43 protein-coding genes (1 of these 43 cut by a window edge) are annotated in these 57,671 nt (G+C 70.3%); 19 read left to right on the top strand and 24 right to left on the bottom strand.

The genetic code is table 11. From position 1 onward, the window contains the following. A protein-coding gene (locus FOF48_RS09940) for a class I SAM-dependent DNA methyltransferase (RefSeq protein ID WP_143900294.1) crosses the window boundary here: on the bottom strand, positions 1-226 show its 5' end (the start). 1,352 nt of this gene lie to the left of the window's left edge; only the first 226 of its 1,578 coding nucleotides appear in the window; its start codon is at positions 224-226; the stop codon falls past the left edge of the window. Between the two features lie 21 nt (positions 227-247). Continuing rightward, positions 248-1,102: an ion transporter gene (locus FOF48_RS09935; protein ID WP_143900292.1), complete on the bottom strand. Its 855-nt coding sequence runs from the start codon at positions 1,100-1,102 to the stop codon at positions 248-250. 189 nt (positions 1,103-1,291) lie between these two features. On the opposite strand from FOF48_RS09935, the gene FOF48_RS09930 reads away from it, so the two are divergent. After that, entirely contained in the window at positions 1,292-2,053 is a 762-nt protein-coding gene (locus FOF48_RS09930) for a hypothetical protein (protein WP_143900290.1), read from the top strand. Between the two features lie 136 nt (positions 2,054-2,189). Here FOF48_RS09930 and FOF48_RS09925 read toward each other — a convergent pair whose 3' ends face one another. The 9 genes from FOF48_RS09925 to FOF48_RS09885 all read right to left on the bottom strand — a co-directional run bounded on the left by FOF48_RS09925 (position 2,190) and on the right by FOF48_RS09885 (position 13,460). Then, positions 2,190-3,815, bottom strand: coding sequence for a sodium/solute symporter (locus FOF48_RS09925; RefSeq protein ID WP_255442027.1), 1,626 nt, complete (start codon positions 3,813-3,815; stop codon positions 2,190-2,192). 9 nt (positions 3,816-3,824) lie between these two features. Next, positions 3,825-4,103 carry a DUF485 domain-containing protein gene (locus FOF48_RS09920; RefSeq protein ID WP_143900288.1) on the bottom strand — a complete coding sequence of 93 codons (279 nt, stop codon included), beginning with the start codon at positions 4,101-4,103 and terminating at the stop codon, positions 3,825-3,827. 46 nt (positions 4,104-4,149) lie between these two features. Further along, on the bottom strand, positions 4,150-6,114 hold the full coding sequence (gene acs / locus FOF48_RS09915; protein WP_143900286.1) for an acetate--CoA ligase: 1,965 nt from the start codon (positions 6,112-6,114) through the stop codon (positions 4,150-4,152). A gap of 11 nt (positions 6,115-6,125) precedes the next feature. Continuing rightward, entirely contained in the window at positions 6,126-7,229 is a 1,104-nt protein-coding gene (locus FOF48_RS09910; protein WP_143900284.1) for a hypothetical protein, read from the bottom strand. A gap of 169 nt (positions 7,230-7,398) precedes the next feature. Next, the gene (locus tag FOF48_RS09905; RefSeq protein WP_201756261.1) at positions 7,399-8,184 is read right to left on the bottom strand and encodes a hypothetical protein; all 786 of its coding nucleotides are present in this window, start codon (positions 8,182-8,184) and stop codon (positions 7,399-7,401) included. Between the two features lie 112 nt (positions 8,185-8,296). Then, complete coding sequence (locus FOF48_RS09900; RefSeq protein ID WP_143900282.1) at positions 8,297-8,779, bottom strand: hypothetical protein; 483 nt, start codon at positions 8,777-8,779, stop codon at positions 8,297-8,299. Between the two features lie 183 nt (positions 8,780-8,962). Continuing rightward, complete coding sequence (locus tag FOF48_RS09895) at positions 8,963-10,348, bottom strand: sigma-54 dependent transcriptional regulator (RefSeq protein ID WP_143900280.1); 1,386 nt, start codon at positions 10,346-10,348, stop codon at positions 8,963-8,965. Further along, complete coding sequence (locus FOF48_RS09890) at positions 10,345-13,302, bottom strand: ATP-binding protein (protein ID WP_143900278.1); 2,958 nt, start codon at positions 13,300-13,302, stop codon at positions 10,345-10,347. Before FOF48_RS09890 ends, FOF48_RS09895 begins: the two co-directional genes overlap by 4 nt. After that, complete coding sequence (locus FOF48_RS09885) at positions 13,299-13,460, bottom strand: hypothetical protein (protein WP_171447193.1); 162 nt, start codon at positions 13,458-13,460, stop codon at positions 13,299-13,301. The genes FOF48_RS09890 and FOF48_RS09885 overlap by 4 nt, the downstream gene beginning before the upstream one ends. Positions 13,461-13,548: 88 nt before the next feature. Between FOF48_RS09885 and FOF48_RS09880 the strand changes: the two genes are divergently transcribed. Together FOF48_RS09880 and FOF48_RS09875 are read left to right on the top strand one after the other, a co-directional pair. Further along, positions 13,549-15,087, top strand: a complete 1,539-nt coding sequence (locus tag FOF48_RS09880; protein ID WP_255442026.1) for a GspE/PulE family protein — start codon at positions 13,549-13,551, stop codon at positions 15,085-15,087. Between the two features lie 111 nt (positions 15,088-15,198). Beyond that, complete coding sequence (locus FOF48_RS09875; protein ID WP_143900274.1) at positions 15,199-15,714, top strand: hypothetical protein; 516 nt, start codon at positions 15,199-15,201, stop codon at positions 15,712-15,714. On the opposite strand, the gene FOF48_RS09870 is transcribed toward FOF48_RS09875, so the two are convergent. Continuing rightward, on the bottom strand, positions 15,709-17,280 hold the full coding sequence (locus FOF48_RS09870; protein WP_143900271.1) for a PAS domain-containing sensor histidine kinase: 1,572 nt from the start codon (positions 17,278-17,280) through the stop codon (positions 15,709-15,711). The genes FOF48_RS09875 and FOF48_RS09870 overlap by 6 nt on opposite strands. A gap of 437 nt (positions 17,281-17,717) precedes the next feature. Here FOF48_RS09870 and FOF48_RS09865 point away from each other — a divergent pair, with 437 nt between their 5' ends. The 9 genes from FOF48_RS09865 to FOF48_RS09825 all read left to right on the top strand — a co-directional run bounded on the left by FOF48_RS09865 (position 17,718) and on the right by FOF48_RS09825 (position 27,860). Then, on the top strand, positions 17,718-18,200 hold the full coding sequence (locus FOF48_RS09865) for a hypothetical protein (protein ID WP_143900269.1): 483 nt from the start codon (positions 17,718-17,720) through the stop codon (positions 18,198-18,200). A 431-nt stretch (positions 18,201-18,631) separates the two neighbouring features. Next, the gene (locus FOF48_RS09860) at positions 18,632-19,528 is read left to right on the top strand and encodes a transcriptional regulator (RefSeq protein ID WP_143900266.1); all 897 of its coding nucleotides are present in this window, start codon (positions 18,632-18,634) and stop codon (positions 19,526-19,528) included. After that, positions 19,525-22,587, top strand: a complete 3,063-nt coding sequence (locus FOF48_RS09855; protein WP_143900264.1) for a serine/threonine-protein kinase — start codon at positions 19,525-19,527, stop codon at positions 22,585-22,587. Before FOF48_RS09860 ends, FOF48_RS09855 begins: the two co-directional genes overlap by 4 nt. Positions 22,588-22,673: 86 nt before the next feature. Next, complete coding sequence (locus FOF48_RS09850; protein ID WP_143900262.1) at positions 22,674-23,378, top strand: hypothetical protein; 705 nt, start codon at positions 22,674-22,676, stop codon at positions 23,376-23,378. A gap of 129 nt (positions 23,379-23,507) precedes the next feature. Next, positions 23,508-24,110, top strand: coding sequence for a hypothetical protein (locus tag FOF48_RS09845; RefSeq protein WP_143900260.1), 603 nt, complete (start codon positions 23,508-23,510; stop codon positions 24,108-24,110). Positions 24,111-24,231: 121 nt separating this feature from the next. Further along, positions 24,232-24,600, top strand: a complete 369-nt coding sequence (locus FOF48_RS09840) for a hypothetical protein (protein WP_143900258.1) — start codon at positions 24,232-24,234, stop codon at positions 24,598-24,600. Positions 24,601-24,726: 126 nt separating this feature from the next. After that, on the top strand, positions 24,727-25,914 hold the full coding sequence (gene eis, locus FOF48_RS09835) for an enhanced intracellular survival protein Eis (protein ID WP_143900256.1): 1,188 nt from the start codon (positions 24,727-24,729) through the stop codon (positions 25,912-25,914). Between the two features lie 72 nt (positions 25,915-25,986). After that, positions 25,987-26,991, top strand: a complete 1,005-nt coding sequence (locus FOF48_RS09830; protein ID WP_143900254.1) for an NAD(P)-dependent oxidoreductase — start codon at positions 25,987-25,989, stop codon at positions 26,989-26,991. An 11-nt stretch (positions 26,992-27,002) separates the two neighbouring features. Further along, a complete protein-coding gene (locus FOF48_RS09825; protein WP_143900253.1) occupies positions 27,003-27,860 on the top strand; it encodes a WGR domain-containing protein in 858 nt (285 codons plus the stop codon). Positions 27,861-27,882: 22 nt separating this feature from the next. On the opposite strand, the gene FOF48_RS09820 is transcribed toward FOF48_RS09825, so the two are convergent. Further along, positions 27,883-28,716 (bottom strand): hypothetical protein, encoded by an 834-nt coding sequence (locus FOF48_RS09820; RefSeq protein WP_255442025.1) that lies wholly within the window; start codon positions 28,714-28,716, stop codon positions 27,883-27,885. A gap of 152 nt (positions 28,717-28,868) precedes the next feature. Between FOF48_RS09820 and FOF48_RS09815 the strand changes: the two genes are divergently transcribed. Together FOF48_RS09815 and FOF48_RS09810 are read left to right on the top strand one after the other, a co-directional pair. Continuing rightward, positions 28,869-30,065 carry a substrate-binding domain-containing protein gene (locus tag FOF48_RS09815; protein ID WP_143900250.1) on the top strand — a complete coding sequence of 399 codons (1,197 nt, stop codon included), beginning with the start codon at positions 28,869-28,871 and terminating at the stop codon, positions 30,063-30,065. 193 nt (positions 30,066-30,258) lie between these two features. Continuing rightward, a complete protein-coding gene (locus tag FOF48_RS09810; RefSeq protein WP_143900248.1) occupies positions 30,259-31,710 on the top strand; it encodes a hypothetical protein in 1,452 nt (483 codons plus the stop codon). 195 nt (positions 31,711-31,905) lie between these two features. Here the strand turns inward: FOF48_RS09810 and FOF48_RS09805 are convergent, their stop codons facing one another. The 6 genes from FOF48_RS09805 to FOF48_RS09780 form a co-directional block, all read right to left on the bottom strand. Continuing rightward, complete coding sequence (locus FOF48_RS09805) at positions 31,906-32,910, bottom strand: NADP-dependent oxidoreductase (RefSeq protein ID WP_143900246.1); 1,005 nt, start codon at positions 32,908-32,910, stop codon at positions 31,906-31,908. 86 nt (positions 32,911-32,996) lie between these two features. After that, entirely contained in the window at positions 32,997-33,272 is a 276-nt protein-coding gene (locus tag FOF48_RS09800; protein ID WP_143900244.1) for a hypothetical protein, read from the bottom strand. A gap of 138 nt (positions 33,273-33,410) precedes the next feature. Then, positions 33,411-34,292, bottom strand: coding sequence for an aldo/keto reductase (locus tag FOF48_RS09795; RefSeq protein WP_143900242.1), 882 nt, complete (start codon positions 34,290-34,292; stop codon positions 33,411-33,413). Beyond that, positions 34,289-35,098, bottom strand: a complete 810-nt coding sequence (locus FOF48_RS09790) for a M14 family metallocarboxypeptidase (protein WP_143900241.1) — start codon at positions 35,096-35,098, stop codon at positions 34,289-34,291. The genes FOF48_RS09795 and FOF48_RS09790 overlap by 4 nt, the downstream gene beginning before the upstream one ends. Positions 35,099-35,221: 123 nt before the next feature. Further along, the gene (locus FOF48_RS09785; RefSeq protein WP_143900238.1) at positions 35,222-35,668 is read right to left on the bottom strand and encodes a Spy/CpxP family protein refolding chaperone; all 447 of its coding nucleotides are present in this window, start codon (positions 35,666-35,668) and stop codon (positions 35,222-35,224) included. Positions 35,669-35,778: 110 nt separating this feature from the next. Next, on the bottom strand, positions 35,779-36,180 hold the full coding sequence (locus tag FOF48_RS09780) for a hypothetical protein (RefSeq protein WP_143900236.1): 402 nt from the start codon (positions 36,178-36,180) through the stop codon (positions 35,779-35,781). A gap of 252 nt (positions 36,181-36,432) precedes the next feature. Between FOF48_RS09780 and dnaE the strand changes: the two genes are divergently transcribed. The 4 genes from dnaE to FOF48_RS09760 all read left to right on the top strand — a co-directional run bounded on the left by dnaE (position 36,433) and on the right by FOF48_RS09760 (position 48,053). Further along, positions 36,433-39,978 (top strand): DNA polymerase III subunit alpha, encoded by a 3,546-nt coding sequence (gene dnaE, locus FOF48_RS09775; RefSeq protein WP_143900234.1) that lies wholly within the window; start codon positions 36,433-36,435, stop codon positions 39,976-39,978. Positions 39,979-39,998: 20 nt separating this feature from the next. Then, a complete protein-coding gene (locus tag FOF48_RS09770) occupies positions 39,999-40,802 on the top strand; it encodes an SDR family oxidoreductase (protein WP_143900231.1) in 804 nt (267 codons plus the stop codon). A gap of 143 nt (positions 40,803-40,945) precedes the next feature. Continuing rightward, positions 40,946-45,865 (top strand): lamin tail domain-containing protein, encoded by a 4,920-nt coding sequence (locus FOF48_RS09765; protein ID WP_143900229.1) that lies wholly within the window; start codon positions 40,946-40,948, stop codon positions 45,863-45,865. 235 nt (positions 45,866-46,100) lie between these two features. Next, complete coding sequence (locus FOF48_RS09760; protein WP_143900227.1) at positions 46,101-48,053, top strand: M3 family metallopeptidase; 1,953 nt, start codon at positions 46,101-46,103, stop codon at positions 48,051-48,053. A gap of 57 nt (positions 48,054-48,110) precedes the next feature. Here FOF48_RS09760 and FOF48_RS09755 read toward each other — a convergent pair whose 3' ends face one another. Further along, a complete protein-coding gene (locus FOF48_RS09755; protein WP_143900225.1) occupies positions 48,111-50,618 on the bottom strand; it encodes a glycogen/starch/alpha-glucan phosphorylase in 2,508 nt (835 codons plus the stop codon). 269 nt (positions 50,619-50,887) lie between these two features. Between FOF48_RS09755 and FOF48_RS09750 the strand changes: the two genes are divergently transcribed. Then, positions 50,888-51,475 (top strand): DUF2378 family protein, encoded by a 588-nt coding sequence (locus tag FOF48_RS09750; protein ID WP_143900223.1) that lies wholly within the window; start codon positions 50,888-50,890, stop codon positions 51,473-51,475. A gap of 67 nt (positions 51,476-51,542) precedes the next feature. Here FOF48_RS09750 and FOF48_RS09745 read toward each other — a convergent pair whose 3' ends face one another. The 4 genes from FOF48_RS09745 to FOF48_RS09730 all read right to left on the bottom strand — a co-directional run bounded on the left by FOF48_RS09745 (position 51,543) and on the right by FOF48_RS09730 (position 57,576). Beyond that, positions 51,543-52,733 carry a peptidoglycan DD-metalloendopeptidase family protein gene (locus tag FOF48_RS09745; protein WP_143900221.1) on the bottom strand — a complete coding sequence of 397 codons (1,191 nt, stop codon included), beginning with the start codon at positions 52,731-52,733 and terminating at the stop codon, positions 51,543-51,545. Between the two features lie 107 nt (positions 52,734-52,840). Then, positions 52,841-54,334 (bottom strand): SpoVR family protein, encoded by a 1,494-nt coding sequence (locus FOF48_RS09740; RefSeq protein ID WP_143900219.1) that lies wholly within the window; start codon positions 54,332-54,334, stop codon positions 52,841-52,843. Positions 54,335-54,369: 35 nt separating this feature from the next. Beyond that, on the bottom strand, positions 54,370-55,479 hold the full coding sequence (locus FOF48_RS09735) for a DUF444 family protein (RefSeq protein WP_143900217.1): 1,110 nt from the start codon (positions 55,477-55,479) through the stop codon (positions 54,370-54,372). A gap of 33 nt (positions 55,480-55,512) precedes the next feature. Next, a complete protein-coding gene (locus FOF48_RS09730; RefSeq protein WP_143900215.1) occupies positions 55,513-57,576 on the bottom strand; it encodes a PrkA family serine protein kinase in 2,064 nt (687 codons plus the stop codon). Between the last annotated feature and the right edge of the window lie 95 nt (positions 57,577-57,671).

Raw genomic sequence — 57,671 nt, 5'->3', positions numbered from 1 at the left:
CGTCCGGCCGGAGCCTCGAGGCCGCCGCGAGGAAGGCCCCCGCGCCACAGGCGGGATCCACCACCGTGAGCGGCCCGTCCTCCAGGTGTGACAGCGCGAGCGCGAGCGTGCGCTCCACGAGGGGCGCGGGCGTGTAGAAGGCGCCCACCGCCTTGCGGTCGATGCCGGGGAACCGGTGGACCAGCAGCTCCTCGTCCAGCTCGGGCGTGTCGATGGCGCGGGCCATGCCCCGCCATCCTAGCCAGATTCAGCGGACGGGCTGCGAGGGGACCCAGTCCAGCGCCGTGCCGCACCGTTTGCAAAAGCGCGCATCCAGGTCATGACCCTGTGCGCCACACCCGGGGCACGCCTGGGTGTCCTGACGCTGACGCGTGGCGGCAGCGAGCTCCACCGACACGATGCCGGTGGGCACCGCGATGATGCCGTAGCCCATCACCATCAGGATGGACGCGATGAACTGCCCCAGCACCGTCTTGGGCGTGATGTCGCCGAAGCCCACCGTCGTCATCGTCACGATGGCCCAGTACATGGAGCGGGGGATGCTGTCGAAGCCGTGCGCCTCGCCCTCCACCATGTACATCAGCGCGCCCATGATGACGTCGATGCTCAGGACCGCGCCCAGGAAGACGACGATCTTCGCGCGGCTGGCGAGCAGCGCCTTGAGCAGCACCTCCGCCTGACCCAGCAGGTGCCCCAGCTTGAGGATGCGGAAGACGCGCAGGAGGCGCAGCACGCGCACCACCAGCAGCGTCTGCGCGCCGGGGAACAGCACGCTCAGGAACGACGGCAGCAGCGCCATCAGGTCCACGATGCCGAAGAAGCTGCGCGCGTAGTCCAGGGGCCGGCGCACCGCGATGAGCCGCAGCACGTACTCCAGCGCGAAGAGGACGGTGAAGACCCACTCCGCGACATGCAGCGCGTGGCCGTAGCCCGCCCGCACCTGCGCGACGCTCTCCAGCATCACCGCGCCCACGCTGAACACGATGGCCCACAGCAGGGCCACGTCGAACGCCTTCCCCGCCGGCGTGTCGGACTCGAAGATGACGGTGTGCAGGCGGGCGCGGAAGCCGCCCGCGGGGCTCTGTTCAGACGGCCGGTTCACGGCCGCGCAGCTTAGACGCAATCCCTCGCCCGTCGAGCCGCCCGGCCTCCACACGGGGGCGGCGGTTCCGCGTCCGGAACGTTCACGGCCATCCCTGGCCCTGGACCCGTGGGCGCGTTGCCTCCCGCGCCCCCAGGCTCCACCGTCCCTGGCTTCCCAGTTCGTGGGGCGGAGGCGTTGCGGCGCACGATGAAGATCGTCGAAATCATGCCGACGTGGATGCTCGCCACGGTGGTGTTGGTCCTGCTCTTCCTGAGCCTGGAGTTCGGCTTCCGGCTCAGCCACCGCAAGCAGGGGCTGGACGACGTGGCGGCGCTGCAGGCGTCGGTGCTCGGCCTGGTGGCGCTCCTGCTCGCCTTCTCCTTCTCCATGGCCTCGGACCGCTACACCCTGCGCCGCGACCTCGTCGTGAAGGAGGCGAACGCCATTGGCACGTTCTACCTGCGCACGGACTTCCTCCCCGAACCCACGCGCGGCGAGCTGAAGATCCGGCTGCGCCGCTATCTCGAGGTCCGGCTCGAAGGGTACCAGGACGCGGCGGACCCGGAGCTCTTCGCGCGGTGGCTCCAGGAATCCGATGCGCTCCAGGCTCAGTGCTGGTCGTTGCTCGCGGGCGTGGCGCCACAGCTCCAGACCGCGGTCCTGAACCTGACCACCCAGGCCCTCAACGACATGCTGGACGTCTCCGCCGAGCGTCTGGCGGCCTCCCGCAACATCATCCCGAACACCATCTTCGCCCTGCTGGTCGTCGGGATGATGGGCTCGGCGATGCTTCTGGGCTTCCGGCCGGAGACCCACGCGCGGGGCGGCCTCCCCTGGGTCATCTTCGTGGTCATCCTCACCGCCGTGATGTTCGCCCTCGTGGACCTGGACGTCCCCCAGCGCGGGCGCATCCGCGCGGATCAACAGCCGCTGCGCGAACTCCAGCAGCAGCTGCGCTCCCACCCCTGAGGCATCCCCCGGGCTGGCGCGCGCCGGACGGGCACGGCGCGGGAAAAAAGGCGGAACCCGAGCCCCTTTGGAAACTCCCGGGTTCCGCCCTGTCCTCCACGTCGAGGAAGATGCCGTGGAGGACGGCCGAGCAGCCTCAAATCTCCTGGGGGGCCTCCGGAATTCCCGGCGCCACCGGGCCCGCGACGTCCGGGGGCGCCGCCCCCTTCGGGGGGACCCCAGCGCCCACGTGCATGCGGTGCTCCACCTCCGCGAACCGCCGGGACGCCTCCGCCTCCGGCGCCAGCAGCGACACCACCCAGCCCACCAGGAACGACAGCGGGATGGTGACGAGCCCCGGGTTCTTCAGGGGGAAGGGCGCCGAGGCGTGCCCCAGCAACTCCACCTGCACCGTGGGCGACAGGAAGATGAGCAGCACCGCGCTGAGGGAGCCCGTCAGCATGCTGGCCACCGCGCCCCGGGTGGTGAAGCCCCTCCACAGCATGGACAGGAGCAGCGCGGGGAAGTTCGCGCTCGCCGCGATGGCGAACGCCAGCCCCACCATGAAGGCCACGTTCTGGTTCTTGAAGACGACGCCCAGGATGATGGCCAGGACGCCCAGGAGCAGGCTGGAGATGCGCGCCACCTTGAGCTGCTCCGCCTCCGGCGCGTGGCCCTTGCGCACCACGCTGGACCACAGGTCGTGCGACAGCGCCGCCGCGCCCGACAGCGTCAGCCCGGCCACCACCGCCAGGATGGTGGCGAAGGACACCGCGGAGATGAAGCCCAGGAAGCCCGTGCCGCCCACCACCTCGGCCAGCATGGGCGCGGCCATGTTGCCGCCCTTGTCCACGCCGATGATGGCCTGGCGGCCCACCAGCACGGACGCGCCGAAGCCCAGGATGAACGTCACCAGGTAGAAGAAGCCGATGAGGCCCGTGGCGTAGAAGACGCTGGTGCGCGCCGCCTTCGCGTCCGGCACCGTGTAGAAGCGCATCAGGATGTGCGGCAGCCCCGCCGTGCCGAACATCAGCGCCACGCCCAGGGAGACGGTCTCCAGCGGGTTGGACACCAGCTTGCCCGGCGCCAGCGCCTCCGGCCCGTAGCGGCTCACCGCCTCGCTGAAGAGCGCCGTGGGGCTGAAGCCGAACTGGTAGAGCACCGCGCCCGCCAGCGCCGTCGCGCCGCCCAGCAGCAGCACCGCCTTCACGATCTGCACCCACGTCGTGGCGATCATCCCGCCGAACAGCACGTAGAGGATCATCACCGCGCCCACGATGACCACGGCCGTCTCGTAGGAGAGGCCGAAGAGCAGGCGGATGAGGTTGCCCGCGCCCACCATCTGGGCAATCAGGTAGAAGACGACCACCGTGAGCGTGCCCACCGCGGCGGACAGGCGCACCGGGGTCTGCCTCAGCCGGTAGGCCACCACGTCCGCGAAGGTGTACTTGCCCAGGTTGCGCAGGGGCTCCGCGATGAGGAACGTCACCACCGGCCAGCCCACCAGCCAGCCCACGGAGTAGATGAGCCCGTCGAAGCCGGACGTGGCCACCAGCCCCGCGATGCCCAGGAAGCTGGCGGCGCTCATGAAGTCACCCGCCAGCGCGAAGCCGTTCTGCGCCGCGCTGATGCCGCCGCCCGCGGCGAAGAACTCAGACGTCGTCTTCGTCTTTCGCGCGGCCCAGTAGGTGATGGCCAGCGTGATGCTGACGAAGAGGAGGAAGAAGACGATGGCCGTGAGGTTGGGCTGGCCAATCCGCGTGCCCGCGTTCGTGGGATTCATGGGTGCCTTTCAGCGGCGCAGTTCGTCGAGCGCGGGGTCGTACTTGCGGTTGGCCCAGAGCATGTAGACGCCCGTCAGCACCCACGCGAGCAGGATGGTGAGGGCCCCCAGCACGATGCCGATGGACAGCCCGGGCACGAACTGGAGCCCCATCAGCGGCCGGTTGAAGGCCACGAGCAGGATGAAGCCCAGGTAGGCCACCAGCATCGCCACCGTCAGCGCCCCGGCCACCCGCCAGCGGCGCGCGGCGAGCGCCTTCAGCGCATCATCCTTTGAATTGCCATCCATCGGTGTGCCTCCTTGGAAAACGCAGGAACGGAATGCGAAGGGACGCTCAGCGGCGCGCGGCCGGAGGCAGGCCCTTGGTCAGCAGCTCATCCAGCACGGTGGGGTCGGCCAGGGTGCTGGCGTCACCCAGGTTCTCCGTCTCTCCGCCGGCGATCTTCCGGAGCATGCGGCGCAGGATCTTCCCCGAGCGCGTCTTGGGCAGGCCCGACACCAGCACCACCCGGTCCGGCGTGGCGATGGGGCCAATCACGTGCCGCACCTGTTCGCGCAGCGTGCCCACCATCTTCTCGTCCGGGGTGCGCAGGAAGTCCGGCTTCACCGTGACGAAGGCGCACACGCCGGTGCCCTTCAGGTCGTGCGGGTAGCCCACCACCGCGGCCTCCGCCACGGCCTCGTGCGCGACGAGCGCGCTCTCCACCTCCGCGGTGCCCAGGCGGTGGCCGGACACGTTGAGCACGTCGTCCACGCGGCCGGTGATCCAATAGTAGCCGTCCTCGTCGCGGCGGCAGCCGTCCCCGGTGAAGTACAGGGGCATGAAGCGCGCGTAGTACGTCTCCACGAAGCGCTCGTGGTGTCCGTACAGCGAGCGCGCCTGGCCCGGCCACGAGCGCGCCAGACACAGGTTGCCGCTGACGCCGTTGCCCTCCAGCCGCTTGCCCTCCTCATCCACCAGCACCGGCTCCACGCCGAAGAAGGGCAGGGTGGCGCTGCCGGGCTTGCACGGCGTCGCGCCCGGCAGCGGCGCGATGAGGATGCCGCCCGTCTCCGTCTGCCACCAGGTGTCCACCACGGGACAGCGGCCGTCGCCCACCACGTCGTGGAACCAGCGCCACACCTCCGGGTTGATGGGCTCGCCCACGCTGCCCAGCAGGCGCAGCGACCGGCGCGAGGACTTCGTGACGAACGCGTCGCCCTCCTTGATGAGCGAGCGCAGCGCGGTGGGCGCGGTGTAGAGCGTGGTGGCCTTCACGTCGTCCACCACCTGCCAGAGCCGGCCCGCGTCCGGCCACGTGGGCGTGGACTCGAAGAGGACCGTGGTGGTGCCGTTGCTCAGCGGGCCATACAGCAGATAGGAGTGGCCCGTCACCCAGCCCACGTCCGCGGTGCAGAAGTGCACGTCGTCCGGCTGCGTGTCGAAGACGTAGCGGAAGGTGGTGTTGGCGTAGACGAGGTAGCCGCCCGTCGTGTGCATCACGCCCTTGGGCTTCCCGGTGGAGCCGGACGTGTAGAGGATGAAGAGCGGATCCTCCGCGTCCATCCACTCCGCGGGACAGACGCCCCGGTGCTTCTTCACCTCCACGTCCAGCCAGTGGTCGCGGCCCTCGCGCATGGGCACGTCCCTGGGCGTGCGGCGCGCGACGAGCACGGACGTCACCTGGGCCAGGCCCTCCAGGGCGTCGTCGGTGATGGCCTTGGTGGCCACGCTCTTGGGGCCGCGCGGGCCCTCGTTGGCGGTGACGACGACCCTGGCGCCGCTGTCCAGCACGCGCTCGCGCAGCGAGTCCGCGGAGAACCCGGCGAACACCACGGAGTGCACCGCGCCGATGCGCGCGCACGCCAGCAGCGCGTACGCGAGCTCCGGAATCATGGGCAGGTAGAGGATGACGCGGTCGCCCTTCCGCACGCCGTGCGCCTTGAGCACGTTGGCCACGCGGCCCACGTGGTGGTGCAGGTCGCGGAAGGTGATGGTCTCGTATTCGCCGGGCGTGTTCTTCGCCCAGAGGATGGCGGCCTTGTCCGGGTGCGCCTTCGCGTGGCGGTCCACGCAGTTGAAGGTGGCGTTGAGCTTGCCACCCACGAACCAGGCGAAGTCCGCGGCCTGCTCGTTCACCTCGCGCACGGTGTCCGGCGGGTGGAACCAGGTGAGCCGCCGGGCCTGCTCGCCCCAGAAGGCGTCCGGGGCGTCCAGGCTCTGGCGGTAGAGGCGCTGGTACTCCTCCAGGCTCCGCACGTGCGCGGTGCGGCGGAAGGCGTCCTTGGGCGGGAAGAGCGAAGCCGGTTCGGTGGCCATGGCGGGGGTCCTCAGTAGAAGAGCTGGAGCTGCGCGGTGCCGGTGATGCCCGTGCGCGCGTGGGCGATCTCCCCCACGCGCGACACGGCCACCTCCGTCTTCAGGTTGAACGTGTGCTTCTGGAACCAGACGTTGAAACCCGGGCGCACGGTGAGCAGGTCCTGCGCGGCCACGCGTCCATGGAAGTACTCGCCGGAGAGAATCGGTTCGATGATGCCGATGCGGTAACCCAGCTCCACGAAGAAGCCCGTCCCGCTGCGCACGTTGTCGTGGCCCTGCTGCCAGGAATAGACGTTGCTCTGGAAGACGAACTCCTGGTCGGTGCCCACGGGCAGGTCCAGGAACACGTCCGCCGCCAGGGCCAGCGCGTCATGCACGCCGGACGCGGTGGCGATGGCGGAGAACTGGTAGTCCGCGCCCACGCCGAAGGACAGGAGCGGGTGGTCGGCGAAGTAGATGCCGCGCAGGAACAGGTCCTCCTCGCGGCCCAGGACGTTGTAGCGCGCGTGGCCCACGAAGCGCGGCAGGTCGTCCGGGTTGACCACCTGCCCGTTCTCCAGCTTCGCGCCCTCCACGCCGTTGAGGATGGCCGCGCGGTACATCAGCGGGCCCGCGAAGCCGCGCACCTGCACGCCCATGTCGCGCCACACCTTGCCCACCCCCACCGGGAAGCGGATGAGGTCGGAGTGGTAGTCCACCGTGTTGAGCGCGATGGCGCCCTGCAACGTCTGGTGCGACAGCGGCGCGAGGATGAAGCCCGCCTCCACCCACGTCTTGTTGGCGACCTCGTACGCGACCGTCGCGTCCTGGATGTAGAAGGCCGGGCTCCAGTCCCCGTTCTTGCCGAAGTTCGGCTGGTCCGTGTCGATGAAGAACGTCAGCCGCTTCGTGATGGAGCCGAAGATGAGCAGCCGCACGCGGCGCAGGAAGAAGTCCGTGCCCACGCCGCCCGTGGGCGCGCCGTCCTTGATGAGCTGCATCTGCGGCTGGAGCAGCACGTCGACGTTGAGGATCGCCTCCTCGCTCAGCTGGATCCTCCCCGCCGCCGCGGGCAGCGAGGCCATCAGGGTCGTGAGCAACATCCACCGCGACAGGGCACGAAGCTCGGGGCGCATAGGTCCCCGTCCTTGAGCAACGCCCGTTCCACCCGCGTCCTGTCCAGGTTTCAGGACCTTGGAGGTTGGCTCGCCGCGTCAGGGTGTGGCGGAAGGTGACAGGGCGTTACCCCCCGTAACGATTCGTGCACCGCGTCGTAACACCAGGGTGACGTGGCCACGCGGCGCGTCAGCGCCGGTCGAGCGGATGTTCGATGGCCGTGGGCCGGGGCGGGAGGGAGGCGGGGACGCTGACGGGGGCCTTGGGGCCCAGCCGCCAGGGCTTCTGCGCTTCGCCCTTGCGCTGCGCGCGCACGCAGCGCCACAGCTCGTTGGCGTACGGGACGGCGAGCGTGGCGACGATGGCGCCGAGGATGCCCTTCAGGTAGCCGCCCGGCAGCCGCTCCTTCTTGAGCCGCAGGCGCCACCTGCCCTTGCGCCCGCCCACGCCCCAGATGGCGAGGAACTGGTCCCAGTGCAGGCAGATGATGGAGGAGACGGCCATGAACGGGAGGACTTCCAGGAAGCTGTGCGTGTGCTGTTCGCGCGGGAGCACCTGGCGCTGGTGGTTCGTGGCGTAGCGCACGTCCCAGAACGCGGTGGCCTCGTGCACCAGCGTGTGGCCCAGCATGATGCTGAGGGTGAGGGGGTTGATCTCCATCACCAGCCCCATCACCACGGGCACGCCGACCTCGGACATCATCAGACAGTGGATGAGGGACTCGCCCGCGCCGCTGGTGTGCTCGATGTCCGTCTTCTTGTGCCACACCCAGTCCACCACGCCGGGGATGAGCCAGGCGGGGAGCATGAAGTAGAGCAGGAAGCGGCGGGTGGCCGTCTCCACGTCCGTGGCCTTCGGAGACAGGTCCATCCGGGGCCGGCGCAGGTAGCCGCGCGCCGCGCGCTCCATGCGCATGGCCCACGTGCGCTGGCCCCAGGGAGAGATGACTTCGCGGAACTGGGAGGTGCCGGCCATGCGCGCTCCTGTGTCGGGGCCCCGGGGGCGTGTCGTGGGGGAAGCTGTGCACGCACCCGGAGCGGGACAGGGAGGGGCGGGCCGCCAGCCAGGCACCGGCCCGGCCGTGGGCCTACGACTCGTAGAGGGAGACGTCGCAGCTGGTGCTGGTGGCCTGCACCCGCATCTCCTCGGAGGCGCCGTTGACGAAGAAGTAGACGGTGGTGTTCGCGTCGGCGGTGGACAGCGTGCAGTAGAAGTTCTGCTTGCACGTCCAGATCTTCCCCGCGTCGTCCTCGAACTGGATCCACCAGTAGTCGTGGCCGACGGCGCCGGTCCAGTAGATGACCTGGAGGGGCGGCGAGCTGGTCGCGTTCTGCGCGATGGAGCCCCAGGTGGTCTGCTGCTGGTAGTTGGGGTTGTTGCTGTAGCGGTGGCGCAGCGTCACGTTGGTGAGGGTCGCGCCCCACTGGTTGACGACCACGCAGCTGGCGGTCTGCTGCGTGGACAGGGGCCCGTCGACCTTCACCGTGGCGCGCGTCGTGTCCGGGTCGAGGCGGGTGTCGAAGCCAGACAGGGGCCGGCCGTCAGCGCCGAGTCGCGTGTGATTGCACATGAGATGTTCTCCTGGGCCACCGGGGTCGGGGGTCGGGTGCTTCAGCCGGTGGATGCCAGGACCCATGAGCAAGCGACGTGCCCAGGGGCCCCTGCCTCTGGAGCGCCATGCGGGACGGCGCGGGCGACCCGCTTCGACGCACTTCGACGCGTCGAAGCCGGGGGCTTTCGACGCGTCGGATGTTCAGGCGCGTGTTCGAGGGATGCCCAGCCGCTGGCGCTTCTCCCAGAGCGTCTTGCGGCTGATGCCCAGCCGGCGCGCCAGCTCCGTCTCGCCCATGCGGTCCTGGTGCTCCAGCACGAAGCGGCGGAAGTACTCCTCCATCGAGTCCGGCGAGCGCGGGTCCTCGCTGGCGGCGAGCGGCGGGAAGTCCAGCTCCTCCAGCGCGGCGGGAGTCCCGTCCGTCCCCGTCGCGGCCGGCGGCTCCAGCGCCAGCAGGTCGGAGGTGATGAGCGGCCCGTCCGCGAGGATGACCGCGCGCTCGATGGCGTTCTCCAGCTCACGCACGTTGCCCGGCCACGGGTGCTGCGCGATGGCCGCGAGCGCGTCCGGGGACAGCGACGCGGGCGCGCGGCCCATCCTCCGGCAGGCCTTCTCCAGCAGGTGTTTCGCCAGCGCGGGCACGTCCTCGCCGCGCTCGCGCAGGGGCGGCAGCCTGATTTCCACCACGCGCAGGCGGAAGTAGAGGTCCTGGCGGAACAGGCCCTCCTGCACGCGGCGGGGCAGGTCCCGGTGCGTGGCGGCGAGGATTCGCACGTCCACCTTGCGCGAGCGCGTGGCGCCCACGCGCCGCACCTCGCCGTCCTGGAGCATGCGCAAGAGGCGGGCCTGCGCGGGCGCGGGCAGCTCGCCAATCTCATCCAGGAAGAGCGTGCCGCCGTGCGCGGCCTCCACCAACCCCGCGTGCGCGGCCTGCGCGCCGGTGAAGGCGCCCTTCTCGTGGCCGAACAGCTCGCTCTCCAGCAGGCCCTCCGGGATGGCCGCGCAGTTGACCGCGATGAGCGGCCCCTCCGCGCGCGGGCTCTGCGCGTGGACGGCGCGGGCCACCAGCTCCTTGCCGGTCCCGGACTCGCCCAGCACCAGCACGGTGGCGGCGGACGGCGCCACCTTGCGCACGCGCTCGAACACGTCGCGCATCGCGGGGGCGCTGCCCACCATGCCACCCGGGGACCAGGTCTGCTCCACCTCGCGCTTGAGCGCGGCGTTCTGCCGGGTGAGCCGGCCTTCGCGCAGCACGCGCTCCACCTGGAGCAGCAGCTCGTCGTGGTCGAAGGGCTTGGCGATGTAGTCCACCGCGCCCAGCTTCATCGCGTCCACGGCGGACTTCACCGTGGCGAAGCTGGTCATGATGAGCACCGGCACGCCCGGACACAGGGCGATGATGTCCGTGCCCGGCGGGCCGGGCAGGCGCAGGTCGGAGAGGATCAGGTCGAAGGCGTCCAGCGAGTGTTCGGACGCGGCCTCCGGCACGGCGCTGGCCTCCGCCACGTCGTGGCCCGCGCGCGTGAGCAGCCGCCGCAGCTCCGTGCGGATGATGGGCTCGTCCTCGATGACCAGGATGCGGCTCACGCGGAGGCCTCCCGTTGGGGCACGCTGTCCGCGCGGGGCAGGCTCAGCGTCACGCGGGTGCCGCCGTCTGCGCGGGGCTCCAGGCGCAGCGTGCCGCCGTGCTCGCGCACGATGCCCTCCACCAGCGTGAGGCCCAGGCCGGTGCCTTCGCCGGGCTGCTTGGTGGTGAAGAAGGGTTCGAAGACGCGTTGAGTCAGCTCCGGGGCGATGCCATGGCCCCGGTCCTCCACCTGGATGCGCACCTGCTCTCCCCCGGCTTCCGCCCGCAGGTCCACGCGCGAGCCCGCGGGCGACGCGTCGATGGCGTTGGTCAAGAGGTTCACCAGCACCTGCTCCAGCCGCTGCGCGTCGCCCCGCACCTCCAGCCCCTCCGGGCTCTGGTGCGCGCACGCCACGTCGCGCGCCTTGCGCGACAGCCGGGCCAGCTGCGCGGCCTCCGCGAGCAGCGGCCCCACCGCCACGCGCGTGAAGGGCCGGGACTCGCCGCCCACCGTGCCCGCGTGGCCGAAGCCCACGAGCGCCCGGACGATGGCGTCGATGCGGCGGCACTGCTGGAGGATGAGCCCCACGCGCTCGCGCACGGCCTCCGGGTCCTCCAGCTCATACTTGAGGTTCTGCGTGAGGCTGGCGATGGCGGTGAGCGGGTTGCCAATCTCATGCGCCACGCCCGCGGCCACCCGGCCCAGCGACGCGAGCCGGTCCTGGTGCGCGAGCCGCGCGTCCACCGCCTTGCGCTCCGTCCAGTCCTCCACCAGGAAGGTGATGCCCGTCTCCCCGGCGCTGTCCCCCTCCGACGGCGCGAGCCGCGAGCGGTGCAGGCGCAGGGAGCGCGGCCGTCCTCCCACCGTGACGCGCGCCTCGTCGTCGCCGCAGGGTGCCTGGGCGAGCCCCGCGAACAGCGGGCCCCAGGGCTCCGGAAGGCGCGCGAGCGGCTGGCCGCGCGCGCTGTCCATGGGCACGCCCGACAGCGCCTCCAGCGCGGCGTTCCAGATGACGACCTCGCCGTCCGGGCCCATGGCGCAGACGCCCAGCGGCAGGTCCTCCAGGATGCGGTAGAGATAGCGGCGGACGACCTCCAGCTCGCGCAGGGGGCCGCGCATGTCGCGTGCGTCGCGCAGCCGCTCCTCCACGAAGCGCAGCTGATCCGCCAGCGCCGTGCGCGCGCCCGGGTCCAGCCGCAGCGCTTCGCCCACCGCGAGCCGGGCGAGCACCGGGCCGATGAGGCCGGAGAGGTTCCGCTCCACGCCGTCGCGCAGCCGGCGCAGCTCCAGGGGGCGGCGCTCGTCCGGGGCCAGGTCCAGCGCCGCGCGCGCCCGGTCCACCTCCGCCGCGGCCACCTGCGCGCCCAGCACCGGCTCCAGCTGCCTGCGGAACTCGTCCGGGGAGCTGGCCGCCACGCTGCCCTCCGCGAGCCCCGGCGCCTCGCGCGCGCACACCCGCGCGGCCTCCTGCTCCTCCGCGGACTGGCGCGTGACGAGCGACACCGCCAGGAAGCACAGCGCGTTGAGGCCCAGCGAGGTGAAGGTGGCGAAGCCCCACGGCTCGTCCGCGGAGAAGCCCAGCATCACGGAGGCCTGGTTGGTCCACGCCACCAGCGAGGGCGGCTCCCACAGCGGCGCCATCAGGGTGAAGGTCCACGCCGTGGCGCCCGCGGCCAGCCCCGCGAGCAGCCCCGCGCGCGTCGCCTTGGGCCAGAGCAGCAGGCCCAGCACGCCGGGCGCGAACTGCGCGGTGGCGACGAAGGACACGAGCCCCAGGTCCACCAGCCCCGTCGCCCGCGTGTCCAGCAGCCGGTAGAAGCCGTAGCCCGCGAGGATGATGGCGGCGATGAGCACGCGCCGGGCCCAGAGCAGCCAGCCGTAGAGGTCGTCCCGGCCGCGCGCGGTGCCCAGGGGCAGCACCAGGTGCGTCAGGCACATGGGCGCCAGCGCGAGCGTGGTGACGATGACCATCGCGCTCGCCGCGGACACGCCGCCCAGGAAGGCCAGCAGCGCCAGGGCCGGGGCGCCCTGGCGGATGGGCACGGACAGGACGTGGAAGTCCGCGGGCCAGGGCAGGCCCAGGGCCTCTCCGGACCACAGCAGCACCGGCACCGCCGCGTTGATGAGCAGCATCAACAGCGGGAAGGCCCACGCCACGGTGGCCAGCCCGTCGCGCTCGGGGGCCTCCGTGAAGGCCACGTGGTACTGCCGGGGCGTGAGGAAGGCGGCGACGACGGAGAGCACCAGGAGCGGCGCCCAGGACGCGTCGCGCGCGGGGCGCTGGAGGGCCTCCACGGCCTCGGGGTGCAGGGTGAGCCAGTCCCGCAGGCCGCCCACGCCGCCGAAGATGGACACCACGCACCAGCCCGCGACGGCGACGAGCGCCAGCAGCTTCACGCCGGACTCGAAGGCGATGGCCAGCATCAGCCCCTCGTGGCGCTCGCGCGGGGCGGGGTGCCGGGCGCCGAACAGCAGGGTGAAGACGATGAGCACGCCGCAGAAGCCCGGGCCCACCAGCGCGGGGGACGCGGCGGGGCTGAGCAGGCGGGCGGACTCCACGACGGCGCGGATCTGGAGCGCCAGGTAGGGCAGGCTCCCGGCCAGGACGAACAGCGTCACCGCGGTGCCCGTCACCTGCCCGGGGTAGCGGAACGCCAGCAGGTCCGCGAGCGAGGTGAGCTGCAGCTCGCGCGTCAGCCGCAGGAGCGGCCGCCACAGCACGGGGGCCAGCAGGCACGCGAGCGTCAGGCCCAGGTAGATGCCCAGGTAGCGGAAGCCGTGGCGGGCCGCGTAGCCCACGCTGCCGAAGTAGGACCAGGACGTGGCGTACACGCCCAGGGCCAGCGCGTACACCAGCGGGTGCTGGGTGATGCGCGCGGAGATGCGGCCCTTCTCCGCGGCGTACGCCACCAGGAACAGCACGCCCAGGTAGGCGACGGAGGCGACGACGAGCGGGCCCAGGCCCAACGTCATGGGCGCAGGCTCCGGTGCGCCACCCATCCGCCCAGGGCGATGACGCCCAGCCACACGAGGAAGGGCAGCGAAGCGGGAGCGCCCTCCGCCAGCCACAGCCTGCGCAGGGGCGAGCCGAACAACAGCACCGCCACGGCGAACACCAGCAGTGACGGCATGGCGGGAGGGTCCGCGGGGGGCCGCGACATGTCCGGGAGGATAGCAGTCCGGCCGGGAGCGAGGGGGAGCATGATAAGCCGCCAGCCCATGGCTCCCCCGGACGTCCCGCCCTTCTCCGAGCTGCCCCAGTTCACCCTCGACCGGGACTCGCTGCGGCTGCTCCCCGAGTCCTTCTGCCGCCGCCTGGGCGTCGCGGTGATGGGGAAGGTGGACCCGGAGAACGACACGGAGCCGGTGACGGTGGCGATGCTGGATCCGGAGGACCTGTCCGTGCGCTACCGCATCGCGGACTTCCTGCGCCGCCCCGTGCGGCCGGTGCGGCTCAACCGCTACGAAATCGACTCCGCGCTGGAGGTGGGCTTCGGCGCCGGGGAGCACGCCACGGTGGACGTGGTGCTGCGCGCGGGCGCGCCGCTGTCCGCGCGCCCCACGCCGGTGGAGCTGGTGAGCCACGTGCTCGCGGTGGCGGTGGAGCAGAACGCGTCCGACATCCACCTGGAGAGCTACACGGACGACGTGGACCTGCGCTACCGCGTCGACGGCATCCTCCACCAGACGTACACGGACATCTCCCCGGACTCGCTGCCGGAGGTGGTGAGCCGCATCAAGGTGATGGCGGGGTTGGACATCGCGGAGAAGCGGAGGCCCCAGGACGGCCGGCTGCGGGCGCTCTACACGTGGGACGCGGGGCGGAAGTTCGTGGACTTCCGCGTGAGCGTGGTGCCCTCCCCGGCGGGCGAGGACGTGGTCATCCGGCTGCTCGACGCCACGGTGGGGCTGGTGCCGGTGGAGAAGTTGGGGATGACTCCGGACCTGCAGGCCACGGTGCTGCGGCTGTTGGGCAACCCGGAGGGGCTGGTGCTGGTGACGGGCCCCACGGGGAGCGGGAAGACGACGACGCTGTACGCGGCGCTGGCCCGGCTCAACGACGGGCGCAAGAAGATCATCACCGCGGAGGACCCCATCGAGTACGTGGTGCCCAAGGTGAACCAGAAGCAGGTGTCGCCGCAGATGCCTCACCTGACGCTGCTGCGCGCGCTGCTCCGGCAGGACCCCAACGTGATGCTGGTGGGGGAGATCCGCGACCTGGAGACGGGGAGCACCGCGCTGATGGCGTCGTCCACGGGGCACGTGGTGCTGGGCACGCTGCACACGGCGGATGCGATTGGCGCGGTGAGCCGCCTGCGCGGGTTGAAGCTGGAGGATGGCGACATCGCGGAGGCGCTGCTCGCGGTGCTGGCGCAGCGGCTGGTGCGGCGCATCTGCCCGGAGTGTTCCGCGCCCACGGCGCCGACGGCGGACCAGGTGGCGCTGCTGGGGCCGCTGCTGGACGGAGTGCGGCCCCGGGCGGGGCAGGGCTGCGAGGCGTGCCGCCACACCGGCTTCAAGGGGCGGGTGGGGCTCTTTGAGTTGCTGGTGGTGGAGCCGGAGCTGCAACTGCTCATCGCCACCGGGGCCCCCGGCGTCCAGCTGCGAAGGCACGCCCGGGCCCGAGGCTTCCGCACCCTGGTGGAGGACGGGCTGGCGAAGGTGGCGGACGGCGTCACCACGCTGCACGAGCTGACGCGCGTGGTGCCGTACCGCTACCTCGTCACGGCCCGCGAGGAGCGCCGGACACCGGGCTGACGTGCGCGCCGGTGGGTCGGCCGCTGCACGGTGTGCAGGCCGCTGCACAGGGGCGCGGCGGTCCCCGCGAGGGAAGAGGCCCGGGCATGTTCGTTGCTGTCGTGGGACGGCATGCTCCCTCGCATCCTGTTGGTTCTGGGCGTGCTCACGGCTTCGGTGGCGCGGGCGGATCTCGACCTCCCCCACGACGAGAAGTGGCTGATGGTGGGGCCCCTGTTCACCTCATCGGTCCGCGAGGCGCGCGGAGAGGCGGGCGTCGGGTTGGAGGCGTCGCTCAACCTCCTGGACGGGTTCCAGTCCCTGGGCCTGTTGGGGCAGGTGGAGTGGATGGAGAGCCGGCATTCACGGGTGTGCGTGGGGGTCCAGGGCACCCTCCTGTTCCTGGGCCTCGAGCTGGGCGTGATGCATGAGACGGCGAACCGGCTCCATGTGGCCACGACGGGGCTGCACGTCGCGCCCTACCTCTCGTTCATCTACGGCTCGGTCGGCCTGCGGCTGGGCATCCCGCTCATCGGCGCGGAGGAGACGCGTCGTACCCGGCATGGTTTCGATGCGGCCTTCGTCCTGACCTTGAAGCTCCCCGTGAGCCTCGAGGGTGGGAAGGGCGGCGGCATCCCCCACCTATGAGGCTTCACCGGTTGGCAGCGTCACCGTGAACGTCGCGCCCTCGCCCGGGGTGCTGCGCACCTGGACGCTGCCGCCGTGGGCTTCGACGATCTGCTGGGTGATGAAGAGGCCCAGCCCCAGGCCGCCGTAGTTGCGCTCGGACACCGCGCGCACGAAGCGCTCGAAGAGGCGGGGTTGGGCATCCACCGGGATGCCGATGCCTTCGTCCCGCACGCACAGCACGGCCCGCCCCGCGTCCAGGCTCACGCTGACGTGGAGGGGCTTGCCGGCGCCGTACTTGAGCGCGTTGGAGAGCAGGTTGGTGACCACCTGGTCCAATCGCGCCCGGTCCCAGTTCCCCTCCAAGGGGGTGTGGGCGTCCAGCGTGACGCCGCACCCGACCTGCGCGGACTGGGGGGCATAGCGGGCCACCACCTCCCGCACGAGCGCGGAGAAGTCCATGGGGGCGCGCTCCAACCGCAGCTGACCCATGGTGATGCGCGAGACATCCAGCAGGTCCTCGATGAGGTCGGACAGCTTGCGGACCTGACGGCGAGCGACCTCCAGGTCGCGGGCCACGCGCTGCACGGGCAGCGTGGCGGCGGGGTGGTTCTCCACGACGCGCAGCAGGGCGGTCAGCTTGAGCTGGAGCGGGGTGAGGGGGGTCTTGAGTTCGTGGGAGGCGACGGACAGGAACTCATCCCGGGCGCGCACGGCGTCGCGCAGCAGCTCCAGCTCGCGCTGGTCCTGGGTCTGCTTGCGCTCGGTGAAGTCGCGCGTCACCTTGGCGAAGCCCATGAGGCGGTCCTGCGCGTCGCGCATCGCGGTGATGACGACGTTGGCCCAGAAGCGGGTGCCGTCCTTGCGGATCCGCCAGGCCTCTTCCTCGAAGTGGCCCTCGTTGGCCGCGATCTGGAGGGCCTTCCAGGGCTTGCCCCGGGCGACGTCCTCGGGAGGGAAGAAGCGGCTGAAGTGCTGGCCGAGGATCTCCTCGGCCCGGTACTGCTTGAAGCGCTCGGCGCCGGCGTTCCAGGTGGTGACCCGGCCCTCGGGGTCGAGCATGTAGATGGCGTAGTCCTGGATGTGCGAGACGAGGAGGCGGAAGCGCTCCTCGCTCTGCTGGAGCTGCTCCTGGGCGAGCTTGCGCTCGGTGAAGTCGCGCGTCACCTTGGCGAAGCCGACGAGCAGGCCCTGGGGGTCGCGCATCGGGGTGATGACGACGTTGGCCCAGAAGCGGTCGCCGTCCTTGCGCAGCCGCCAGCCCTCTTCCTCGAAGCGCCCCTCGCGGAGGACGGTCTCCAGCTCCTGCTGGGGCTTGCCCCGAGCCACGTCGTCCGGTGGGTGGAAGCAGCTGAAGTGCTGGCCCAGGATCTCCTCGGCCCGGTAGCCCTTGATGCGCTCGGCGCCCGTGTTCCAGGTCACGATGTAGCCGCCTGGATCCAACGTCAGGATGGCGTAGTCCTTGACGCTGTCGATGAACAGGCGCAGCTGCGCGCCCGTGTCGCGAGCGGAAGGGTCGCCCACGAAGGCCGTGCCGCCGTTGTTGGTGGCCAGGGGACGCGGGCTGTCGTCCAGGGGGCTTCGCATGCGCGAACAGTAATGCACCGTCGAGTGGGTCCCATCCAGGAACGCCGCGGTGCATCTATCCACCCGCCAACCCAGCTGGCGATCAGGCCTTCACTCCACAGGGGCTCCTGCACGCCCGGTGTGGGCGCCCGTTCCCCGGGTCCGGCTTTTCGTCCCCGAGGCGGGCCCGGCGGGACTTCGCGCACGCGAGCCAGGTCAGCTCGAGGTGGCGCGACTCGCGCGGTGTCCACCGTCGAGCGCGCCCGCGCGGCGCTCCGCTCCAGTGGGATGACTGTGATTGAGCGCCAGGGGCTCAGTCCCCCCTACAGCCATCACGTCGGTCAGGCTCTGGTCCTTCGAGTCGTCCCGCCCGGGGCAATCGGGTTCGCACGCCAGCGCATCGGGACAAGCTCTGGGAATCCAGCGTGGTCGCGCGGCGAGCGTCAAGGAGCATTCCAATGCGAAGCACGGTCATGAAGTGGTTTACGCGCGGCTGGTACGACGGGGACCTCTCTGAAGAGGAGGAGGAGGGGGTGAGGGCTGCGTACTCGCTTCATCTCGAGGAGCTCGCGCCTCGGCTGCGCGAGGGTGCCGAAGTGCTGGTGGCGTCAGTCAACCTGCATGACGGGCAGGTGCGGGATTGGACGGTACCGTCGGAGGGGGCCATCGAGCTCCGCGTGCTGATCGGCGACCGTCAGGTGGGCTATGAGTTCCTCACCTTGCGATACCTGGATGCCGAACTCATCCGTGCTCCGAAGAGTGACTTCTCCGTGCTTGAGCTCATGCGTCAGGGCGCCGAGTTGCTCTATGACGAGGTCGACATCGCGGATGACGGTCGATTCGAGCACCGGGTCCTCTGCTGGCCGGACGCCGAATTCGGAGTCCGCTTTCGTGCCGTGGACGTGAGCCGGCGGCCCGCCAGCCCCGCGGATCGGCGGTAGCTGCTCCTGGCTTCATCGTGGAGGGCTCCGTGGGGCTCGCGCCGCCTGCCCGCTCCATGCCGACCGTCCCGCGACACCGAGACAACCTCTGGCAGTTCGCTGACTGCCATTGAGCGCACCTCCCAGGTCTTCTCAAGACATCTTCCCTTGAGACATCCCGCTCCTCGCGGCGGAGTGGGCGGCTCGCCGCAGGCGGGGAGGCCCCGGGAGCGGATGCGGCTCCAACGACCTGGACGCGGCTGGAGGAAGTCGAGGAAAGCCTGTGCTGGCGGCCCCGGGGCTCACGGGCTCGCGCGCCTCGAATATTCTTCCGGCCTCCTGCGTCGACGCAGGTCTCGCCAGCGCGGCATCGGTCCGACAGCTCGCGGAGGCAACTGGCATGTTCGGCGCGTCTTGCCGATGCATGGACGTGAAGCAGGGGTTTCAGCGCGATGGGTCCGCACAGCATCGACATGTTCGACGAGGTCCTGGACTCCGCCGGTGCTCTCGCGGCCCAACGCCTGCGCGGCGCCCCAGGGGCCCGCGAAGCCGTGGCGCGTGCCCTCGAAGCGGCGGCGTCCCTCCCGGTCGCGGCGTTGGCGCCGCTCGCGTTCGCCCGGCACCTGGGCACCCAGCTCGCGCAGGCGGAGGCCCCGGAGCTCGCGCTGGAGCGCCTGCATGCCCGGGACCTGGCGCTCGCGTTCGCGTGCGCGCACGGGCGGGCTGGCGCGAGTGAGCTGCTCGAGGCCGAAGTGCTCCAGAAGCTGCGGGTCCCCCTCTCGCGGATCCACCCATCTCCAGACTTCGTCGACGAGGTGTTGCAGGTGCTGCGCGCAAAGCTCTTGCTGCCCCGCGCCGGCGCCGAGCCCCGGCTGCTCGGGTACGCGGGCACGGGATCGCTGCTGCACTGGGTGAACACCTCCGCGGTGCGGCTCGCGCTCCGGATGCGCAAGACCCACGGACAGGAAGCCCTCGTCGACGCGGAGGTGCTGGCGGCCCACCCCGGCCAGGGCGGGCTGGAGCTGGGGTTCGTCCGCGAGGAGGCCCGGGCCCATGTGCGGGCCGCCTTCGTGCAGGCCGTGGCCCAGCTGGACGACGACGACCGGGAGCTGCTTCGCCTCCACTTCGTCGAACGGCTCTCGCTGGAGCGGATGGGCTCGCTGTTCAGCCTGCACAAGTCCACCCTCTCCCGCCGCCTCTCCGGGGTGCAGGCCCTGCTGGAGAAGCGCACGCGGCGCCTGCTGTCGGAGCGGCTGGCCCTGCCCGCGCCGGAGCTGGAGAGCCTGATGCGCGCCGTCCACGGACGCCTCGACCTGAGCCTCACCGGCCTCCTGGAGCCGCGCGAATGACCTGCCCGGACGCGAACGCGCTCGCGCGCTATGTGGATGGACTCCTCCTGCCCGAAAGCGAGCAGCAGGTGCGTGACCACGTCGCCGGGTGCGCCGAGTGCCGGAGCGTGCTCGCCGCCATGAGCGCGCTCGATGCCCCGGCGCCCCAGGCGGGCGCGGGAGTCCTCGTCACCGGCGCGCAGGTGGGCCGCTACGTGGTGCTGGGGCTGCTCGGCGAGGGCGGCATGGGCCGCGTCCATGCCGCGTATGACCCCGAGCTGGATCGCAAGGTGGCCCTCAAGCTGCTCAACCTCCAGCGCCTCCGGGAGGACTCGCTCACGCAGGCGCGGCAGCGCTTGGAGCGCGAGGCGCGCACCATGGCGCGCCTGTCGCATCCCCACGTCGCGGGCCTCTACGACGTGGGCGAGTACCAGGGACAGCTCTACCTGGTGATGGAGTTCCTTGAAGGAGGGACGCTCCGGAGGTGGCTCGCGGAGAATCCCCGTTCGACCAAGGAGATCCTCGCGCTCTTCATCCAGGCGGCGGACGGCCTCGCGGCCACGCACGCCCTGGGCATCGTCCACCGGGACTTCAAGCCGGACAACGTCCTGCTGACCCGCGATGGCCAGGTGCGCATCACCGACTTCGGACTGGCCAATGCGACCTCGGCGTTGGGGGCGGAGAGCCACCCCCCGGACTCCTCCCAGGCCGCGGACTTCCTCACCGACACGGGGGCCCTGCTCGGGACGCCGGCCTATGGTTCACCCGAGCAGCTTCGGGGCGAGCGGGGCGATGCCCGGTCGGATCAATTCGCCTTCTGCGTCGCGCTCTACGAAGCCCTCAACGGCCAGCGCCCCTTCGAGGGGACGACGCGCGAGGAGCTGCTCGAGCAGATGGCCCGGCAGGCCGTCCGGCCCGAGCGCGCCAGCGTCCCCGCCTGGCTCAGGGCGGTCATCCGTCGCGGCCTCTCCGAGGCCCCCTCGCGGCGCTTCCCCTCCATGGCGGAGCTGCGGGCGCGGCTCGTGCGCGTCCCCGTGGCCTGGAGGCGGACCACCGCGACAGCGCTGCTCGGCGGCGCGCTGGTGGGAGGACTCCTCCTGATGCTGGACCCCTGGCTGGAGCCGCGCGCGCTGTGCCAGGGCAGCGAGCGGCACCTCATGGGCGTCTGGGATGAGGCGACCCGCGAGGCCACCCACCGGGCCTTCCTCGCCACCCGCGCTCCGGACGCGGAGGCCTCCTTCCAGGCCGTGTCCGTGGCGCTGGAGCGCTGGACGTCGGACTGGACGCGGGAGCACCAACAGGCCTGCGAGGCCACCCGTGTCTTCGGCGAGCAGTCGGAGCAGGTGCTCGGGCTGCGCATGGCCTGCCTGGACCAGCGGCTGGGCGAGCTCTCCCGGCTCACGACGGCGCTCCAGGGCGCGGACTCCCGGACGGTGGAGCGGGGCTTCGGGCTGGGGGCTTCCCTGGGCGGCGTGGCGCGCTGCGCGGACGTGAGGTCCTTGCAGGAGGCCGTGGCTCCTCCGGAGCAGCCCGCCGTGCGGGAGGAGGTCAAGGCGGTGCGGGCGGAGCTCGCGCGGGCCACCGCGGAGCAGCTCGCGGGCCATACGTCGGAGGCGCTGAAGGTGGCGCTGCCCGCGAGGGAGCGCGCGCTCGCCACGCGCTACCGTCCCCTGGAAGCGGAGGCGCACCTGTTGTGCGGGAAGCTCCAGGAGGATGCCAATGCGTTCGAGGATGCGCGGGCCTCCCTGGTCCAGGCCTCGCTCGCGGCGGAGGCGGGGCGCCACCTGTCCGTCCTCGCGCGGACGCTGTACGCGCAGGCCTGGTTGCATGGCTATGACCTGGGGCGTCCCAAGGAAGCGTGGCCCTTCCTCCTGCGGGCCCAGGCCGTGGCGGAGACCCTTCGCGACCCGGAGTTCGACGCGCTGCTGGAGCACGCCCGCGCCGAGCTGTTGGAGGAGGAAGGCCGGTTCGCCGAAGCGGAGCCCCTCCTGCTCAAGGCACTGGCACGGGCCACCGCGGGTGGGGACGCGCTCGCCCGCGCCGAGCTGAACGTGCGGCTGGGAATCCTCGCGCGGCACCAGGGACGTCTCCTGGAGGCGAAGCGCTGGCAGGAGGAGGCGGTGCGCCTTCACGAACAGCTCCATGGGCCCGAGCACCGCGACACCGCCAAGGCCTTGTTGAACCTGGCGGGGACGCTGGCCCACACGGGGGAGCTGACCCGGGCCGAAGGGCTCCTCCTGCGGGCGCTCGTCCTGCTGCGGCGCTCGCTGGGAGAGGAGCACCTGGCCGTGGCGCGGGCGCTGTCCAACCTGGCCATCATCTACTTCGAGTGGGGACACGGCCCGCAGGCGCGACAGGCGGCGGAAGCGAGCGTCGCGGTGGCGCGCAAGGTCGTGGGGCCGGACAGCGACGTGCTCGTGGGATTGGAGTCGAACCGGCTGGGCGTGCTCGGCGAACTGGGGGAGCGGGAGCGGGAGCTGGAGCAGGCCCGCCGCGGCCTCGCCCATCGCGAGCGCGTGTATGGCGCCTCGCATCCGGACGTCGCGCTGGACGCGCACGAGGTGGGGCGGCTGCTCCGCCTGTTGGGCCGCCCGCGCGAGGCCAAGGCCTTTCACGCGCGCGCGGTCGCGCTCCAGGAGCCGCTGCTCGCCAGGAACGAGGTGGAAGGCGAAGGGCTCCAATCGCTCGCGGACGCGCTGCTCTTCCTCGGGCGAGCGGAGGAAGCCAGGACGTACGTGGAGCGCGCGCTGGTGAGCCTGGAGCGGGACCGAGGCCCGCTGGCGCCCGAGCGCATCAAGGCGCTCCTGCTGCTGGGGGACATCCACCTCGCGAGGAACGCCCCCTCCGAGGCCCTGGCTCCCTTGAAGGCGGTGCTGGAGGCCCTTGAGACGGAGAAGGTGACGTCGGCGCGGGTCCCCCTGGCCCGCCGCCGTCTCGCGAAGGCCCTGCGGCTCACGGGCAGGTCCACCGAGGCCTGCCAGGAGGCACACCGGGCCTGGACGGAGCTGGAGCCCTGGACGAAGGCCTACGCCCAGGAGGTCATCGACGCTCGCGCCGAGGTCGCTCGCTGTCGTCGGTAGCGGGCGAATCCATGCAACGGCGCCGCCCGGGAGGGCTCCCTCTGGCGGGGACGGATTCCCCGCCAGTTCTCTTCCGGGATGCCTTCATGAAGAACACGACGATTTTCCTGACGCTGCTCTCCTTGCTGACCGTGGCCTGCGGCAACACCGACGACCCCGACGAGGGCGGTGGGGGGGACAACACCCACGCGGATGGAGGCAGCAACACCGGCGTGGACGGGGGCGGCAACGGCGGGGTGGACGGAGGGGGCAACACCAGCGTGGACGGGGGCAGCGATGCAGGCGTGGACGGGGGCAGCGGCCCGGGCGGCGCGCTCCAGTGCATCTCGATGGGGTGGTGCACCACGTGGACCGCGGACAGCAACCCGGTGACGGACGCGCCTGCCTTCAACGGGGGGACGCTGCGCGACGGCATCTACCGCCTGGAGCAGGGGCGCGGCACCGACGAGGCGATGATCATCCAGGGCTCCTCCGTCCTGTTCGTGGGGGACTTCTGGGACAACACGCTGGGAACCTGGAAGATCTCCAACGGCCGGATCGCGATCCAGATCGGGAGCTACTGCGACCTCTTCTCCAGCGGCAACATGTCCCTCACGTATGACCTCGCCTTCGCCGTCCGCGGAGATGAGCTCTTCACCCAGAGCGTGAAGCTGCTCGACACCCCCATCCTGCGCTGGCGGCGGGTGTCCTACCTCTGTCAGGAGAGCACGTCGTTCAAGTGCCGGGACTCGAAGTGCACCTGCATGACGACGACGAACAAGCCGTTGACGGGGCAGCCCGCCTGCCACTGAGCCCGCGGGCCCGGGCGGCGTGACCGCGAGCGCCGCCCGGCGCGCACCGATTTCATGCAACGGCGCGGACCGGGAGGACTCCCTGCCGCGGGGACGGATTCCCCAGGAGTTCTCTTCCGGGATGCCTTCATGAAGAACACGACGATTTTCCTGACGCTGCTCTCCTTGCTGGCCGTGGCCTGCGGCAACACCGATGACGCGGGAGGCGGGGATGGCGGCACCCAAGGCGGGGTGGATGGTGGCAACGGGGGCACCGCGATTCAGTGCAGCGCGGTGGGGTGGTGCACCACCTGGGAGGCGGACAGCGACTCGGCGGTCGACGCGCCGGCCCTGACGGGTGGAGCGCTGCGCGACGGCATCTACCGCCTGGAGCAGGGCCAGGGCGCCGAGGCGATGGTCATCCAGGGGTCCTCCATCCTCTTCGTGGAGGGCCAATGGAGCAACTCGGTGGGGACCTGGTCGGTCACGGGGGGACGGCTCGCCATCAACCTCGCCACCTACTGTGACGACTACTCCGAGGGCGACCGCTCCTACGCGTATGCGTATGCGTTCGCCGTCCAGGGAGAGGACCTCTTCACCCAGGAGGAGGGGAAGGCCAGCAACCCCATCCAGCGCTGGCGACGGGTGGCCCACCTCTGCGAAGCGTCGGCCTCGTTCAAGTGCCGGGTCCGCAACTGCGCCTGCGTCACCACGACGAACAAGTCGCTCCACGGCCAGGGCACCTGCTCCTGACCCCTCCCGAGGGGAAGCCCAGGGCCCAGGCCGCATGAGGCGCGTCCGGACATCATCCTGGAAGAAGGCTACAAACCCGGATACCGGTTTCCATGGCGGGAGCCGCCGGGGAGGACGTCTGATGAAGGGCCTGTGGCTGCTGGGAGGGATGTTGCTGGGCGCGGTCCTGACGCTCATCGCCGGGGTCGCGTATTGGTTGCACGACAGCCGCCCGCTCCGGGATCAGATCCACGTGCGCGTGGAGAACCGCACGGGCCAGGACGTGCGCGAGGTCCGCGTCGAGTACGACCACGGGCAGGTCCTCCATCGCGTGCTGCTCCAGGGGAGCACCGTGGCCCTGGCCTATCCCGCGGGGGGCGACTCGTCCTATCGCCTCATCGCCGTGCTGGAGGACGGCAGGCAGCTGACGGGCGGCTCCAGCTACATCGGGCGCGGCGCGCAGACGCGGGAGGTGCTGGAGCCGGAGCGGGTGGTGTCGTCGGATCCCTGAAGACTTGGGGGCGTGGCGTCCTGGCCGCGCAACCGAAGCTCGCGAGGCGACAGCGCCCGCGTCCGGCCTTCCTCGCCTCCTCCCGCTGCGCCATGCTGCCCGCGCACTCAGCAAAGGGGTCGAGGGATGGCGTCAGCGGAGTATGGACTTCCACGGGATGAGCAGGAGCTGGCCGCCATCGCGGACATCACCGCGCAGGCCTTCGCGATGTCCGCCACGGACGCGGAGACGGTGGTGCTCAAGAACAGCGCGGAGTCCTCGCTGCGCATCCTGCGCGTGAACGGGGAGGTGGCCGCGACGCTCACCCTCATCCGCATGGGCCAGTTCCTGGGCGGCCGTGGGGTGCCCCTCATCGGCGTGGGGGGCGTGGGGGTCGCTCCGGCGCACCGGGGCGCGGGGGCCGCCACGCGCCTCTTCCGCCACTTCCTGCGCGAGATGCGCGACGCGGGCTCGCCGCTGTCCGTGCTCTACCCCGCGACGCAGCCGCTCTACCGGCGCGTGGGCTACGAGCTGGCCGGCGCCCGCTATGAGATCCACGTCGACGCCGCCTCGCTGGAGCTGGGGGAGCGCTCGCTGTCCCTGCGGCCCTCGCGGCTGTCGGACGACGCGGCGGTGGAGGCGTGTTACCGGCGCTTCGCCGCCCAGCACCACGGCTGGTTGGACCGGGGGGACTACATCTGGCGGCGCGTGCGGACGCCGCGCAACGACACCGCCCACGGCTTCGTCGTGGAGGGGGACTCCGGCGTGGAGGGCTACGTGTACCTCGTGCGTCAGCTCGCGCCCCAGGGCGCCGTGCCCAAGCAGGTGTTGAAGCTCACGGACCTCACGGCCACGACCCCCGCCGCCGCGCGCCGGCTCCTGCGCTTCCTGGGCGACCACCGCTCGCTGGCGCAGGACGTGGTGTGGTTCGGCGGCGCGGACGAGCCGCTGCTCACGCTGCTGCGCGAGCAGACGTACCAGGTGAAGCTGTCCATGCACTGGATGGCGCGGCTGCTGGACGTCCCCCGGGCCCTGGAGGCGCGCGGCTTCGTCCCCGGCCTCTCCGGCGCGCTGCACCTGGACGTGGAGGACGACCTCTTCCCGGAGAACCAGGGGCGCTTCGTCCTGGAGGTGGAGGGGGGCACCGCCCGCGTGCGGCCCGGCGGGGAGGGCCGCATGCGGCTGCACGCGCGCGCCCTGGCCCCGCTCTACACCGGCTTCCTCACGCCCCGGGCGCTCCAGCTGGCCGGGATGCTGAGCGCGGACGACGCGTCGCTCGACGCCGCCAGCGCCCTGTTCGCGGGCCCCTCGCCGTCGATGCGCGACATGTTCTGACGCGGGCCCGGGCTACCCGGGGCCCCTCCGGGGATGGTAGGAGCGGCGTGCTCTGGCAGGGAGGCTTCACACGTGCGCGCGTTCGTCACTGGTGGCTCGGGGTTCGTCGGGAAGCACCTGCTCACGGCGCTCGCGAAGCGCGGGGAGCCGGCGCGCGCGCTGGCCCGCTCGCCCGGCGCCGCCCAGGCGGTCCAGGCCGCGGGGGGCGAGCCGTGGGAAGGCGAGCTGACCGACCCGGAGCGCCTGCGCCTGGGCATGGAGGGTTGTGACACCGTCTTCCACGCCGCCGCGCACGTGAAGATGTCCGGCCCCCGCGCGGCCTTCTACGAAACCAACGTGCGCGGCACGGAGGCGGCGCTGGAGGCGGCGAGGGCGGCGGGCGTGAAGCGCTTCGTGCACGTGAGCACCGAGGCCGTGCTGGCGGATGGCGGCCCCATGGTGAACCTCCATGAAACGCACCCCCTGCCCGCGCGCGCCGTGGGCCCGTACCCGTCCACCAAGGGCGAGGCCGAGCGGCGCGTGCTCCAGGTCCACTCGCCGGAGTTCACCACCGTCGCCGTCCGGCCCCGGCTCGTCTGGGGACCGGGTGACACCACCGTGCTGCCGTCGCTGGTGGCCGCGGTGAAGGCGGGGCGCTTCCGCTGGATTGGCGGCGGGCACTACCTGACGTCCACCTGCCACGTGGCCAACGCCGTGGAGGGGATGCTGCTGGCCGCGCAGAAGGGGCAGGGCGGTCAGGCGTACTTCCTCACCGACGGGGCGCCCGTGGAGTTCCGCGCCTTCGTCACCGCGCTCCTGAAGACGCAGGGCGTGGAGCCCGGCGACAAGTCGCTGCCCACCGCGCTCGCCGCGGCGGTGGCCGTGGTGGGCGACTTCGCCTGGGACCTGCTGGGTTTCAAGGGCGCGCCGCCCCTGTCGCGCACGGAGCTGCTGCTGGTGGGCCAGGAGGTGACGGTGAGCGACGAGAAGGCCCGGCTGGAGCTGGGCTACACGGGCAGCGTGTCGCGGGAAGAAGGGCTGCGGGCGCTGGCGGCGAACGCCGGCGGGGGCGCGCACGAAGGCCCCCAGCTGGGGTAGCCTCTCGGGCCATGCGCAGGTTCGAGTTCGTCGACGGCAACAGCTCCAAGTTCTGGGTGCCCGAGGTGCAGGGCGCCACCTTCATCGTCACCTACGGCCGCATCGGCACGGCCGGGCAGCGCAAGGAGAAGGTCTTCCCGGACGAGGAAGCCGCCCTGCGCGAGTACACCAAGAAGGTCGCGGAGAAGACGCGCGAGGGCTACGCCGAGGTGGGCGCCGGAGAGGCCCCGCCCGCGCCGCCCCCGAAGGCCGCCGCCGCGCCGCCCCCGGCGCTCGTGCTGCCCCGCCGCGTGGTGCCCGCCACGCCGGGCCCGGAGGCGGTGGCCGCGGCGGGCTCGGCGCTCGCGCTGCTCCAGACGCGCCTCAAGGGCCCCAGCTGGAAGGTGACGCGGCTGGCGCGCAAGGCCCGGCACGCGCTGCGCGCCCTGGGCGGCGTGGACCCCGCGGCGCACCCGGCCCTGGCCGCGCCCTTCGCCGCGCTGATGGCGCGCGTGGTGGGGCCCAAGGCGGAAGGCCGGCTCCCGCTGCGCCATGCGCTGGGGCTGCTGTCGCAGGTGGACGTGGCCGCCTTCCAGCGGGCGGCGGAGGCGTGGAAGGCCGCGCCCCAGGGCTCGGTGCCGCCGGGCGTGGCCTCCGCGCGCACGCTCAACGACCCGGAGCTGGCGCTGCGGGTGACGGCGCTGCTCGCGGAGCGCCCCGACCTGCGCGACGGCTCCGAGGACGCCTGGGCCAAGCGCTGGACCGCGCTCAAGCCGCACGTGGAGGCCCACCTGTCCGGCGCGGGCAGCTCGCTCGCCGCCTTCGTCGGTGGCGTGGAGGCGGGCGGCGACGCCCACCTGTCGAAGCGGCTGGCCCGGCTGGGGGCGTGACGCGCTGGACGCCCGCGCCCGCCTAGTTCGCGGTTCCCGCCGCGCTGCCGCTCCCGGGAGCGGCCGGGGCCTGGAGGGTGGCCGCCGTGGGCTGGCGGTCCATCTCCTCCGTGGGATAGGCGCGCGCCGCGTCCAGGTACTTCTTCGGCTGTACGCGCCGGCGCTCCGCCTTCGTCAGCCCCTCCGGGCTCAGGAGCGCGGGCTCCGCGTCCCCCGTCTTCTCCACGACGTGCCCGTCGCAGAAGAGCCACTCGGTGTGCCCCTCCGGCGACTGGCGCGCGAAGTAGAGGTCCGGCTGGCCCACCTGGGACGGCTTCGGGCACCACGTCTCGCGCGCCTTCGCCTCGCGCGCCGGGCCCTCCTCGCGCCACTGCCGCTGGGCCTCGCGCAGCGCCGCGGCGGCCTGGATGCGGGGCGCCAGGGCCATCCGCCCCTGCGCCTCCGCGAGCAGCGCCGTGCCCCGCTGCGCCAGGTCCGGGAAGGCCCCCGTGCGCCGGAAGCCACAGGTCGTCAGCGCCCGGAGGTTGTTCTCGTGCACCTTCAGCACCGGCGGCAGCGTGCGCAGCCCCTCCTCCAGGAGCGCCAGGTGCTGCGGGTGCTCCTGCGCCTGCGCGTCCTCCGCCTGCTCCGTCTCCTTGACGAAGCGCGCCAGGAGGCCGTTCACCGCGGTCAGCTCCTCCGCGAACCAGCGCGGCTCCGCGTCACAGGGGCTCGCCTTCGACCCCGTGTAGTCCCGATAATCCGCGCGGGACATGCCCAGGGCATAGTGCTGGACGGGAGGGGGCTGCTTCGCCGCGCAGCCTCCGAACACCGCTCCCAATCCCAGGAGCGCGATGCTTCGAGCCAGGGTCATCATCCGGTCCATTCTGTCATCCATTTGGGGCCAAATAAACCGGCGGAGTCCTCTCCTGGAGGGGGAGCGGCCAGGGGAGAAACCGTGAGTGATAGGGATGTGACAAGTGCGCCGCCGGGCTCCGCCGGAGTGCGACCCGGAGTACGAGGGCGGACATGAAGCCCCGGGTCCTCCTCTTCATTGGCTTGCTGGCCGCGGCGCTGGGGGTGTTCTACCTGCTGGCGGCACCGGAGGCGCCCGTCGCGCAATCGCTGGATCCGGAGCCGCGGGCTTCACCGCTCCCGTCGCGCCGGAGGGTGACGGACATCACGTTCCTCTACAGCACGGAGAAGCGCGAGTGGGTGGAGGCGGCGCTCGCGGACTTCCAGCGGACGCACCCGGGGGTGCGGGTGACGCTGGTGGGGAAGGGCTCGCTGGAGGCGGCGCGGGCCATCCTGGAGGGGCGTGAGCAGCCCACGGTGTGGAGCCCGGCGGACAGCGCGGAGCTGCGCATGCTCGCGGCGGACTGGGCGACGGACGCCTCGCACGGGCCGCTGTTCGCGACGCAGGGCGAGGCCGTGCCCCAGCCGCTGGTCATCACGCCGCTGGTGTTCGTGGGCTGGCAGGACCGGATGGAGGTGCTGCGCAAGGCGGGCGGCGGCGGAGCCCTGTCCTGGAAGACGCTCCAGCGCGCGGTGGCGAGCGACCGGGGCTGGCCCGCGGTAGGGGGCCCCGCGGAGTGGGGCTTCGTGAAGCTGGGCCACACGGATCCCACGAAGTCCAACTCCGGCCTGCAGGCGCTCCTGTCCGCGACGCTGGAGTACCTGGGCCGCCGCGCCGGGCTGACGCAAGGCGACCTGTTGGATCCGGGCTATCAGGCGTGGCTCCAGGGGTTGGAGCGGGGCGTGACGCGCTTCGAGCCGTCCACGGGCACGTTCATGACGGACCTGGTGCGCTACGGGCCCTCTCGCTACGACCTGGCGGTGGTGTACGAGAGCCTGGCCATCGCGCAGCTGGGCAACGCGCAGGGGCGGTGGGGCGCGCTGCGGGTGGACTACCCGCCGGTGACGCTGTGGAGCGACCACCCGGCGGCGGTGCTCCAGGCGGACTGGGTGACGCCCGAGCAGCGCGAGGCGGCGCTGGAGTGGGTGGGCTTCCTGCGCAGCCCGCAAGTGCAGGCGCGCGCGCTGACGTTTGGGTTCCGGCCGGCGGACCCGTCCGTGCCGTTGAAGACGCCAGACGCGGACAATCCGTTCACGCGGCTGGCGGCGCAGGGCATCCGGGTGGACGTGCCGCCCGCGGCGGACGTGCCGGACGTGTCGGTGCTGCGCACGCTGTTGGAGCTGTGGACGCGCATGGGCGTGGGGCGCTGAGGGCCCTGCCGCGGGGGCACCTCCGTCCTCCGCGTGCTGTCCTATAGGCAGACGTCTGGATACGACCGGGTGGGCCCGGGGCGCTCTTTTTTCAGCCAGCCGGGCCCGCCGAGGCCGTATGGCCTTCAGGGCCGGGGAGAATTCAATGACAAGTCATGGAAGAGTTCCGCTCCCTGTTCGTGGACGGAAGCTGTTGGGGCGGGTGTTGCTCGGGCTGGGCCTGTGCTCCTGCCAGGCGGATCCGGTGGGGGGCGTGGACGCCGGAGTGGACGCCGGCACGGAGCTGGACGGGGGCGTCGTCTTCCCGGAGCTGGCCTCGGAGGCGCGGCTGCTCCAGGTGGATGCGCGGCAGACCTTCCTCGTGTCCGCCCGGGAGGACGGGACGTATGCGCAGCCGCTGCCCACGGGTGCGGCCGTGCGCATCGCGGGCCCGGTGGAGGCCGCCGTCGCGGCGAACGACGGCAGTGCCGCGCTGCTGAGGAGCGCGCCGGTGGACGGAGTGCGGTCGCTCTGGTGGTGGCGCCCTGGCGGCTCGGACGCCATCTCCCTCACGACGCGTGCGCGGGGCGACGAGGTCCATGACGCGGCCTTGAGCTACGTGGCCTTTCTCGAAGCCGGTGCGGGGGACGTGACGTCCCTTCGCATGGCGCGCAAGGATGCGTGCACGCCGGAGGGGTGCGCGCTCACCACGGTGGTCGAGCTCCAGGGTGGGGCGCCCGAGCTTCGCGCCGCGGGGGGAACCCTGTTCCTCGTGGATGGCACGAAGGCGTGGTTTGTCGACGTCGCGACGGGCGCGGTCACGAGCCTGGGCGCGCTGCCGGGAAGGCCCTTCATCTCCCCGGAGGGGACTCGGTATGGCTGGGCCGTGGAGGACCAGGTCCTGCTGTTCGACGCCGCCACCGGCTCGCCCGTGTGGGACCACGTCTGGCGCAATGACGAGGCGAGGCCGGGATGGCTGCCCCTGGACACGCCCATCATGCTCGACGAGGTACACGTCCTCGTGAACACCGAAGGCCGGTGGAAGGGCGCGCCCCAGGAGGTCCCGCTCGGGCATTCGCTCTTCGCGTGCGATGGCCAGGGCTGCCGCGAGGCGGTCTCCAGCAACATGTGCTGGACCGTCCGGCTCGCGGAGGAGCAGCGGGCCCTCTACTGCCGTGAGGACCTGTGCCCCTTCGTCCGGTGCAGCCTGGTCAATACCCTGCGGGACAGCGCGGCGGGGCTCCTCTCCATCTCGGGGGAGTCTGGCACCCTGCTGGGGCCTGCCTTCAGCGAGGGCTTCACGGCCAAGGCGCGGTTGAGGGCTGCGACGGCTCCGGACGCGGTCCCCTCACTGGAGTGGGAGCAGGGCGGCGTCACGACGAAGCGGGCCGTGCAGGGCGCGGTGCCACAAGCGCCGTTCCTGTTCGTCCCTGGCCCCCGGCGGGTGCTGTACCTCCAGGAGGTGACCGAGCCGGACGGTGTGCAGCGACACCACCTGTGGACCTGGGATCTCCAGCAAGCAGTCGACCTGGGCGCGCTGGAGGGTTTTCCGCTCCACCAGGGGGCCGTCCTCGTCCGTGACAACCCGCCCGCGCTCTATCTGGACACCGTCCGGCCGGGCGCGGATGGACGTCTGGGGACGGCCGTCGTCCGCGTGCCGCTGTAGCGCGCGAAGGGGCGCGCGGCGGATTCAGGTCGCGGCTCCAACCTCGCGGTCGAAGCGTGGGTTCGTACCTCGATGGCGCTGACGACCTGATTCCTCCGCCCAGGGCTGGATGGCCCGGCCCTGGGTTGTTGGTTCCGGGTCGTCAGTCTCCATGAACAGCGTCGCGGGGCGCTTCGCGCGCTGCCCTTCGCGCGGTCACCCGAGCGTGACCACGACCTTGCCCTTGGCGCGGCCTCCCTCGAGGTAGGCGAACGCGTCGGCGATCTGGTCGAAGGCAAAGACCCGGTCGACGACGACCTCGAGCTTCTTCGCGTCGACGAGGGCGGCGAGCTCTTCGAGCTGCTTCCCATCAGGCCGCATGAACAGGTAGCGGTAGTTGACGCCCGCGCGCCAGGCACGGAAGCGAATCCCCGCGCTCGCGAACCAGAAGAGCGTCGCGAGGCTCGCGCCGCGGCCCAGATCCTGGGTCGCGGTCTTGGGCTCGGGGAGACCGGCGATGCTGACGACCTTGCCGCCGCGGCGAACGACGGACAACGCGCCCGTGAGTGTGTCACCCCCGATGAGGTCGAAGGCCGCGTCGTAGTCGCGCAGCACGCTCGTGAACGCCTGGGTGGTGTAGTCGACGATGACATCCGCGCCGAGGCGCTCGACGAGCGCTCGGCCACGGGGCGATGCCGTCGTCGCGACCGTCGCTCCGAGGTGCTTCGCGATCTGGAGCGCGAAGGTCCCGACGCCGCCCGCGCCGCCCGGAATGAAGACGCGCATCCCTGGCTTGATCGCCAGCTCGTCGCGAAGTGCTTGAAGCGCGGTGAGCGCCGCCAGCGGTATCGCCGCGGCGTGAGTGAAGTCGAGCGACGCCGGCTTCCGCGCGACGAGATCCTGATGCACGCACGCTGTCTCGGCGAAGGCACCGAGGCGCTCCTTCGACACGCGGGTGAAGACCGCGTCCCCGGGGCGAAACCGCGTCACCCCCTCCCCGACCGATGCGACCACTCCCGAGAGTTCGCAGCCGAGGACGATGGGGAGTACGTACGGATGGATGACACGCAGCATGCCTTCGCGCGTCTTGAAGTCGACGGGGTTCAGGCCCGCTGCCTTCACGTCGATCCGGACCTCACCGGGTCCGGGTTCGGGAGGAGCCACGTCGCGAAGCTCGGCGGCCCCTGGGCCGCCATATCGGTTCAGAACGAAGGCGCGCATGAGGAGGCAACGCTAGCGGTGCCTCGGCGAGCACGTCCATCCAGACGGTCTTGATCCGCGGGTTCTCCTCAACGGGAGGACCGCGCCTACCGGGGCGCCTGCGCCAGGAACTGGGCGACGCGCAGGGCCCAGGCCTCCGCGGAGTCCAGCTCGGCGCGGGCGCTCGCGTAGCGGTACAGCGACTCATCGGAGTCGTCCCGACCGAAGAGCGCGTCGTTGAACTCCTTCTGCGCGGTGGTGAGCCAGAGGCCCGCGCGCATGCGCAACCACTTCGCCACCTGCGGCGTGTGCTCGACCTGATCCAGGTCGAGCGCCGTGGGGTGGATCTCCACCGACTCTCCATCCTTCTCAAACTCTGGCATCACGTTCATGCACCGGATGTTCGCCACGGACCCAGGCGCTAGCACCCGGCCCGGTTGGACGAGACAAACGTCGATGGTGAGCAGTTGCCCCTGCTGAAATCTTCGCTGTCGGACGGAACCCAAGACTGGCGGGCTGCGTCAGATGACGCCGTCCCAGCCGGAGTCCTGGCGATGGAACGCGTCCCGGATGGCCTGGACGACAGGCTCCGGCAGGGCGCCCTGTTCCAAGGCCCGCGCGTTGGCGCGCAGGTTGTCCAGCCGCGTGGTGCCCACGATGCACGTGGCGACACCCGGCGCGAACGCGGTGAACCGCAGCGCGAGCTCCGGCCAGTCCAGGCCGTCCGTCTGGAGGCCCATGCGCTGCATCCGGTCCCAGTACTCGCCGACGTCGTGCGCGAGCGGACGTCCCGGAAAGCGCCACGGCGCGTTGGCCAGGGGCCGCTTGGCGATGACGCCCACGCCGCGCGCCCGGGCCTTCGCCACGCCGTGGTCGAGCGAGCGCTGATCGAAGAGGTTCACGGACGTCTGCACGACGGAGAACGCGCCTGTCTCCAGCGCGGCGTCCAGCCCGGCGTTGTCGCCCGAATACGCGGCGGCGCGCACCTTGCCCGCCTCCACCGCGCGGGTGAGCGCCTCCACCAACCCGGGCCGGTGCAGCACGTCCGGCGGACACGAGTGGAAGTGCAGCACGTCCAGCACGTCGGTGCGCAGCCGCTGGAGGGCCAGGTCCACGCCGCGCGTGATGCACTCGGGCGTCCAGTCCTCCACGCCGGGCACGCCGTAGCCGCACTTGGTGGACAACACGAACTCGCGGCGGCGCGAGCCCAGGAACCGTCCGATGCGCTGCTCGGACACGCCGTAGCTGGGCGCGGTGTCGATGAGGGTGATGCCCGCGTCCAGCACGCCGTGCAGCAGCGCCTCCGCGTCGGCGTCACTGAGGGCCTCACTGCCCACGGGCCCGGCGCCGAAGCCGAGCGCGGACACGCTGAGGCCGCTGTCTCCCAGAGGGCGCTGGATCATCGGGTGGGGCCCTCGCCACGCGCCGCCAGGTCGATGAAGCCGCGGATCCACACCAGGTTCACGGCGTCGCACGTCGCCAGGGGCGTGGGCGTGGTGGTCTCCAGCGCGGCGGTGTACGGCACGCCCTGGCGCATGTACCAGTCGGTGACGCTGCCATCGTGGAAGACGACGAAGCCGCTCTCGTCGGCGAAGCTGTTGTCATCCACCTTGCGGCTGCGCACGACGGTGGCGTGCGCGGCGCTGGCCTCCATCAACGGGCGGTAGGCGGCCTTGTCCCCGAAGGTGTACGCGTACGTGGCGACGCCGCCCAGGTAGTTGTCCTGGTGGATGTCGAGCGCGGCGTCCGGAGGCGGGAAGCGGGCCAGGTCGCTTCGCACGGCGCGCGTCTCCTTGGGGCCGCCGTCGTAGAGGGCCCAGCGAAGGATGGGTGGGTCGCCCATCAGCTCTCCGCGCCACTCGCCGGGGGCGATCTCATAGCGCATGAAGTCGTTGTTGGGTTTCTCGCCGCTGCGGTTGTAGCGCGTGCCGTCCTCGAAGCCGGAGGGGTTGATACACGGGTAGACGCGCAGGCCCACGCCCTTCGACTTCGCGTAGGCGACGATGTCTGGCAGGTGCTGGACGAGCGTCAGCGGGCCCGCGGGTTCCTCGCCGTGGAAGCCGGAGGTGATGACGAGCCAACGGTCGCCCGGGACGATGAGGCGGAAGAGGGGATAGTCGCGCCCTCCTTCGTTCACCTGGCCGTATTCGGAGAGTTCGCCCAGGGAAGCGTGGGCGCGGATGCGTCGTGCGTAGTCGGTGTAATCCACCCACCGACAATAACCGTGGCGACACGGCCTGCCCACGCTCGTGCGCGGTGTCACACGCCATGTGTCATGTCGCGCGCAACACCGGCGGCCCGGCCAGCGAAGACCCGGGCCGCCAGGGCAGGGCTACTGCTGACCGGTGCGCTCGCGGATGTCGCTGGCCAGCGTCTGACGCTGGGCCGGCGTGAGGGTGCGGTGGATCTCCAGCACGGCGTCCGTGGCCTTGTGGGCGAAGGCGCGGAAGGCGTCGATGCGCGCGTCCACCAGGGCGTGGAGCTTCGCGGCGTCGGGCGTGGCGGACTCGAGCTGGGTCAGGGCCTCGGTGCGCGCGGCCTTCTGCTCCTCCATGAGCGCCTGGCCGTCGTTGAGCAGGCGGTCCTTCACGGCGTGGATGGACGTGCGCTGGGCCTCGGTGGCGTCCAGGTCATCCAGCTTGTCGTCCAGCTTCCACGTCACCATCTGGCGGATGCGCTCCGGATCCGGCGTGCCACGGTGATGGCGGCCGAAGCCGAAGCCGGTGAGCAGCGTGACGGCGGCGATGGCGGTACCAGCGATGATGAGCGTCTTCTTCATGGCGTGTGTCTCCAGGCGTGGGGTTCGTTCCCGCTTCTTGACTGGAGCCAAGATGGACGCTGGCGGTTGCGTGGGTTTGAGCCAGGGGTGAAGAAGTGTGAAGGCGCGGGTCACGGACCGCGGACAGCGCCGTCCATCATGGGGGCCTCCTCGAGGATGAAGCCGTACTGGCGAACAGCCTCCTCGACGCTTGGGTCCAGGATGCAATGGGCGTACACCGGCCGGTCGTTCACGCGCGCCGTGGAGAGGAAGTCCCAGGTGATCGCCCCCTCGATGGGCACGATCAGCCGCTTCGCCACGGGGCCCGAAGGTGCCTCGAGCTTCAGCAGGAGCCCCACCCTGCCGCGGTCGCCCCTCATCGTGTGAACCTCCTTGATGATGGCGAGATAGCGCCTCCCCTCGCGGCGGACGCGCTCGTAGCTCTTCTTCTCGCTGGCGAACAGGGCGAAGATCAGCAGCGGCGTCAGGACCAGGGGCGCCACGACGCACAGGATCACCAGGATGGGGCTCATGGGGACTGCTTCTAGGGGAGCGAGGCGCTCCCCGAAAACCCCGCCATGGCCTCGGTGACCCCAGGAGCGTGCCCACGCCCGGACGGACGGGGGGCGGTGATTCCGCTCCGGGTGTCTCCCGGGCCGGATTCCAGGGCCCCGCGCGCGAGGGCGAACGCTTCTTTCCCCCAGGCCTGTCACTGGACTGGCGAGCAGGGGTTGCGGGCTCTAGTGTTCAGGCGCCTCTTTCTCCACCCGGGAGCCGGAACGCCCATGTCCTTCACCCACCTTCACCTCCACACCCTCTATTCGCTGCTGGATGGGGCCATCCGGATGAAGGACCTCATCAAGACGGTGAAGGAGAAGGGCATGTCGAGCGTGGCCGTGACGGACCACGGCAACATGTTCGGCACCATCGACTTCTACAAGAAGGCGAAGGACGCGGGCATCAAGCCCATCCTGGGGCTGGAGGCGTACGTCGCGGGCCCCAAGGGGCGCGAGGACCGTTCGGAGAAGGTGGCCCACCACCTCATCCTCCTGGCCAAGAACGCGGAGGGCTACGCGAACCTGCGCTACCTGTCCTCCACCGCGTACATGAATGGGTTCTACTACCACCCGCGCATCGACAAGCAGGTGCTCGCGGAGCACAGCAAGGGGCTCGTCGGCCTCACCGCGTGCCTGGGCGGCGAGGTCACCAGCGCGTGCTTCCGCGGCGACATGGACCACGCCCGCCGCGTCGCCGCTGAGTACAAGGGCATCTTCGAGCCCGACAGCTTCTACCTGGAGGTCCAGTCCAACGGCATGGCCGAACAGGACAAGGCCAACGAGAACCTGAAGCAGCTGTCGCGCGACCTGGACATCCCGCTGGTCGCCACCGCGGACGCGCACTACATCAAGCGCGAGGACGCCAAGGCGCACGAGCTGCTCATGTGCATCGCCAGCGGCAAGACGCTGGCGGACAACAAGCGCCTGCGCCACTCCACCGACAAGCTCTACGTCACGAGCCCGGAGGAGATGCTCGGCTTCTTCGCGGACTCGCCGGAGGCCGTGCACAACTCCATGCGCATCGCGGAGATGTGCAACGTGGAGCTGAAGCTGGGCAAGCCCATGCTCCCCACGTTCAAGGTCCCGGACGGCCACACCCCGGACACCTTCATGTCGGAGCTGGCGTACGAAGGCCTGCGCCAGCGCTTCAAGGAGCTGGAGGGCCAGTACCCCATCGACCGCGAGCAGTACCAGGCGCGCCTCACGCTGGAGCTGGGCGTCATCCAGCGCATGGGCTTCAGCGGCTACTTCCTCATCGTCCAGGACTTCATCAACTGGGCCAAGGACCACAACATCCCGGTGGGCCCGGGCCGTGGCTCCGGCGCGGGGTCGCTCGTCGCCTACGCGCTGCGCATCACCGACCTGGACCCCATCCCGTACAACCTCCTCTTCGAGCGCTTCCTCAACCCGGAGCGCGTGTCGATGCCGGACTTCGATATCGACTTCTGCCAGGACCGGCGCGACGAGGTCATCAAGTACGTGGGCCGCAAGTACGGCGAGATGAACGTGGGGCAGATCATCACGTTCGGCTCGCTCAAGGCCAAGAGCGTGCTGCGCGACGTGTGCCGCGTCTTCGGCCTGCCCTTCAGCGAAGGCGACCGCATCGCCAAGCTGGTGCCGGAGGTCCTCAACATCACCTTGAAGGAGGCCATCGAGATGGAGCCTCGCCTCAAGGAGATGATCGAGAAGCCCCAGAACATCGGTGAGGTGGAGGGCAACCCCGTCACCACCAAGGACGTGCTCGAGATCGCGCTCGCGCTGGAGGGCCTGCACCGCCAGCCCGGCATGCACGCCGCGGGCGTGGTCATCGCGGACAAGCCGCTCTGGGAGTTCGTGCCCGTCTACCAGCCGCCGGGCGAGAAGATCCTCATCACCCAGTTCGCCAAGGACGAGGTGGAGGCCGCGGGCCTCGTGAAGTTCGACTTCCTGGGCCTGAAGACGCTCACGGTCATCCAGCACGCGCTGGACCTGGTGAACCGCAACCACGGCAAGGACATCAAGCGGCACGAAATCCCGCTGCACGACGAGAAGATGTGGCAGCTGATGGCGGACGGCGACACCGCCGGCGTCTTCCAGATGGAGTCCAGCGGCTTCACCGAAATGGTGATGAAGCTCAAGCCCACCTGCTTCGAAGACGTCATCGCCGCCGGCGCGCTCTACCGCCCCGGTCCGCTGGACTCCGGCATGGTGGACGTCTTCATCAACCGCAAGCACGGCCGGGAGAAGGTGGCCTATCCGCACCCCAACCTGGAGCCGGTGCTCAAAGACACCTACGGCGTCATCGTCTACCAGGAACAGGTGATGCAGATCTCCCAGGTGCTGGGAGGCTACACCCTGGGCCGCGCCGACCTCCTTCGCCGCGCGATGGGCAAGAAGAAGGCGGAGGTCATGCAGGCCGAGCGCGCCGGCTTCCTGGAGGGCTGCAAGACCAACAACGTGGACTTGAAGGTCGCGGGCGAAATCTTCGACCTGATGGAGAAGTTCGCCGAGTACGGCTTCAACAAGAGCCACTCCGCGGCGTACGGCCTGGTCACCATCCACACGGCGTGGCTCAAGGCCCACTACCCGTGCGAATTCATGGCCGCCCTTCTCACCAGCGAGAAGGACAACACCGACAAGGTGGTGAAGCACATCGGCGAGGCCCGCGAGTCGGGCACGCAGGTGCTGCCGCCGGACGTGAACCAGTCCGACCTGGCCTTCGGCGCGGTGGAGGGGAAGATCCGCTTCGGGCTGGGCGCCATCAAGGGCGTGGGCGAGGGCGCCATCGAGTCCATCCTGGAGGCGCGCAAGGAGGGCCCCTTCAAGAGCCTCTTCGACTTCTGCGAGCGCGTGGACGGCCGGCGCGTCAACCGCAAGGTGCTGGAGGCCCTGGTGAAGGCGGGCGCCTTCGACTTCGAGAAGCGCCCGCGCGCGCAGCTCTTCGAGACCATCGAGCGCGCGATGAACCGCGGCTCCTCCAGCCAGAAGGACCGCGCCGCGGGCCAGAGCTCGCTGTTCGGCATGCTCGCGGGCCCCGCCACTTCCGGCACCGGCCTCAAGGACGACTACGCCGCGGTGGAGGAGTGGCCGGAGAAGGAGCGCCTGGCCTTCGAGAAGGAGGCCATCGGCTTCTACGTGTCCGGCCACCCGCTGTACCAGTACGAGAAGGAGCTGAAGCGCTACGCGCGGCCCATCACCGCCGTGCAGCGCGCGCGCCGCGACGAGAAGCTCACCGTGGCCGGCATCATCACCGTGCTGCGCGAGCGCCCCACCAAGACGGGCAAGCGCATGGCGTGGGTGACCATCGAAGACCTGTCCGGCTCCACGGAGCTGGTGTGCTTCCCGGGCAAGGACGGCACGCGCAACGTGATGGGCAAGGACGGCAAGTGGTCCAAGCAGGGCCCCAAGCCGGGATACGAGCACTGGGAGCACCTGCTCAAGTCGGATGACCCCATCCTCGTCTCTGGCACCGTGCAGATCTCCCAGCGCGATGAGAACACGCCCACCGCCGAACTCATCGTCGACGACATCCAGAGCCTGAAGTCCGTGCGCGAGAAGCGCACCAAGCGGCTGGAGCTGCGCCTGCCCGCGGAGGTCGTCACCGAGGAGCGGCTGGCGAAGCTCAACGAGCTGGCGAAGAAGTACGCGGGCGCGACGCCGGTGGCGGTGAGCGTGCTCTTCCCCGGCGAGGCGGAAGCGCACATCGCGGGCACCACCCTCAAGGTGCAGGTGAACGACGATTTGCTCCTCGCGGTGGACAAGCTCTTCGGGCAGAAGGTCGTCGAGTTCGGCTGATTTCCAAAGGGAGCGATTCCATGGCGGACAGCGTGTTCAAGGACGGGCTGCTCAAGGGCAAGACGGCGTTCATCTCCGGGGGCAGCAGCGGCATCAACCTGGGGATCGCCACCGCGCTCGCAAAGGCGGGCGCGAAGGTGGCCATCAACGGCCGCAACGTGGAGAAGCTGGAGGGCGCGGTGAAGGGCCTCCAGGCCCACGGCACCGCCATGGGCGTCGCCGCCGACGTGCGCGACTACGCGTCCGTGGAGAAGGCGCTCCAGCAGGTGAAGGACGCGTACGGCGAAATCGACGTGCTGGTGTGCGGCGCCGCCGGCAACTTCCCCGCGCCCGTGCTGGGCATGTCCTCCAACGGCTTCAAGGCGGTGATGGACATCGACGTGCTGGGCACCTTCAACGTGTCCCGCGCCGCCTTCGAACACCTGCGCAAGCCGGGCGCCGCGGTCATCAACATCTCCGCGCCCCAGGCCTACCTGCCCATGGCCATGCAGGCCCACGTGTGCGCCGCCAAGGCCGGCGTGGACATGCTCACCCGCGTGCTCGCCATCGAATGGGGTGGGACGGGCGTGCGCGTCAACGCCATCACCCCGGGTCCCATCGAGGGCACCGAGGGTATGAGCCGTCTGGCCCCCAGCGAGGCGTCGCGCCTGGCCATCGAGAAGGCCCTCCCGCTCCAGCGCTTCGGCACCCCGGACGACATCGCCCGGCTGGCCCTCTTCCTCGCCTCTGACGCGGCCTCCTTCATCACCGGTGCCATCATGGTCTGCGACGGCGGTCAGTCCCTCCTGGGTGGCGCCGCGCTGCTCCAGGCGATGACGGGGTGAGTTACAGTTGAAATGCAAAATTCCGGTCTCATTTCGCGGAGGCCGGAGGATGTCTGCTAGAAAGCGATGCAACTCCGCGCAGGCCCTCACTGCCGCGCGGAGCTGCTCGCTGGTCGGAGACATCCATGTCCCCACGTTTCGAAATGCTCGCCCGCGCTGTGGGTTTGAGCGTGTTGTGTCTGGGTCTATCGCTGGGATGCAGTGACTCCGGGGACTCCCCTCAGCCTCCGCCGGTGGTGGAAGGCGTGGTGGACGCGGCGGCCTCCACGGTGGTGGTGGACCGGGCCACAGGAGTGCTGGCGGACGGCCAGGACACGGCGGTCGTCACGGTGACGGCGCTGCGCAAGGCGGACGGCTCGCGGCTGTCCGGGCGCCCGGTGACGGTGACGGTGGAGGGGGAGGGCGCCACCGTCGTGCAGGCCGCGGAGGTGACGGCCAGCAACGGCGAGGCGAAGGCGCGCGTGGCGTCCACGGTGGCGGGCGTGAAGACCGTGAAGGCGTCGGTGAAGGATGAGAACGGCAAGCAGGTGCCGCTCACCGCCACCGCCACGGTGGAGTTCGCCGCGGTCTCCAGCGTGACGAAGCTGGTGTTCCGCGCGCCGCTGCCGGACGGCGTGGCGGGCGTGCCGCTCAGCGGGCTGGTGGTGGAGGTGCGGGATGGACGCGGCGCGGTGGTGGCCGACAGCACGGCGGAGGTGACGCTGTCGCTGGGGTCGGGTGGCATCGTCTTCCCGGAGGGCCTGCTGAAGGTGGCCGCGGTGAACGGCGTCGCGACCTTCCCGGATGTGGTGCTGAAGCAGGCGGGCGCCAACTACCACTTCATCGCGAACGCCCCGGGCTTCGAGCCCGCGGCGAGCAGCTTCTTCAAGGTCCTGCCGGGGGCTCCGGCGGCCCTGGGGCTGAGCACGCTGCTGGACTCGGTGGCCGCGGGCGCGACGCAGGACCTCCAGGTGACGGTGCAGGATGCGTACTTCAACACGGTGACGAACTACGCGGGCACGGTGACGCTGACGTCCACGGACGGGGCCGCGACGCTGCCCGCCGCCCACCTGTTCACCGCGACGGACGCGGGTGTCTTCACGTTCAAGGGCATCACCTTCCACACCGCCGGGCACCAGTTCCTGGGCATCAGCGACGGGACCAGCGCCCTGACGTTCACCCTGGCCGTGGACGTGACGGCGGCGGCTCCTGCTCGCCTGGCCTTCTCGCAGCAGCCCGCCTCCCGCGTGTCGACGCGCGCGTCACTGGGGAGCGTGGCGGTCCAGGTGCGGGACGCCTTCGGCAACACGGTGCCGGTCACGGCTCCTTCGGTGAAGCTGTCGCTGCCGCAGGGCGCGCTGGTGCTGTCGGGCACGGCGCAGGGGGCGCCGGTGGGTGGCACCGCGACGTTCACGGGGTTGAGCATCGCGGGCCATGGCACCACGCACCTCGTCGCCTCGGCGCAGGGGTTCGCGGACGTGAGCAGCGCGGACGTGCAGGTGGTGGACGACGTGGCGCCCGCGAAGCCGGTGCTCGCGCAGACGGGCTCCACGGAGACCAGCCTCACGGTGCAGTGGACGGGCGTGGGCGATGACGGCGACCAGGGACAGCTCGCGTCGCACGAGCTGCGCTACTCCGTGACGCCCATCACGACGGACGCGGCGTTCACCGCGGCCACGCCGGTGAGCATCGGCGCTCCCGTGCCTCCGGGCACCGCGCAGGCCGCCACGATCTCCAGCCTCGCGGCGGGCAAGACGTACTACGTGGCGCTGAAGGCGACGGACGCGCACGGCAACTCCGCGCGCTCGGACAGCCTCGCGGTGTCCACGGCCAACCCGCTGGTGACGCAGCTGGCGTTCGTGACGCAGCCGGCGAACGGCACCGCGGGCTCGGCGCTCGCGGACGTGCGCGTGGCGCTGGAGGATGCGCGCGGCGACGTCGTCACCTCGGCCACCACGGCGGTCACGCTGACGCTGACCGGGCAGGGGGGCTTCACGGCGGTGACGGTGTCGGCGGTGAACGGCGTGGCCACCTTCAGCGGGCTGCGCGTGGACACGGCGGGCTCGTTCACGTTCACCGCCACGGCGGGCGCGTTGAACAAGGCGAGCCAGTCCTTCACGGTGGGCGCGGGCGCGGCGTCGAAGCTCACCGTGTCGAACCTCCCGGCCTCCGTCTCCGCGGGCACCGCGTCCTCCGTGGTCGTGGCGGTGACGGATGCCTTCGGCAACCGGCTCCAGGGCTACACCGGCACGGTGCACTTCTCGTCCACGGACGCGCAGGCGGTGCTGCCCGCGGACGCGACCTTCACCGCGGCGGACCAGGGCCAGCGGACCCTCTCCGGCGTCGTCTTCAAGACCGCCGGGACGCAGTCCCTCACCGTCAAGGACACCGTCAACGCGGCCCTCACCGCGACGGTGACCACGGAGGTGCGCTCCAGCGCGGCGACGTCGTTCGCGGTCGTCGCGGGCGCGGGCCCCTTCGTCGCGGGGGTGGCCACGGGCTTCGAGCTGGTGGCGCGGGACGCCTTCGGCAACGTGGCGAAGGACTACGCCTCCACGGTGACGTTCTCCTCCACGGACGCGCAGGCGGTGCTGCCCGGCGCCTACACCTTCACCCTGGTGGATGAGGGCCGGCATTCCTTCAGCGTGGAGCTGCGCACCGCCGGGAACCAGGACGTCGTCGCGGCGGACGTGGCGGCGCCCACCCTGAAGGGCACGCACACCTATGCCGTCGTGCCCGCGGCCGCGGCCCGGTTGGCGTTCGCCTCCGCGCCCACGACGGGCTCGGTGCGGCAGGCCCTGGCGGACATCCAGGTGGCGCTGCGCGACGCGTATGGCAACACCGTCAGCGGCGCGCAGGCCGACGTGACGCTGTCGCTCGCGGGGGGCGCCTTCGCGCAGGGCGCGCTCACCCGCACCACCGTGAGCGGCGTGGCGACCTTCTCCGGGGCCGTGGTGAACGACGAGGGCACCTATCAGCTCCATGCCCAGGCGGCGGGCCTGCCGGACATCACGTCCGGGGACCTGAGCATCTCCGACACCGTGCCCCCGAACGCCGCGCAAGGCTTCCACGCGACCGCGGTGTCCGAGTCCAGCATCCGTCTGGACTGGGTGGCCCCGGGTGACGACGGCGACCTGGGCACGGCCGCGAGCTACGAGCTGCGCTACTCCACGGCGGCCATCACCAGCGCGAACTTCGACGCGGCGACCCGGGTCTCGGGCGTCGGCGCGCCCCAGGCGTCCGGCACGGCGGAGTCCTTCACCGTCACGGGCCTCCAGGCGGGCGTGACGTACCACTTCGCGCTGAAGACGTTCGACGGCGCGGGGAATGCCAGCGCGCTGGCCACCGCGAGCAGCGCGACCACCAACCCGTGTGACGGCTACGTGTGCACGCCGCCCGCGTCCCAGTGCGCGGAGGACGGCACGTCGCTGGAGGTGTACGCGTCGGTCTGCGTGGTGCAGGCGGGCGTGCCGACCTGCGAGCCCGGCAACACCACCCTTCAGCCGTGCCCCGGCGCGGACGCGGTCTGCTACGCGGGCGCGTGCGCCACGGCGCCGCACCCGGGCGCGGGCGAGCTGGTCCTGTCGGAGGTGATGCACTCGCCGTCCTCGGGGACGACGGAGTACCTGGAGCTGACCAACACCACCACGAAGCTGCTGGATGCCAACGGCCTCGTGGTGAACCTGGTGGACGGCGCGGGCACGGCCACGTCCTTCACGGTGAACCACGGCCACGCGCTACTGGTGCCGGCGGGAGGCCGCACGGTGCTCGCGCAGGACGCGAACTTCAACCGGAACGGTGGCGTGTCGGCGAACGACGCCTGGGGCACCGACATCTCCCTGGGGAGCACGGGCTCCATCACCCTCAAGCAGGGGACGACGACGGTGGACAGCCTCGTCTACACGAGCGCGTTCCCGCAGACGCCGGGCCGCGCGATGAGCCTCGCGGCCAGCATCGTGGGGACCCCGGGCAGCGCGCGGGCCTGGTACTGGTGCGACTCCACCGGCAGCCTGCCCGGCGGGGACCGGGGCACGCCCGGCAAGCCCAACGACGACTGCGGCCTGAACGTGGAGAAGCCGCTGAACTCCTGCGTCATCCAGTACCCGAAGACGTTCCCGTCGGGTGACGGCGCCTACCCGGCGATCATCGTCACCACCGACAGCTACGACATCTTCAGCCAGTTCTACAGCTACGACGTCACGACGCGGAACACGAAGGGCAACGACTTCTTCCCGCGCATCGAGGCGCAGCTGGGCTACGGCGCGGACGCCACCAACCCGGCGGGCTGGACGTGGACGGCGGCGGACTTCAACTCCAGCTACAGCCCGGCGAACTCCAACAACGACGAGGTGAAGGCGACGCTGCAGATCCCCACGCCCGGCACGTACAGCTATGGCTTCCGCTACCGCTTCACGGACGCGGGCGAGCCGTGGGTGTACTGCGACCAGAATGGCAAGACGGTGCCGCCCGCGGGCACCTACGGCTCGGTGACGGTGGGCAAGGCGCCGCTGACGAACCACGTGGTCATCAGCGAGTTCAGCGGCGGCACCACCGCCTCCTCGACGGACGAGTTCATCGAGCTCTACAACCCGACGAACTCGGACGTGGACCTGTCCAACTGGCAGGTGAGCTACAAGTCCGCCACCGGGGCCACCTGGGGGGCGCCCGTCACGATCCCCGCCGGGAAGGTCATCCGCGCCCATGGCTACTTCCTCCTGGGCGGGACGACCTACAGCGGCACGGCCATCAAGGACGTCGGCTACACCTTCGATGCGTCGGCCTCGACGACGGGGGGTGGCAACATCCGCGTCCAGCAACTCGTGGGCGGGACGTACGTGGACGTGGACAGGCTGGGGTACGGCACCGGGAATGCCCCCGAGGGCACCGCGTCCCCTGCGCATCCGGCGTCGGGCGGGAGCCTGGAGCGCAAGGCCGTGTCCAACTCCACTCCCGCCACCATGGGCACGGCCGGCGCGGACGCCCTTCGTGGCAACGGGTACGACACGGACAACAACAGCGCGGACTTCGTGACCCGCGCCGCCCGGCAGCCGCAGAACTCCACGAGCCCGCTCGAGTTCTACTGACGCCTCCGTCTCCCCCTTGAAGTCCCAGGAAGGCCGCCTCCGGCACGCACGCCGGGGCGGCCTTCCGCCTTTGGGGCACCGCCCGCCCGTCCGCCGCCCGACGGACGGGGCAGGGGAGGGCGTCCACTGCACGGCACCCGCTCACGCCACGCCACACGGATGCTGCCAGCGCCGACGGAGCGCATTAGCTTTGGGCACCTTCCCTGACACCCACGGCTTGAGAGGAGCCCCTCCCGTGTCCGAGCCCCTGGTCCCCGACGCCGCCCGCCATGTCACCTGCCCGCCGGAGGAGTTCCGTCGCGCGAGCGAGGAGGCCCTGGCCAAGGCCCGCGACGGCATCGCGCGCCTGAAGACGCTGCCCGCCTCCACGCCCTCCCAGGACGTGCTGGAGCTGTTCGACGAGTCCTCCGCGGCGCTGGATGACGCCGCCGCGCGCGCCAGCGTCGTGCGCCACACGCACCCGGAGGCTGCCCTGCGCGAGGCCGCGGAGCAGGCCGAGCAGGCCATCGAGAACCTGGCCAACGACATCCGCATGGACCGGGGCGTCTACGATGTCCTGGCGCGCGTGGACCTGTCCCAGGCCGACGCCGCCACGCGCAAGTGGATGGAGAAGGTGCTGCGCGACTTCCGCCGCGCTGGCGTGGATCGCGACGACGCCACCCGCGAGCGGGTGAAGGCGCTCCAGGAGGAGCTGGTCCGCATTGGCCAGGAGTTCAGCCGCAACATCAGCCAGGACACCCGCACGGTGGCCCTGCCCCCGGTCGCGCTGGACGGCCTGCCGGAGGACTATGTCCGCGCGCACGCCCCCGGCCCGGACGGCCAGGTGCGCATCTCCACGGACTACCCGGACCTGGTGCCCTTCCTCACCTACGCGCGCGACGGCAAGGCCCGCGAAGAGCTCTGGCGCGCCAACCGCCAGCGCGGCTACCCCGCCAACGTGGACGTGCTCCAGAAGCTGGTCCAGAAGCGCCACGAGCTGGCCACGCTGCTGGGCTACCCGCACTGGGCCGCCTACGCCACCGAGGACAAGATGGTGCGCACCGCGGACGCCGCGGGCACCTTCATCCGGAAGATCGCCGACGCCGCGGAGGCGCGCATGAAGCGCGACTACGCCGTGCTCCTGGAGCGCAAGCGCAAGGACGACCCGGGCGCCGCCAACGTGGACCCGTGGGACTCCGGCTACCTGGATGACCGCGTGAAGGCGGAGCAGTACGCCTTCGACTCGCAGACGGTGCGCCCCTACTTCGAATACACGCGCGTGAAGCAGGGCGTCCTGGACCTCACCGCGCGCCTGTTCGGCGTCACCTACCGCCCGGTGAAGGACGTGCCCGTGTGGCACCCGGACGTGGAGGCCTATGACGTCTACGAGGGCGCCACCCTCAAGGGCCGCTTCTTCCTGGACATGCACCCGCGCGCGGACAAGTACAAGCACGCGGCCCAGTTCACGCTGACCAGCGGCAAGGCGGGCCGGCGGCTCCCGGAGGGCGCGCTCATCTGCAACTTCCCCAAGCCCGGCGCGGAGCCCGCGCTGATGCAGCACGGCGACGTGGTGACCTTCTTCCACGAGTTCGGCCACCTGCTGCACCACATCTTCGGCGGCCACACGCGCTGGGCGGGCCTGTCCGGTGTGCGCACGGAGTGGGACTTCGTGGAGGCCCCGTCGCAGATGCTGGAGGAGTGGGCCCGCGACGTGACGTGCCTCCAGACCTTCGCGAAGCACTACCAGACAGGAGAGGCGCTGCCCGCGGAGCGGGTGGAGCGCATGCTCCGCGCGGACGAGTTCGGCAAGGGCCTCTTCGTGCGCCAGCAGATGTTCTACGCGGCGCTCAGCCTGGAGCTGTACCGGCGCGACCCCAAGGGCCTGGACGCCACCGCCCTCGTGCGCGAGCTGCAGGGCCAGTACATCCCCTTCCCATACCTGGAGGGGACGTACTTCCACCTCACCTTCGGGCACCTGGACGGGTACTCGTCCAACTACTACACGTACATGTGGTCGCTCGTCATCGCGAAGGACCTCTTCACGGTGTTCCAGAAGCAGGGCCTGCTCAGCCCCGCGCCCGCGCAGGCCTACCGCCGCGCGGTGCTGGAGCCGGGCGGCTCCGACGACGCCGCCCACCTCGTGCACCACTTCCTCGGCCGCGACTACGACTTCCGCGCGTACGAGGCCTGGCTCAACAAGGCCGCGTGAGCGGCGGCGCGGTGGCCCCGGCGAGGATGCCGGGGCCGTCCGCGCCCGGGGCCCGCGTCACTCCACGCGGGTCTGCTGCACGTGCCAGATCTCCTCCGCGTACTGCTTGATGGTGCGGTCCGAGGAGAAGATGCCCGCGCGCGCCACGTTGATGATGCACTTCTTCGTCCAGGACTCCACGTCCCTGTACGCGCGCGCCACGTCCTCCTGCTTCGCCGCGTACGCCGCGAAGTCCGCCAGCACCAGGTAGCGGTCCTCGTTGAGCAGGCTGTCCACCAGCGGCTGGAAGAGGTTGCGGTCCTCCGGGGAGAAGAAGCCGGAGCGGATGAGGTCCAACGCCTCGCGCAGCTCCGTGTTGGCCTCGTACACGTCGCGCGGCCGGTAGCCCGCCTTCTTGCGCGCGATGACCTCGTCCGCCGTGAGGCCGAAGAGGAAGAAGTTCTCGTCGCCCACCGCGTCGCGGATCTCCACGTTGGCGCCGTCCAGCGTGCCCAGCGTCAGCGCGCCGTTGAGCATCAGCTTCATGTTGCCCGTGCCGGAGGCCTCCCAGCCCGCCGTGGAGATCTGCTCGGACACGTCCGCCGCGGGGATGATGCGCTCGGCCAGGCTCACCCGGTAGTTGGGCAGGAACACCACCTGCAACCCGGTGGCGCCCGCGTCGCTGTTCACCACCTCCGCGATGCCGTTGATGAGCCGGATGGTCAGCTTCGCCAAGTGGTAGCCCGGCGCCGCCTTCGCGCCGAAGAGGAAGGCCCGGGGCGTGATGACGCTCGACGGGTCGCGCCGCGCCTTCATCCACAGCGCCACGATGTGGATGGCGTCCAGCAGCTGCCGCTTGTACTCGTGCAGGCGCTTGATCTGCACGTCGAAGATGGCGTCCGGGTTGAGCTGCACCCAACGCAAGTCCCGCACGTGCTGCGCCAGCTCCTCCTTGTTGGCCCGCTTCACCTCGCGGAAGGCCTTGCGAAACTCCGCGTCCTCCGCGTGCGGCTCCAGCTTGAGCAGCTGGTCCAGGTCCGTGGTCCACCCCTCGCCGATGCGGCTGGTGATGAGCTTGGACAGGCGCGGGTTGCACCAGGCCAGCCAGCGGCGGGGCGTCACGCCGTTGGTCTTGTTGTTGAAACGCTCCGGGTACATCTGCGCGAAGTCCGGCAGCACGTCCCGGCGCAGCAGGTCCGTGTGCAGCGCGGCCACGCCGTTGATGCTGTGGCTGCCCACCACGGCCAGGTGGGCCATGCGGATCTTCTTCTCCGGGCCCTCCTCCACCAGGCTCATCCGCTGCTGCTTCTCCACGTCGAACGGGTAGCGGATCTGCACCTGGCGCATGAAGCGCTGGTTGATCTCGAAGATGATCTCCAGGTGCCGGGGCAGCAGGCGCTCGAACAGCGACACCGGCCAGCGCTCCATCGCCTCCGCCAGCAGCGTGTGGTTGGTGTAGCCGAACGTCTCCTGGGTGATGGACCACGCCTCGTCCCAGAGCAGGCGCTTCTCATCCACCAGCACGCGCATCAGCTCCGCCACGCCAATGGCCGGGTGCGTGTCATTGAGCTGGATGGCGCACTTGCGGGAGAAGTCCCGGAAGTCATTGTGGTTCTTCAGGTAGCGCCGGACGATGTCCGCGATGGAGCACGCCACGAAGAAGTACTGCTGCTTGAGGCGCAGCTCCTTGCCCGCCTGGAACGCGTCGTTGGGGTAGAGGACCTTGGAGATGACCTCCGAGTCGTTCTTCTCCACCACGGAGCGCTCGTAGTCGCCCGCGTTGAACAGGAGCAGGTCGAACTCCGCGCTCGCGCGCGCCTGCCACAGCCGCAGCGTGTTGACGGTGTTGTTGCCGAAGCCCGCGATGGGCGTGTCGTACGGCACGCCAATCACCGTCTTGCCGCCCACCCAGCGCGCCACCGGCCGGCCATCCGGGCCCTGGTGGTGCTCCACGCGCCCGAAGAAGCGCACCGGCACCGCCTTCTCCGGCCGGACGATCTCCCACGGGTTGCCGAACTTCAGCCACTCGTCCGCGCGCTCCACCTGGTGTCCCTCCACCAGGTCCTGGGAGAAGATGCCGAACTCATAGCGGATGCCGTAGCCCATGCCCGGGTAGCCGAGCGTCGCCAGCGAGTCCAGGAAGCACGCGGCGAGCCGCCCCAGACCGCCGTTGCCCAGGCCCGCGTCCGGCTCCATCTCCAGCAGCTGGCTCAGGTCCACGCCGACCTCCTGCATGGCGGCCGCCGCGGCGTCGTACATGTTGAGGTTGAGCAGATTGTTGCCCAGCGCCCGACCCAGCAGGTACTCCGCGGACAGGTAGTAGGCGCGCTTGACGTCCTGCTCGTAGTAGGTGCGCGCCGTCTTCACCCAGCGGTCGGTGAGGCGGTCGCGCACCGCCAGGGACAGCGCCATGAAGCGGTCATGCGGCGTGGCCGTCTCCGGGTTCTTGCCGCGCGAATACCGCACGTGTTCGAAGAAGCCGCGACGGACGCTGGCCGCGTCGAGCCCGGTGCGGCCGCTGTCTTCGGGCGCGCCCGAAGCGGAGGACGGGGACGGAACGGGGCGCGCGGAGGCGGGAGGAGCCATAAGTCGGTCGTCTCGAGGGTCGCGAAAGGGTGGGCACTGCGGACACCCGCGCTTTGACGCGGGCGCACATGGCGGGAGGGTACCGTGTCACGCCAGCCCAGGGCAGGGGAAACCCACGCACTGTCCTCGGGTTGGCCGCTCCCTCAACCAGGGAGGGAAGGTGCCCGCGGACCCCCGTGACGCGGCCCGGCCCCAGGGGCGATTGCGCGCGGACATCGCCCTCGTGGGAGGGGCTGGCGTTGCTGGGAAGTGGAGTACAACGGCTGTGAATGGCGTTCCCCCTGGATGATCTGGACCGACGCATCGCCCTGACCCGACCCGGGGACACGGTGCGGGGGCTGAGCTTCGCGGCGGTGCTGCGGCTGACGCACCAGCGTCTGGGCCGAGACACCGCGGAGCGCCTGCGCGCGCCGCTCATGCAGCGAAGCCCGGTGGACTTCTTCTCCTATCCCGCCGTGGACTTCCTGCGCCTGTTGGCCTTCGCGTCAGAGGCGCTCCAGCCGGAGTTCGGCACGCGCGACGCGGCCCTGCGAGGCTGCGGCGAGGCCATTGTCGGACACTTCTTCGACTCCACCGTGGGCCAGACGCTGCTGCGCCTCACCTCCGGCGGCGGCGACCCCAAGCGCCTCTACAGCAACGCCCCCACGTCGTACGCGACCGCGGTGAGCTACGGGCAGCGCGAATACCAGCCCCTGGGCGACAAGCGCGTGCGCCTGGCCTTCAAGGGCGACCTGCTGCCCGTGCAGGTCCACGAGGGCATCCTCGGCGGCGCCCTCACCGCGCTCCACCGCGAGGGCCAGGTGCGCGGCACCGAGCGGGCCCTGGGCGACTCCGAGTTCCTCATCGAGTGGACCTGAGACGCGAAGGGCCCCGCTCCACCGTGAAGGGGAGGGGGCCCGGATGCGAGGCGTGCGCGGTGGCGCGCTACTTCGTGGCGGTGGCCGGCGCGGCCGCCTTGCCCGCGACGGCCGCCACGGACACGGCATCCAGCTGCTGGGCCATGTCGTGCGCCTTGGCGAGGAAGTCCGCCGTCAGCTCCTTGGGCAGCGGATCCGCGCGGGGGAACTTCTGCGTGAGCGGGTTGGCGTAGGCGCCGTTGCGCTTCAGGCCGAAGTGCAGGTGCGGGCCGGTGGAGCGGCCGGTGTTGCCCGAATAGGCAATCACCTGCTTCTGCCGCACGCGCTGGCCGGCGCGCACGCCGTCGCCGAAGCGCGACAGGTGCATGTACTGCGTCTCCATGCCGTTGGCGTGGCGCAGCAGCACCATGTTGCCCGCGGCGCCCGCGTTGCCCGCGGACACCACGGTGCCGTCCGCCACCGCCCACACCGGGGTGCCAATGGGCGTGCCGTAGTCCACGCCGTTGTGGTTCTTCACGTACTGGAGCACCGGGTGGAACCGCGACCCGAAGCTGCTGGTGACGTGCGCGTACTTCAGCGGGCTCTTGAGGAAGGTCTTCTTCGCGCTGGCGCCGTCCTCCTGGAAGAAGTTGGCCTCGCCGTCGGGCAGCACGTAGCGGAACACGCGCTTGTTGCCCACGAGCCCGCCTTCATACGTGGCCGCCAGCACCTCGCCGTAGCGCAGCACGCGGCCCTTGGAGACGAACTTCTCCACCAGGGCCTTCGCCTTGTCGCCCTTGCGCACGTCCCGGTAGAAGTCGATGTCCCACGCGAACACGTCCGACAGCACCAGGCCGATGGACGGGTCCTCGCCCGCCGCCAGCGTCGCCTCGTACAGGGACGAGGTGATCTCCAGCGACACCAGCGACACCTGCTTCTCCACCTCGATGGAGCGCTTGCTGCCGACGTACTTCTCCCCGTCGCGGCGCACCTGCCACTCGTCCACGGTGCTCTGGCGGTAGTCGAAGAAGTCCAGCTCGCCGTTGCGCATCACCAGCCGGAACTGGTCTCCCACGCGCGACTTGCGGAAGTCGAACACGCCCTCCAGCGCGGCGATGACCGCCTCCACCTGCGCGTCGGGCAGCGCCGCTTCATGCAGCGCGCCCGCCAGCGTCTGGCGCGGCTCGATGCGGCGGTTCTTGATTTCGAAGTGGGTGGCGGCTTCGGACGTCGAAGCCACCCCGAGGGCGGCCAGGCAGAGGAGGGAAGCGGTCTTCATGGGGGGCGATACAGGAGTGTAGAGGACTGTTGGTCCTCCGCCCAACTCCTGACTTCACTTCGCCCGCCCGCCCGCCTGCTCCCGCCCGGCCCAGGGGCCCGGGGGCCTTACAGCTCCACTTTCTTTTCCGAGTGGTGCTGCCCGTCGTAGCGCAGCAGGCTCCCCTTGCCGTCGTAGCGGGTGATGATGTTCACCGGCCGGCGCCAGAGGGACTGGAGGTTGCGCAGGGTCTCCCGCGCGTAGTCGCCCTTCAGGTCCTGCCCGTCGTGCTTGTGCGCGAGCAGCAGCTCCGAGCGGTTCTCGAAGTTGCCGTCCACCACTTCGATGATGGGCTGGCCGAAGTTGGTGAGCGACGTGAGCAGCTTGTTCTTCACCTTGCGGAACTCGCGGTCGAGGATCTCCCACGAGTTGCGCTTGTCGTTGAAGCCGTAGACGAAGAGCTTCTGCTGCTGGGCGAACTCGGCGGTGAGGAACGTGTCGATGAAGGTGATGTCGTTGTAGTGCTTGCGGACCTCGAAGATCTTCTCACGCCCCGCGCCCAGCTTCTTGTCCCAGGCCTGGCGCGCGCGGAGGTCGTCGCACTCGTCCCATTCCTTGCCGAACTTGCCCTTGTTCCACCGGTCCTCGATGTCCCGCCACAGCTCGATGCCCAGCTTGTACGGGTTGATGGCGCCGGGGCGCACGCCCATGGTGCCGGAGTGGTGGTCCGCGTAGTCGATGATCTCATCATCCCGCAGCGCCCGGCGGGTCATGATGGTGGAGTGCCAGTAGCTGGCCCACCCCTCGTTCATGATCTTCGTCTGGCCCTGCGGCGCGAAGTAGTACGCCTCGTCGCGCAGGATGGAGAGGATGTCCACCTCCCACGGCTCCAGCGGCGCGTGCTCCAGGAGGAAGTAGAGGACGTCGCGCTGCGGGCGCTCCGGGAAGCGCTTGCGCTGCTGCTTTTCGTCCTCCGCGCGCTTCCTCTGCGAGTCCATGAACTCCGACGGGTTGATGAAGCCGCGCATGTACTCGCGGTTCACCTTGAAGCCCTCCACGCGCTCGTTGGACTTGGACTCCTCCTCCGCGCGCTGCGGGTCCGGGTTGCGCCGGATGTGCGGCGCGTGCTGGTCGATGAGGTTCTCCAGGGACAGCGTCCGGTCGATGAAGTCCTCCACCTTCTCCACGCCAATCTTGTCCACCCACCGCCGGACGCGGGTGGCGTGGTTGGCCATGTCGTCGATCATCCGGCGGTTGGTGTGCCGGAAGGAGAAGTTGTTCTTGAAGAAGTCGCAGTGACCGTAGACGTGGGCCATCACCAGCTTCTGGTCCACCTCCGGGTTGCTCTCCATCAAGTACGCGTAACAGGGGTCGTTGTTGATGACGAGCTCGTAGATCTTGCTCAGCCCGTACTCGTACCCCTTCGCCAGCTGCTCGTACTCCATGCCCCAGCGCCAGTGGGGATAGCGGGTGGGGAAGCCGCCGTAGGCGGCCACCATGTTCATCTCGTCGTAGCTCACCATCTCGAAGACGGTGTCGAAGAAATCCAGGCCGAACTCCTTGGCGTAGCCGTGGATTTCATCCCGCAGCGCGGCGAGGCGGGGCGTCAGGCTCTTGGGCATCGGGCGGGTGCTCCGGTTGGGGATGGGCGGACGCTTCAGCGCCCCTTGCCGAGGAAGTCCTTGATGGAGGCGTAGATGGCGTCCTTGTCCGCGATCTCGCTCAGCGCGACGTTGGTCGTGTCACCCACCGCCTCGCGCAGGTCCTTGATGAACTGCCCGCTGCCGTAGGGGGACTCCACCTGCCCGTAGGCGAACTGGTTCACCTGGGGGAGGATGTCGTTGCGGAGCATGTCGATGCACTGGCGCGTGTCGTCCGCGCTCCAGTTGTCCCCGTCGCTGAAGTGGAACGGGTAGATGTTCCACGCGCTCTTCGGGTAGTCCGCCTGGATGATGTCCCGGCACAGCTTGTACGCGCTGGAGATCATCGTCCCGCCGGACTCGCGGGTGTGGAAGAACGTGTCGCGGTCCACCTCGCGCGCCACCGCGTCGTGGATGATGTAGCGCGACTCCAACCCCTTGTACTGGTGCTTGAGCCACGTATCGAGCCAGAAGCTCTCCACGCGGACGATCTCCTTCTGCTCGTCCCCCATCGAACCTGACACGTCCATCATGTAGATGATGACCGCGTTGGTCTCTGGCAGCTCCTGGAGCTTGTAGCTGCGGTAGCGCCGGTCCTCGCGCGTGGGGATGATGACCGGCATCTTCGGGTCGTAGGTGCCGGTGGCGATCTGCCGCTTCAGGGCCTGCTTGAAGGTGCGCTTGAAGTGGCGCAGGGACTCCGGGCCCGTGGTGTTGACGCCCGTGTACTTCACCTTCTGCGTGACGATGCGCTCGTTCTGCCGCCGCTCGATGCGCGGCAGCTGGAGCTCCTCGCCCAATATCTGCGCCAGCTCCTCCAGGGTGACGTCCACCTCCAGGGCGTGGTCTCCCTCGCCCTGGCCGGCCTGATGCCCGTCCCCGGGCTCCACCGCCCCGGGGCCGAGCTGCTGGCCCACCTCGCCCTCTCCCTGTCCGACGCCGCCCTGCTCCTTGTGGCCGTACTTGAAGCGCGGAATGTCGATGAAGGGGATGGGGATGCTGATGGCATCCTTGCCCTTCTTCCCGAGCATCTCGCCCTTCTGCACGTACTTGCGCAGGTTGGCTTTGATCTTCCCGCGGACGATCTGTTTGAAGCGGGAGTGGTCCTGGTGGATCTTCAAGGTCACGGTGTCACGTCCCTCCTGGACTGAGCGCTGGCGTTACTCCTTGGCGTCACCGCGGGCGAAGATGCTGGCCACGAAGTTCAGCACGTCCGTGGAGCAGATCTCGCAGTACCCGGAGTTCTTCATCATCCGGTCCTTCACCAGGTCGATCTTCTCCTGGGTCTCCTTGTCCACGACGGACGACACCAGGTTCTTGAGCTTGATGCTGTCCTTCTGGTCCTCGAACAGCTTCAGCTCCAGCGCCTTGTGCAGCCGCTCGTTGGTCCGGTAGTTGAAGGTCTTGCCCTCCACGGCGAGCGCGCCGATGTAGTTCATGATCTCCCCGCGGAAGTCGTCCTTGCGGCTCTCCGGGATGTCGATCTTCTCTTCAATGGAGCGCATCAGGCGCTCGTCCGGGACCTCGTAGATGCCGGTGTACTTGTTGCGGACCTTCTCCTTCTGGGTGAAGGCCTTGATGTTGTCGATGTAGTTGCCGCACAGCTTGCCGATGGCGTCCTCGTCGGCGCTGATGGCGCGCTGGACCTCGTTCTTGACGATGTCCTCGTACTCCTGCTTCACCGTGGTGAGCAGTTCCTTCATGCGCTTGCGCGCGTCCTCGGTGTTGATGAGGGAGTGCGTCTTCAAGCCGGCTTCCAGCTCGTTGAGCACCATGAAGGGGTTGATGCAGCCCTCGCCCTTGTCGCTCACCAGGGCGTTGGAGATTTTATCCTGGATGTAGCGGGCGCTGATGCCCTCCAGGCCCTCGCGCACGCTCTCCTTGCGCAGCTCCTTGATGTTGTCCTCGGTGAAGTTGGGCAGCGTCTTCCCGTTGTAGAGCTTGAGCTTCTGCAGGAGCGACAGGTTGTGCTTCTTGGGCTCCTCCAGGCGCGTGAGGACGGCCCACATGGCGGCCATCTCCAGCGTGTGCGGCGCGATGTGCTTGCCCTTGATGGCGCGGGAGTTGAAGTCCTTCTCGTAGATCTTCACCTCTTCCGCGAGCTTGGTGATGTACGGGATGTCAATCTTCACCGTACGGTCGCGCAAGGCCTCCATGAACTCGTTGTTCTCGAGCTTCTTGTACTCGGGCTCGTTGGTGTGCCCGATGATGACCTCGTCGATGTCCGTCTGAGGGAACTTCTTCGGCTTGATCTTGTGCTCCTGCGACGCGCCGAGCAGGTCGTAGAGGAACGCGACGTCCAGCTTGAGCACCTCGACGAACTCGATGACGCCGCGGTTGGCGATGTTGAACTCGCCGTCGAAGTTGAAGGCGCGCGGGTCGGAGTCGGAGCCGTACTCGGCGATCTTCCGGTAGTTGATGTCGCCGGTGAGCTCGGTGGAGTCCTGGTTCTTCTCATCCTTCGGCTGGAACGTGCCAATGCCGACGCGGTCCTTCTCGCTGAAGATGAGCCGGTTGACGTGCACGTGGCCCATGACCTTGGCGAAGTCGCCGCCGTACTGGGTCATCAGCTCCTTGAAGACGAAGCGGCAGGCGGGGCACAGCTCGCAGCCGTCCGGGATGGTGTAGCCGGTCTCCGGCGGGGAGAGCTCGGAGAAGACCTTCTGACGCCACTCGCGCGGGACGAGGTTGAGGGGCTCCTCGTTCATCGGGCACTTCATCTTCTCCTTCGTCACCGAGCCGTCAGGCTGCTTCTTGTCGGTGAGCCAGGAGAACGTGTAGGCGGCGCCCTCGGCGGTCTTGGAGTACTCCTCCATGCCCTTCTTGAGCAGGCGGGCGATGGTGGACTTGGACGAGCCCACGGGGCCGTGCAGGAGGATGACGCGCTTCTCCGTCCCGTAGCCCTGGGCCGCGGACTTGAAGACGTTCACCAGCTTCATCAGCGGCACGTCCAGGCCGAAGATGGCGTCCCGGCCGCCGAAGCGCTCATCGCTGAAGAAGTGGTAGCGGGTGAGCTTCTTCTTGTTGTCGATGTACTCCGACTTTCCGTGGCTGAGGATCATGTCGTAGATCCTCTGGAAGGCCGTGCGGGTGACCTTCGGATTCTTCCGGACGATTTCGAGGTAGTCCTCGAAAGAGCCCTCCCAGTTGAGTTCCGCGTAGGTCTTTACATCCTGGAACGCGGCGATTCTGGAGACCCACGAGCCCTTCTCAGCGTCCTTCATGTCTCTCCCTCGTAGCCTCCTGGGGGACGCGAACGGTCGCATCCATCCGGGGCGGCCAGCATGGTGAACCTGGAGGGCTGGAAGGCCATTCCACA

The organism is Corallococcus sp. Z5C101001 (assembly GCF_007352635.1).
Classification (GTDB): Bacteria; Myxococcota; Myxococcia; order Myxococcales; family Myxococcaceae; genus Corallococcus; species Corallococcus silvisoli.
Note: the sequence above shows the minus strand (reverse complement) of the source record. Positions and strands in the feature narration are given on the sequence as shown.

What these genes read in the sequence shown, in the direction of transcription:
- FOF48_RS09930 (WP_143900290.1), top strand. Translation starts at nt 1,292, where the DNA reads ATGAAGATCGTCGAAATCATGCCGACGTGGATGCTCGCCACGGTGGTG.
- FOF48_RS09925 (WP_255442027.1), bottom strand. Translation starts at nt 3,815, where the DNA reads ATGAATCCCACGAACGCGGGCACGCGGATTGGCCAGCCCAACCTCACG.
- FOF48_RS09920 (WP_143900288.1), bottom strand. Translation starts at nt 4,103, where the DNA reads ATGGATGGCAATTCAAAGGATGATGCGCTGAAGGCGCTCGCCGCGCGC.
- acs (WP_143900286.1), bottom strand. Translation starts at nt 6,114, where the DNA reads ATGGCCACCGAACCGGCTTCGCTCTTCCCGCCCAAGGACGCCTTCCGC.
- FOF48_RS09910 (WP_143900284.1), bottom strand. Translation starts at nt 7,229, where the DNA reads ATGCGCCCCGAGCTTCGTGCCCTGTCGCGGTGGATGTTGCTCACGACC.
- FOF48_RS09905 (WP_201756261.1), bottom strand. Translation starts at nt 8,184, where the DNA reads ATGGCCGGCACCTCCCAGTTCCGCGAAGTCATCTCTCCCTGGGGCCAG.
- FOF48_RS09900 (WP_143900282.1), bottom strand. Translation starts at nt 8,779, where the DNA reads ATGTGCAATCACACGCGACTCGGCGCTGACGGCCGGCCCCTGTCTGGC.
- FOF48_RS09890 (WP_143900278.1), bottom strand. Translation starts at nt 13,302, where the DNA reads ATGACGTTGGGCCTGGGCCCGCTCGTCGTCGCCTCCGTCGCCTACCTG.
- FOF48_RS09885 (WP_171447193.1), bottom strand. Translation starts at nt 13,460, where the DNA reads ATGCCGTCACTGCTGGTGTTCGCCGTGGCGGTGCTGTTGTTCGGCTCG.
- FOF48_RS09880 (WP_255442026.1), top strand. Translation starts at nt 13,549, where the DNA reads ATGGCTCCCCCGGACGTCCCGCCCTTCTCCGAGCTGCCCCAGTTCACC.
- FOF48_RS09875 (WP_143900274.1), top strand. Translation starts at nt 15,199, where the DNA reads ATGCTCCCTCGCATCCTGTTGGTTCTGGGCGTGCTCACGGCTTCGGTG.
- FOF48_RS09870 (WP_143900271.1), bottom strand. Translation starts at nt 17,280, where the DNA reads ATGCGAAGCCCCCTGGACGACAGCCCGCGTCCCCTGGCCACCAACAAC.
- FOF48_RS09865 (WP_143900269.1), top strand. Translation starts at nt 17,718, where the DNA reads ATGCGAAGCACGGTCATGAAGTGGTTTACGCGCGGCTGGTACGACGGG.
- FOF48_RS09860 (WP_143900266.1), top strand. Translation starts at nt 18,632, where the DNA reads ATGGGTCCGCACAGCATCGACATGTTCGACGAGGTCCTGGACTCCGCC.
- FOF48_RS09855 (WP_143900264.1), top strand. Translation starts at nt 19,525, where the DNA reads ATGACCTGCCCGGACGCGAACGCGCTCGCGCGCTATGTGGATGGACTC.
- FOF48_RS09850 (WP_143900262.1), top strand. Translation starts at nt 22,674, where the DNA reads ATGAAGAACACGACGATTTTCCTGACGCTGCTCTCCTTGCTGACCGTG.
- FOF48_RS09845 (WP_143900260.1), top strand. Translation starts at nt 23,508, where the DNA reads ATGAAGAACACGACGATTTTCCTGACGCTGCTCTCCTTGCTGGCCGTG.
- FOF48_RS09840 (WP_143900258.1), top strand. Translation starts at nt 24,232, where the DNA reads ATGAAGGGCCTGTGGCTGCTGGGAGGGATGTTGCTGGGCGCGGTCCTG.
- eis (WP_143900256.1), top strand. Translation starts at nt 24,727, where the DNA reads ATGGCGTCAGCGGAGTATGGACTTCCACGGGATGAGCAGGAGCTGGCC.
- FOF48_RS09825 (WP_143900253.1), top strand. Translation starts at nt 27,003, where the DNA reads ATGCGCAGGTTCGAGTTCGTCGACGGCAACAGCTCCAAGTTCTGGGTG.
- FOF48_RS09820 (WP_255442025.1), bottom strand. Translation starts at nt 28,716, where the DNA reads ATGATGACCCTGGCTCGAAGCATCGCGCTCCTGGGATTGGGAGCGGTG.
- FOF48_RS09815 (WP_143900250.1), top strand. Translation starts at nt 28,869, where the DNA reads ATGAAGCCCCGGGTCCTCCTCTTCATTGGCTTGCTGGCCGCGGCGCTG.
- FOF48_RS09805 (WP_143900246.1), bottom strand. Translation starts at nt 32,910, where the DNA reads ATGCGCGCCTTCGTTCTGAACCGATATGGCGGCCCAGGGGCCGCCGAG.
- FOF48_RS09800 (WP_143900244.1), bottom strand. Translation starts at nt 33,272, where the DNA reads ATGCCAGAGTTTGAGAAGGATGGAGAGTCGGTGGAGATCCACCCCACG.
- FOF48_RS09795 (WP_143900242.1), bottom strand. Translation starts at nt 34,292, where the DNA reads ATGATCCAGCGCCCTCTGGGAGACAGCGGCCTCAGCGTGTCCGCGCTC.
- FOF48_RS09785 (WP_143900238.1), bottom strand. Translation starts at nt 35,668, where the DNA reads ATGAAGAAGACGCTCATCATCGCTGGTACCGCCATCGCCGCCGTCACG.
- FOF48_RS09780 (WP_143900236.1), bottom strand. Translation starts at nt 36,180, where the DNA reads ATGAGCCCCATCCTGGTGATCCTGTGCGTCGTGGCGCCCCTGGTCCTG.
- dnaE (WP_143900234.1), top strand. Translation starts at nt 36,433, where the DNA reads ATGTCCTTCACCCACCTTCACCTCCACACCCTCTATTCGCTGCTGGAT.
- FOF48_RS09770 (WP_143900231.1), top strand. Translation starts at nt 39,999, where the DNA reads ATGGCGGACAGCGTGTTCAAGGACGGGCTGCTCAAGGGCAAGACGGCG.
- FOF48_RS09765 (WP_143900229.1), top strand. Translation starts at nt 40,946, where the DNA reads ATGCTCGCCCGCGCTGTGGGTTTGAGCGTGTTGTGTCTGGGTCTATCG.
- FOF48_RS09755 (WP_143900225.1), bottom strand. Translation starts at nt 50,618, where the DNA reads ATGGCTCCTCCCGCCTCCGCGCGCCCCGTTCCGTCCCCGTCCTCCGCT.
- FOF48_RS09750 (WP_143900223.1), top strand. Translation starts at nt 50,888, where the DNA reads ATGGCGTTCCCCCTGGATGATCTGGACCGACGCATCGCCCTGACCCGA.
- FOF48_RS09745 (WP_143900221.1), bottom strand. Translation starts at nt 52,733, where the DNA reads ATGAAGACCGCTTCCCTCCTCTGCCTGGCCGCCCTCGGGGTGGCTTCG.
- FOF48_RS09740 (WP_143900219.1), bottom strand. Translation starts at nt 54,334, where the DNA reads ATGCCCAAGAGCCTGACGCCCCGCCTCGCCGCGCTGCGGGATGAAATC.
- FOF48_RS09730 (WP_143900215.1), bottom strand. Translation starts at nt 57,576, where the DNA reads ATGAAGGACGCTGAGAAGGGCTCGTGGGTCTCCAGAATCGCCGCGTTC.